This is a genomic window from Streptomyces sp. NPDC088794, assembly GCF_044750545.1.
Lineage (GTDB): Bacteria > Actinomycetota > Actinomycetes > Streptomycetales > Streptomycetaceae > Streptomyces.
In genome coordinates, this window is record NZ_JBIVKB010000003.1 from 57,672 (window position 1) to 113,372 (window position 55,701).

The 55,701-nt window shown below is 70.2% G+C and carries 53 protein-coding genes (2 of these 53 running past the window's edge); 30 read left to right on the plus strand and 23 right to left on the minus strand.

Going from position 1 to position 55,701, the window contains the following annotated elements; all coding sequences use genetic code 11:
- The 3 genes from ACIP6U_RS09265 to ACIP6U_RS09275 form a co-directional block, all read left to right on the plus strand.
- A protein-coding gene (locus ACIP6U_RS09265; RefSeq protein WP_401714486.1) for a glycoside hydrolase family 75 protein crosses the window boundary here: on the plus strand, positions 1 to 856 show its 3' portion. 332 nt of this gene lie to the left of the window's left edge; 856 of the gene's 1,188 nt are visible here — the last part of the coding sequence; its start codon lies off the left edge, out of view; its stop codon occupies positions 854 to 856.
- A gap of 241 nt (positions 857 to 1,097) precedes the next feature.
- A complete protein-coding gene (locus ACIP6U_RS09270; RefSeq protein ID WP_401714487.1) occupies positions 1,098 to 1,448 on the plus strand; it encodes a hypothetical protein in 351 nt (116 codons plus the stop codon).
- Between the two features lie 445 nt (positions 1,449 to 1,893).
- The gene (locus ACIP6U_RS09275) at positions 1,894 to 2,826 is read left to right on the plus strand and encodes an aldo/keto reductase family oxidoreductase (RefSeq protein ID WP_401714488.1); all 933 of its coding nucleotides are present in this window, start codon (positions 1,894 to 1,896) and stop codon (positions 2,824 to 2,826) included.
- Between the two features lie 167 nt (positions 2,827 to 2,993).
- Here the strand turns inward: ACIP6U_RS09275 and ACIP6U_RS09280 are convergent, their stop codons facing one another.
- On the minus strand, positions 2,994 to 3,494 hold the full coding sequence (locus ACIP6U_RS09280) for a hypothetical protein (protein WP_401714489.1): 501 nt from the start codon (positions 3,492 to 3,494) through the stop codon (positions 2,994 to 2,996).
- A 384-nt stretch (positions 3,495 to 3,878) separates the two neighbouring features.
- Here ACIP6U_RS09280 and ACIP6U_RS09285 point away from each other — a divergent pair, with 384 nt between their 5' ends.
- Positions 3,879 to 4,502, plus strand: a complete 624-nt coding sequence (locus ACIP6U_RS09285) for a DUF4232 domain-containing protein (RefSeq protein WP_401714490.1) — start codon at positions 3,879 to 3,881, stop codon at positions 4,500 to 4,502.
- 328 nt (positions 4,503 to 4,830) lie between these two features.
- Here the strand turns inward: ACIP6U_RS09285 and ACIP6U_RS09290 are convergent, their stop codons facing one another.
- Both ACIP6U_RS09290 and ACIP6U_RS09295 read right to left on the minus strand, forming a co-directional pair.
- A complete protein-coding gene (locus tag ACIP6U_RS09290; protein ID WP_401714491.1) occupies positions 4,831 to 5,601 on the minus strand; it encodes a methyltransferase domain-containing protein in 771 nt (256 codons plus the stop codon).
- Between the two features lie 404 nt (positions 5,602 to 6,005).
- The gene (locus tag ACIP6U_RS09295) at positions 6,006 to 6,566 is read right to left on the minus strand and encodes a hypothetical protein (protein ID WP_401714492.1); all 561 of its coding nucleotides are present in this window, start codon (positions 6,564 to 6,566) and stop codon (positions 6,006 to 6,008) included.
- A 340-nt stretch (positions 6,567 to 6,906) separates the two neighbouring features.
- Here ACIP6U_RS09295 and ACIP6U_RS09300 point away from each other — a divergent pair, with 340 nt between their 5' ends.
- The 3 genes from ACIP6U_RS09300 (at position 6,907) to ACIP6U_RS09310 (ending at position 9,131) form a co-directional block, all read left to right on the plus strand.
- Entirely contained in the window at positions 6,907 to 7,032 is a 126-nt protein-coding gene (locus ACIP6U_RS09300) for a hypothetical protein (protein WP_401714493.1), read from the plus strand.
- Positions 7,033 to 7,696: 664 nt separating this feature from the next.
- The gene (locus ACIP6U_RS09305) at positions 7,697 to 8,020 is read left to right on the plus strand and encodes a hypothetical protein (RefSeq protein ID WP_401714494.1); all 324 of its coding nucleotides are present in this window, start codon (positions 7,697 to 7,699) and stop codon (positions 8,018 to 8,020) included.
- Positions 8,021 to 8,327: 307 nt separating this feature from the next.
- A complete protein-coding gene (locus ACIP6U_RS09310) occupies positions 8,328 to 9,131 on the plus strand; it encodes a BTAD domain-containing putative transcriptional regulator (RefSeq protein ID WP_401714495.1) in 804 nt (267 codons plus the stop codon).
- Positions 9,132 to 9,165: 34 nt separating this feature from the next.
- Here ACIP6U_RS09310 and ACIP6U_RS09315 read toward each other — a convergent pair whose 3' ends face one another.
- The 4 genes from ACIP6U_RS09315 to ACIP6U_RS09330 form a co-directional block, all read right to left on the minus strand.
- Positions 9,166 to 10,104 (minus strand): NAD-dependent epimerase/dehydratase family protein, encoded by a 939-nt coding sequence (locus ACIP6U_RS09315; RefSeq protein ID WP_401714496.1) that lies wholly within the window; start codon positions 10,102 to 10,104, stop codon positions 9,166 to 9,168.
- Positions 10,101 to 10,685 (minus strand): dTDP-4-dehydrorhamnose 3,5-epimerase family protein, encoded by a 585-nt coding sequence (locus tag ACIP6U_RS09320; RefSeq protein ID WP_401714497.1) that lies wholly within the window; start codon positions 10,683 to 10,685, stop codon positions 10,101 to 10,103. Before ACIP6U_RS09320 ends, ACIP6U_RS09315 begins: the two co-directional genes overlap by 4 nt.
- A gap of 4 nt (positions 10,686 to 10,689) precedes the next feature.
- Positions 10,690 to 11,922: a class I SAM-dependent methyltransferase gene (locus tag ACIP6U_RS09325; RefSeq protein WP_401714498.1), complete on the minus strand. Its 1,233-nt coding sequence runs from the start codon at positions 11,920 to 11,922 to the stop codon at positions 10,690 to 10,692.
- Positions 11,923 to 12,001: 79 nt separating this feature from the next.
- Entirely contained in the window at positions 12,002 to 13,264 is a 1,263-nt protein-coding gene (locus ACIP6U_RS09330; RefSeq protein WP_401714499.1) for a nucleotide disphospho-sugar-binding domain-containing protein, read from the minus strand.
- A 197-nt stretch (positions 13,265 to 13,461) separates the two neighbouring features.
- Here ACIP6U_RS09330 and ACIP6U_RS09335 point away from each other — a divergent pair, with 197 nt between their 5' ends.
- From ACIP6U_RS09335 to ACIP6U_RS09355, 5 genes are all read left to right on the plus strand, one after another.
- Positions 13,462 to 14,754: a nucleotide disphospho-sugar-binding domain-containing protein gene (locus tag ACIP6U_RS09335; RefSeq protein ID WP_401714500.1), complete on the plus strand. Its 1,293-nt coding sequence runs from the start codon at positions 13,462 to 13,464 to the stop codon at positions 14,752 to 14,754.
- A 142-nt stretch (positions 14,755 to 14,896) separates the two neighbouring features.
- Positions 14,897 to 16,414, plus strand: a complete 1,518-nt coding sequence (locus ACIP6U_RS09340) for an MFS transporter (RefSeq protein ID WP_401714501.1) — start codon at positions 14,897 to 14,899, stop codon at positions 16,412 to 16,414.
- A gap of 197 nt (positions 16,415 to 16,611) precedes the next feature.
- Positions 16,612 to 17,631 carry a methyltransferase gene (locus ACIP6U_RS09345; protein WP_401714502.1) on the plus strand — a complete coding sequence of 340 codons (1,020 nt, stop codon included), beginning with the start codon at positions 16,612 to 16,614 and terminating at the stop codon, positions 17,629 to 17,631.
- A gap of 43 nt (positions 17,632 to 17,674) precedes the next feature.
- Positions 17,675 to 18,946, plus strand: coding sequence for a nucleotide disphospho-sugar-binding domain-containing protein (locus ACIP6U_RS09350; RefSeq protein ID WP_401714503.1), 1,272 nt, complete (start codon positions 17,675 to 17,677; stop codon positions 18,944 to 18,946).
- 38 nt (positions 18,947 to 18,984) lie between these two features.
- Positions 18,985 to 20,154: an acyltransferase family protein gene (locus tag ACIP6U_RS09355; protein WP_401714504.1), complete on the plus strand. Its 1,170-nt coding sequence runs from the start codon at positions 18,985 to 18,987 to the stop codon at positions 20,152 to 20,154.
- Here ACIP6U_RS09355 and ACIP6U_RS09360 read toward each other — a convergent pair.
- Positions 20,137 to 20,643 carry a VOC family protein gene (locus ACIP6U_RS09360; protein ID WP_401714505.1) on the minus strand — a complete coding sequence of 169 codons (507 nt, stop codon included), beginning with the start codon at positions 20,641 to 20,643 and terminating at the stop codon, positions 20,137 to 20,139. The genes ACIP6U_RS09355 and ACIP6U_RS09360 overlap by 18 nt on opposite strands.
- A gap of 185 nt (positions 20,644 to 20,828) precedes the next feature.
- Here ACIP6U_RS09360 and ACIP6U_RS09365 point away from each other — a divergent pair, with 185 nt between their 5' ends.
- The gene (locus tag ACIP6U_RS09365; protein ID WP_401714506.1) at positions 20,829 to 22,001 is read left to right on the plus strand and encodes a winged helix DNA-binding domain-containing protein; all 1,173 of its coding nucleotides are present in this window, start codon (positions 20,829 to 20,831) and stop codon (positions 21,999 to 22,001) included.
- A gap of 34 nt (positions 22,002 to 22,035) precedes the next feature.
- Here the strand turns inward: ACIP6U_RS09365 and ACIP6U_RS09370 are convergent, their stop codons facing one another.
- Positions 22,036 to 22,416 (minus strand): hypothetical protein, encoded by a 381-nt coding sequence (locus tag ACIP6U_RS09370; protein WP_401714507.1) that lies wholly within the window; start codon positions 22,414 to 22,416, stop codon positions 22,036 to 22,038.
- Positions 22,417 to 22,596: 180 nt separating this feature from the next.
- On the opposite strand from ACIP6U_RS09370, the gene ACIP6U_RS09375 reads away from it, so the two are divergent.
- Positions 22,597 to 23,799, plus strand: a complete 1,203-nt coding sequence (locus ACIP6U_RS09375; RefSeq protein ID WP_401714508.1) for a cytochrome P450 — start codon at positions 22,597 to 22,599, stop codon at positions 23,797 to 23,799.
- A gap of 21 nt (positions 23,800 to 23,820) precedes the next feature.
- Here ACIP6U_RS09375 and ACIP6U_RS09380 read toward each other — a convergent pair whose 3' ends face one another.
- The 3 genes from ACIP6U_RS09380 to ACIP6U_RS09390 form a co-directional block, all read right to left on the minus strand.
- Entirely contained in the window at positions 23,821 to 24,543 is a 723-nt protein-coding gene (locus tag ACIP6U_RS09380) for an SDR family NAD(P)-dependent oxidoreductase (RefSeq protein WP_401714509.1), read from the minus strand.
- 96 nt (positions 24,544 to 24,639) lie between these two features.
- Positions 24,640 to 25,665 carry a methyltransferase gene (locus ACIP6U_RS09385; RefSeq protein WP_401714510.1) on the minus strand — a complete coding sequence of 342 codons (1,026 nt, stop codon included), beginning with the start codon at positions 25,663 to 25,665 and terminating at the stop codon, positions 24,640 to 24,642.
- 47 nt (positions 25,666 to 25,712) lie between these two features.
- Entirely contained in the window at positions 25,713 to 26,759 is a 1,047-nt protein-coding gene (locus tag ACIP6U_RS09390) for a methyltransferase (RefSeq protein WP_401714511.1), read from the minus strand.
- A 197-nt stretch (positions 26,760 to 26,956) separates the two neighbouring features.
- Between ACIP6U_RS09390 and ACIP6U_RS09395 the strand changes: the two genes are divergently transcribed.
- Both ACIP6U_RS09395 and ACIP6U_RS09400 read left to right on the plus strand, forming a co-directional pair.
- Positions 26,957 to 27,388 carry a nuclear transport factor 2 family protein gene (locus ACIP6U_RS09395; protein ID WP_401714512.1) on the plus strand — a complete coding sequence of 144 codons (432 nt, stop codon included), beginning with the start codon at positions 26,957 to 26,959 and terminating at the stop codon, positions 27,386 to 27,388.
- Positions 27,389 to 27,408: 20 nt separating this feature from the next.
- Complete coding sequence (locus tag ACIP6U_RS09400; protein WP_401714513.1) at positions 27,409 to 28,560, plus strand: glycosyltransferase; 1,152 nt, start codon at positions 27,409 to 27,411, stop codon at positions 28,558 to 28,560.
- Between the two features lie 57 nt (positions 28,561 to 28,617).
- Here the strand turns inward: ACIP6U_RS09400 and ACIP6U_RS09405 are convergent, their stop codons facing one another.
- The 3 genes from ACIP6U_RS09405 to ACIP6U_RS09415 are packed head-to-tail and all read right to left on the minus strand — an operon-like array spanning position 28,618 to position 30,886.
- Positions 28,618 to 29,541 (minus strand): MBL fold metallo-hydrolase, encoded by a 924-nt coding sequence (locus ACIP6U_RS09405; RefSeq protein ID WP_401714514.1) that lies wholly within the window; start codon positions 29,539 to 29,541, stop codon positions 28,618 to 28,620.
- Complete coding sequence (locus ACIP6U_RS09410; RefSeq protein WP_401714515.1) at positions 29,538 to 30,101, minus strand: flavin reductase family protein; 564 nt, start codon at positions 30,099 to 30,101, stop codon at positions 29,538 to 29,540. Before ACIP6U_RS09410 ends, ACIP6U_RS09405 begins: the two co-directional genes overlap by 4 nt.
- A complete protein-coding gene (locus tag ACIP6U_RS09415) occupies positions 30,101 to 30,886 on the minus strand; it encodes an SDR family NAD(P)-dependent oxidoreductase (protein ID WP_401714516.1) in 786 nt (261 codons plus the stop codon). The genes ACIP6U_RS09410 and ACIP6U_RS09415 overlap by 1 nt, the downstream gene beginning before the upstream one ends.
- A gap of 186 nt (positions 30,887 to 31,072) precedes the next feature.
- Here ACIP6U_RS09415 and ACIP6U_RS09420 point away from each other — a divergent pair, with 186 nt between their 5' ends.
- From ACIP6U_RS09420 to ACIP6U_RS09440, 5 genes are all read left to right on the plus strand, one after another.
- On the plus strand, positions 31,073 to 31,537 hold the full coding sequence (locus ACIP6U_RS09420) for an SRPBCC family protein (protein ID WP_401714517.1): 465 nt from the start codon (positions 31,073 to 31,075) through the stop codon (positions 31,535 to 31,537).
- Between the two features lie 28 nt (positions 31,538 to 31,565).
- Positions 31,566 to 32,681, plus strand: a complete 1,116-nt coding sequence (locus ACIP6U_RS09425; protein ID WP_401714518.1) for a hydrolase — start codon at positions 31,566 to 31,568, stop codon at positions 32,679 to 32,681.
- A gap of 64 nt (positions 32,682 to 32,745) precedes the next feature.
- On the plus strand, positions 32,746 to 33,273 hold the full coding sequence (locus ACIP6U_RS09430; protein WP_401714519.1) for a nuclear transport factor 2 family protein: 528 nt from the start codon (positions 32,746 to 32,748) through the stop codon (positions 33,271 to 33,273).
- A gap of 76 nt (positions 33,274 to 33,349) precedes the next feature.
- Entirely contained in the window at positions 33,350 to 34,630 is a 1,281-nt protein-coding gene (locus ACIP6U_RS09435; RefSeq protein ID WP_401714520.1) for a cytochrome P450, read from the plus strand.
- 84 nt (positions 34,631 to 34,714) lie between these two features.
- Positions 34,715 to 35,737: a helix-turn-helix transcriptional regulator gene (locus ACIP6U_RS09440; protein ID WP_401714521.1), complete on the plus strand. Its 1,023-nt coding sequence runs from the start codon at positions 34,715 to 34,717 to the stop codon at positions 35,735 to 35,737.
- Positions 35,738 to 35,845: 108 nt separating this feature from the next.
- Here the strand turns inward: ACIP6U_RS09440 and ACIP6U_RS09445 are convergent, their stop codons facing one another.
- Both ACIP6U_RS09445 and ACIP6U_RS09450 read right to left on the minus strand, forming a co-directional pair.
- Positions 35,846 to 36,814 carry a Gfo/Idh/MocA family protein gene (locus ACIP6U_RS09445; RefSeq protein ID WP_401714522.1) on the minus strand — a complete coding sequence of 323 codons (969 nt, stop codon included), beginning with the start codon at positions 36,812 to 36,814 and terminating at the stop codon, positions 35,846 to 35,848.
- Entirely contained in the window at positions 36,811 to 38,274 is a 1,464-nt protein-coding gene (locus ACIP6U_RS09450; protein ID WP_401714523.1) for an NDP-hexose 2,3-dehydratase family protein, read from the minus strand. The genes ACIP6U_RS09445 and ACIP6U_RS09450 overlap by 4 nt, the downstream gene beginning before the upstream one ends.
- Positions 38,275 to 38,490: 216 nt before the next feature.
- Between ACIP6U_RS09450 and ACIP6U_RS09455 the strand changes: the two genes are divergently transcribed.
- Positions 38,491 to 39,612, plus strand: coding sequence for an epoxide hydrolase family protein (locus ACIP6U_RS09455; RefSeq protein WP_401714524.1), 1,122 nt, complete (start codon positions 38,491 to 38,493; stop codon positions 39,610 to 39,612).
- A gap of 27 nt (positions 39,613 to 39,639) precedes the next feature.
- Positions 39,640 to 40,869: a cytochrome P450 gene (locus ACIP6U_RS09460; protein ID WP_401714525.1), complete on the plus strand. Its 1,230-nt coding sequence runs from the start codon at positions 39,640 to 39,642 to the stop codon at positions 40,867 to 40,869.
- A 68-nt stretch (positions 40,870 to 40,937) separates the two neighbouring features.
- Here the strand turns inward: ACIP6U_RS09460 and ACIP6U_RS09465 are convergent, their stop codons facing one another.
- Both ACIP6U_RS09465 and ACIP6U_RS09470 read right to left on the minus strand, forming a co-directional pair.
- Positions 40,938 to 42,422, minus strand: a complete 1,485-nt coding sequence (locus ACIP6U_RS09465; RefSeq protein WP_401714526.1) for an alpha/beta fold hydrolase — start codon at positions 42,420 to 42,422, stop codon at positions 40,938 to 40,940.
- A 97-nt stretch (positions 42,423 to 42,519) separates the two neighbouring features.
- The gene (locus ACIP6U_RS09470) at positions 42,520 to 43,962 is read right to left on the minus strand and encodes an MFS transporter (protein ID WP_401714527.1); all 1,443 of its coding nucleotides are present in this window, start codon (positions 43,960 to 43,962) and stop codon (positions 42,520 to 42,522) included.
- Between the two features lie 146 nt (positions 43,963 to 44,108).
- Between ACIP6U_RS09470 and ACIP6U_RS09475 the strand changes: the two genes are divergently transcribed.
- Positions 44,109 to 44,432, plus strand: coding sequence for a 2Fe-2S iron-sulfur cluster-binding protein (locus ACIP6U_RS09475; RefSeq protein ID WP_401714528.1), 324 nt, complete (start codon positions 44,109 to 44,111; stop codon positions 44,430 to 44,432).
- Positions 44,432 to 45,667, plus strand: coding sequence for an NAD(P)/FAD-dependent oxidoreductase (locus ACIP6U_RS09480; protein WP_401714529.1), 1,236 nt, complete (start codon positions 44,432 to 44,434; stop codon positions 45,665 to 45,667). Before ACIP6U_RS09475 ends, ACIP6U_RS09480 begins: the two co-directional genes overlap by 1 nt.
- 52 nt (positions 45,668 to 45,719) lie before the next feature.
- Here ACIP6U_RS09480 and ACIP6U_RS09485 read toward each other — a convergent pair whose 3' ends face one another.
- A complete protein-coding gene (locus ACIP6U_RS09485; protein ID WP_401714530.1) occupies positions 45,720 to 46,811 on the minus strand; it encodes a winged helix DNA-binding domain-containing protein in 1,092 nt (363 codons plus the stop codon).
- A gap of 164 nt (positions 46,812 to 46,975) precedes the next feature.
- Here ACIP6U_RS09485 and ACIP6U_RS09490 point away from each other — a divergent pair, with 164 nt between their 5' ends.
- Together ACIP6U_RS09490 and ACIP6U_RS09495 are read left to right on the plus strand one after the other, a co-directional pair.
- Complete coding sequence (locus tag ACIP6U_RS09490; RefSeq protein WP_401714531.1) at positions 46,976 to 48,202, plus strand: cytochrome P450; 1,227 nt, start codon at positions 46,976 to 46,978, stop codon at positions 48,200 to 48,202.
- A gap of 7 nt (positions 48,203 to 48,209) precedes the next feature.
- Entirely contained in the window at positions 48,210 to 48,590 is a 381-nt protein-coding gene (locus ACIP6U_RS09495; protein ID WP_401714532.1) for a hypothetical protein, read from the plus strand.
- A 91-nt stretch (positions 48,591 to 48,681) separates the two neighbouring features.
- On the opposite strand, the gene ACIP6U_RS09500 is transcribed toward ACIP6U_RS09495, so the two are convergent.
- The 3 genes from ACIP6U_RS09500 to ACIP6U_RS09510 all read right to left on the minus strand — a co-directional run bounded on the left by ACIP6U_RS09500 (position 48,682) and on the right by ACIP6U_RS09510 (position 52,122).
- On the minus strand, positions 48,682 to 49,719 hold the full coding sequence (locus tag ACIP6U_RS09500) for a zinc-binding dehydrogenase (RefSeq protein ID WP_401714534.1): 1,038 nt from the start codon (positions 49,717 to 49,719) through the stop codon (positions 48,682 to 48,684).
- A 97-nt stretch (positions 49,720 to 49,816) separates the two neighbouring features.
- Positions 49,817 to 51,190: an MFS transporter gene (locus ACIP6U_RS09505; protein WP_401714536.1), complete on the minus strand. Its 1,374-nt coding sequence runs from the start codon at positions 51,188 to 51,190 to the stop codon at positions 49,817 to 49,819.
- A gap of 149 nt (positions 51,191 to 51,339) precedes the next feature.
- Positions 51,340 to 52,122, minus strand: a complete 783-nt coding sequence (locus ACIP6U_RS09510; protein WP_401714537.1) for an SDR family NAD(P)-dependent oxidoreductase — start codon at positions 52,120 to 52,122, stop codon at positions 51,340 to 51,342.
- Positions 52,123 to 52,337: 215 nt separating this feature from the next.
- On the opposite strand from ACIP6U_RS09510, the gene ACIP6U_RS09515 reads away from it, so the two are divergent.
- The 3 genes from ACIP6U_RS09515 to ACIP6U_RS09525 all read left to right on the plus strand — a co-directional run.
- Positions 52,338 to 53,573 (plus strand): CaiB/BaiF CoA transferase family protein, encoded by a 1,236-nt coding sequence (locus tag ACIP6U_RS09515; protein ID WP_401714539.1) that lies wholly within the window; start codon positions 52,338 to 52,340, stop codon positions 53,571 to 53,573.
- Positions 53,574 to 53,654: 81 nt separating this feature from the next.
- Positions 53,655 to 55,286, plus strand: a complete 1,632-nt coding sequence (gene cimA, locus ACIP6U_RS09520) for a citramalate synthase (RefSeq protein ID WP_401714540.1) — start codon at positions 53,655 to 53,657, stop codon at positions 55,284 to 55,286.
- A gap of 27 nt (positions 55,287 to 55,313) precedes the next feature.
- A protein-coding gene (locus tag ACIP6U_RS09525; protein ID WP_401714542.1) for a ketoacyl-ACP synthase III family protein crosses the window boundary here: on the plus strand, positions 55,314 to 55,701 show its start. The gene runs 647 nt beyond the window's last position; 388 of the gene's 1,035 nt are visible here — the first part of the coding sequence; its start codon is at positions 55,314 to 55,316; the stop codon falls past the right edge of the window.

A 55,701-nucleotide genomic window follows, 5' to 3' on the forward strand; every position in this document is an offset into this window, starting at 1 on the left:
TCAGGGCGAGACAACCTGGGAAGACAGCAACGGCCAGGCCCTGGGCGCACACCGCGTGCCGTTCTACGTGCTGGGCGACGACTGCTGGGACGAAAAGAGTCCCTGCCCGCACTTCTTCTACCAAGAACACGGCATGTCAGGCCGAAAGTTCGCCCTGATGTTCTACAACGGCAAGGTCATCGGTTCGATCTTCGGCGACACCCAGACAGCGAACAGCCAGACCACCTCGGACAACGACTCCCGCGAACTGGGCGAAGCCTCCGTGAAGGCCGCCCAACTGCTCGGCATCCCCAGCAGCGGGACCACCGGCGGGGTCGACAACGGGGTGACCGTGGTGATGTTCTCCGGCTCGAAATGGGTCGTCAACGGCACCAACTCCAACCTCAACACCAACACCCAGGCCCTGGTCCAGAGCGCCCTGGACAGCCTCGGCGCGAGCATGGACGGTGGTAGCACTCCTCCCCCGACCGACCCCCCGCCGGGTGGCGGGAACGCGTCGTACGAGGCCGAGGCGTCCACACTGGCCGGTGGCACCACGATCACCAACTGCGCGCACTGCTCGGGCGGCAAGAAGCTCAGCTACCTCGGTAACGGCGGAACAGCGACGTTCAACAACGTCACCAAGTCGGCGGCGGGCAGCTACACCATGCAGGTCTCCTTCATGAGTGTCGGCCAGGCCCGCACCGCCGTCGTCACGGTCAACGGCGTCAAACAAACCGTCAGCTTCCCCGAGACACCGGACTACAACACCGTGGTCACCAAGGACGTCACCGTCCAGCTCAAGGCCGGAAACAACACCATCCAGTTCTCCAACCCTTCGAGCGGGGCACCCAACCTCGACCGAATCGTCGTCTGAGGACCAACCACACGTCGTGGCCGGTGGCCCACCAGCCACCGGCCATTGCGGGCTCCGGTAGGGAACTGCTCGTCGAAGCCGGCCACGACGTCACGATCACAGGCCGACGTGGCCCCGTACTGGCCATCACAGCTGCGCGCGAAATTCGCTCAGCAGGTCCCTCAACCTCTCGGTCTTTGAAGGGTGATCGGGATCTTCTCTGGTAGCCAGTTTTGCCTGATCCCCGTCTAGGGTGTCGTGCGTGCCGCTTGTCGAAGTGACCTACGCGCCCACGGTGCCCGAGCCTCAGCTGCGCGAACTCGGCTCGGTGCTGCCACACCTGGTGTCCCTGGCTGTGGAGTGCGCCGAGGAGCCGTACGACGGCGAGTTGCAACCCGGGGATGTCGAGATCCGCTTCCGGCCACTGAGCCCGCTGGACCGTAGCGGTCTGACGGTGGTGATCGAGATCAAGTCGAAGTGGTCGGCCGGCAGGGAAGCCAACCGCCAAGAGCGCGTGGACGTGCTGCACTCGGACATCCACGCCGCCACCGGGCTCGTCGACTTCGGCGTCTACCTGTCGCTGCCGAGCGCCGCGTGGTCCCAGGGAGACTGATCAGTCACACCCGACAGCGTCATTCCCGGACTTCGGCGAAGGCTAGGCGGCGCGTCGGCCTGCGAGATGGAACCGGCCGCGCCCCGCTCGCCCGGCGCCACGGCGACGCGGTCGCCGTGGCGAGACTCCCCTGTCCTCTGCTGCCTTTCGCGCAGCGCCGGTGACGACGCCGACGAACGTCAACAGCAGTCGTTGGGACCTCTTGGCGAGCATCTGATCAGCGTTGGCGCTGATGCGCGTGGGAGACCTCTGAGGGGACTCGCGTCGACGACAGTCCTGGCTTGTCCCCTCCGCGCTCGCTAGGACGATTTTATTCACATCCCACGGTTCTTAATACCAGAACCACGAGTTGTTGGATTTCTAGATCGGTGATTTCTAGAGTGAGCACGCGACGTCGCACCGACCGCACCGCGCAATCGCCAAGGCGTCCGGAAGGAAGAGCCACATGAAGACCTTCACCCTGCCCGGCACCGACATGGTGGTCCCCAACGTCGTCCTTGGACTGATGCGCATCCAGGACATGACCGACGAGGCGGTGCGCACCCTCGTGAACACCGCGCGCGACGCAGGCATCACTTTTCTCGATCACGCCGACGTCTACGGCACGGACGACCACGGTTGCGAGCGTCGGTTCGCTGAAGCCATGAAACTCAGCTCGTCGGAGCGTGAGCAGTTCGTCATTCAGACGAAGGCCGGCATCGTCAAGGACGGGCCGTACTTCGACTTCTCTTACGACCACATCATCGAGTCCGCGAACGGTTCACTCCAGGCACTGGACACGGACTATCTCGACATCCTGCTGCTGCACCGTCCCGACGCTCTCGTCGAACCGGAGGAAGTGGCCCGCGCCTTCGACGAGCTGTCGGCGGCGGGCAAGGTACGGGCCTTCGGCGTCTCCAACCAAACGCCCCGACAGCTCGACCTGCTGCGCAAGCACGTGACGCAACCGATCGTGGCGAACCAACTTCAGCTGTCGATCACTCACGCGCCGATGATCGCGCAGGGCGTCGCAGCGAATATGCAGGACCTCGATCAGTCGGTCGTACGTGATGACGGAGTCGTCGACTACTGCCGTCTGCACGACATCACCATCCAGGCGTGGTCGCCCTTCCAGGCCGGATTCTTCGACGGCCCGTTCCTCGGTTCCGAACGCTTCCCCGAGCTGAACGCAGTGATCGACCGACTGAGCGACAAATACGGCGTACCGGCCGAGGCGATCGCGGTCGCCTGGATCACGCGCCACCCCGCACAGATGCAGGTCGTGCTCGGCACGACCACACCGGAACGCGTCACGGCCGCCGCGCTCGGTTCCGACATCCCTCTCAGCCGATCCGAATGGTACGAACTGTTCCGCGCCGCCGGATACAAGGTCCCCTAGCCCAGAAGATGTCCTTCGTGCGCCACCCGCACCATCATCGACCTGCCCCTCCCGTCGGCCCTCAAGATCCGGCAGGAGGGAACAGGTTCGATGTCCCGCGCGGCTACATGCTCGGCCTCCGACTCACGGTGTCAGTCAGCGCGACCACGGCGTACGGCGCGACGGCCTCAGCCGACGTTGAAGTCGAGGTTGGTCACGTACCAGGAGCCCTCGATCCTGCTGGACTCGACCTTGATGTCCAACTGGTCCTGCGTCACCCCGGTCGAGTGGGACAGGACGATCTTGTCGAGGGGCTGGCCGTCGACGTTGATCTCGGCTCCGGGGACCGTGACCTTGTCACCTGCGCCGAGGTCCTGCGTGACCTCCACCTTCGGATCGCTCGAAGGCGGGTCGGGAGTGAACGACTCCTTGAACTGTCCGAGGGTCGCCTTCATCCGCTCGCGCTCGGGCGCACCGTCGCCGCATGTCTTCGTACTGCCGACCTGCGCGGGCCGGGAACCGTCCGCCGGCTCCGCCATCAGCAGGCACGCCTCCTCGACATCGCCCTTGATGAGCGCCGCGACCCAGCCGGTGACCGCCTTCTCGGCAGAGGACCGATCCACGCCCGACCCCGCTGACGAACCTCCCTCGGGCGACTTGCTCTTGTCGTCGACCGGGGAACTGCTCACGGGCTGCTTCTTGCCCTCGCCGGACTCCGGGTCCTCCGAGCAGCCAGACAGACCCACGACCGCCGCGACGGCAACTCCCGCGATCGCACCGACGCGTCTCGTCCTCTGATCCACTAACACCACTTCGACAGCCTTTCCCTAAAGCCTCAAATGCAACAGCAGAACCATGAGGCGCCCCCCGTCTCGGCTCTGCTTCTCCCCTCCAGACGGTGGAGAAGACCGAGCGGTTCTGTTTCGCACGGGCGTCTTCGCATTCGACACGCGTTTCGTCACCGGCGGGTCACAGGTCAAAGTGCGGGAGAACTACCAGCTCCTGGGGGCTGTCTGGTTCGACGGGGGCGGCGAAAAGCCGCGCTCCGGACAACTCGAACTCAGGGGGACACCATGCGGTACGTCAACGGAATGCGCGGTTCGGCCATGGTGGTCCTCGTGGCTTCGGCGGCCCTGGCGGTGGCGGGATGTCAGCCCGGTGAGGACGGTGCGGACAGCGCAGACGGCGGCGTCAGTCCGTCCGCGCCCGCCACCTCCGCGCCTGTGTCGGCCACCCCCGCTCCGGGCGGTTCGGCGCCGACCTGTTCCGCCGGCAGTCTGAAGGCAACCGCCCGTCAGGCCGCCGTGCGGCCGGCCGGTACGGGGACCGGGGCGGCCGTCGTCGAGTTCACCAACGTGTCCGCACAGACGTGCGTCCTCAAGGGGCATCCCACGGTGGCCGGCGCCGGGAACGGCTCTCCCGAGATGAACGTGCCGCTCACCGTCAAGCCGACCGGAGCCGCGACGTCGGTGAAGGTGAGCCCCGGCGGCAAAGCGTGGGTGAAGCTGACGTTCGTGCAGGTGCAGGGAGAGGCCGACGGGTACTGCGTATCCGGTTCGGCACCCGTGCTGTATCCCACGATGGTCGTCCGGCTGCCGGGGTCCGGAGCGCACCAAGTGGCTCTGGACGACGGGCAGTTCGCCGAGTGCGACGACACCGTGACCGTCACCGCCGTAGCGGCCGTACAGCCTTCTTGACCGACACCAGGCGCAACACCAACGCGCACAACAGGACGATGTCGAGCGGAGCAGCGTCAGTTCTCACGGAGCGCCGTTGCCGGCGCCGGCGTCATCAGGACACACCGGCACCACACCGGAGGCAAACCACTGTTCTTGCCTAAGGTGTCGGCGGCACCGGCGCCGCGCCTTGGAGTCCGCGTCAGCCAAGCCGGAGCTGCGGGTGCCATCGGTGGCGACCGCCCGCTAGGCCGAAGACCCTCCGGAGCGGTCGCCCCCAGACGTTTTCCATCCCCCCGGAGGTCACCGGCCGACGTGCCGTGCGGAGCCTGTCGAGATGTGCGGAAGCCTAAGCGTCGAGCTTGAAGACAAGCACCTCCGTGAACGCTACGCCCAGAGGAACCAGGAAGTCGGCCTCAAGGCTGAAACCGAGCGTCGCGAAAAGATCCACGCACGTACGGCGAGGCATGGCGGCCGGGAACGAATCGTGACCCGTGCCGCCCTTCGTCGCCCAGATACGCATCGCCTCCGGGTCGAGGCACGTCTCCGTCATGACGTCGAAGATGATCCGTCCACCCGGCCGCGTGACGCGGGCCATCTCGAAGAAGTAACGGCAGGCGCCGAGGAAGGTCAGAGTGTTGAAGACCTTGTGGGCCTGGACGAGGTCGACGCTGTCGTCCGGTGTCGCGTCGAGGCTGAATCCCGTCACCGGTTGGGCGACCACTCCGAAGGTGTCCACCAAGTAGTCGGCCCAGGGCTCGGCCGTCTCATAGATCTCGTAGCGGCGCGGCTCGCATTCTTTCAGCGTCCTCTCCAGGTACCGTCCAGATCCGGGGCCGATCTCCAGCACCGTGTCTGGCGCTGCAGCGAAAACACCGAGGGTCCGTAGTTCGTCGACGGTGGACTGGGTGGCCCCCGGGGTCCCGTTCATGACCTCGTCGATGTAGTCCCCCACCGACAGACCGGCCGCCCGCGCGGCCCGCATCGTCGGCTCGAACGGGATGAAATCATCGACGCCACCACTGGGGGTGGTGCTGCGCACGAGGTGGAACCCAGCGCGCTCCAGGAGCCGCTTCGCCCCGGACTTCACGGCGGACTTCGCCCTGTCTCCTGACGTCATCGATACACCCCTTCACCGGCCACCAATGCCGCAGCCTGGAACCCGGTGACGCAGCGCCTCGGAGCCGAGGAGCCGAACCCGGTGTTCCAGCGGGGACAAGCCTTTGCCGCCCGGCCCTGCTCGGTGCACACCTCGTACGTACGCGATGAAGAAGCACGGACGCGCTCAGCGAGACCCCGGTCAGCAACATGGACTCGGACCTTCAAGTGCGCTGCAGTGGACGGGCCTGCACGGCCCGCCGCGACGACGGGCGCAGGCGCTCGCGTCGCATGTGACATGCGGTTCATGAAACTTCCCCCTGCCACAGGACTCACGCAGAGCCCGAGTGCCGAATAGCGGACAGAATCGTCCCCGACAGGGACGGGTGAGCTCACCGGAGGCCGTACGGGTGTCGCCGTGGCGGATCAGGCGGCGATGTACGGCAGCGGAAGCAGCGGCGGGCCGCGGCGCACCACCGCGCCGGCGAGCAGAACCGATAAAGGAGGAGCCGGAGTTGGCCCGGAACTCACGCGCGAGGCAGCCTCGAACCGGGTTACGTCGTACGGAGTCCGGCCAGGAGCCAGGAGCCTGCGCAGCAGTGCGCGCAGCGTGCACCACTCCTTTCCGGCTGCATACAGCACCCGGCGCACGCTGTCGTCGAGTCCATGCAACAGGCCAGCGCAGAGCAGGGCCAACGCGATGTGGCCGATCACCACGGGCCACCCTGCAAGAACAGCAGACGGCAACAGTACGTGTTCGCGGAAGGTGACAGAGCTGTCGGCAAGGGCGAACCCGTACCCGATGACGGCTTGTGAGCCCAACGCCAACAGCACTTGCGTACGCAGCGACTTGTCACTCCCGACGCCGGGCAGCGCTACGGCGAACAGGAAACAAACAGCCAGCGCCTTCACGAGCCCAGACGGGTTCGATTCAAAGGCCAGGTCATGCACGAACGCCGCGACGATGGTTCCCAGCAGGGAAAACATCCCCGCGAGGGCGGCTGCCAACACCGCCGCAGGCGGCACGTGGCCACGGCGACGCGCACCAAGAACGCGCGAAGTTCCCCCCATCACCCAGCCATGATGAGCCCCATTATGCGACTTGTCATCCTTTCTGCCCTGTCAGCCCGAATCTCGTATCTTTGCAGCGGCGTTCAAACGGCTCCTGGCCATCGAGACCGTCCAGACGGGGTCGGAGGAGGTCCGGTGTTCCGATGCGTCCGGAGCAACTCGGCACCAAGCTCCGCCGCGGCACCTCGAACTCCGCCCGCCTGAACCCTCAGGAAGCCGACGAGGTTGGATGGCTGCGTGGTGAGACGAAGGCGGGATGCTCCGCGGGCCCCTCGCCGATGTTGCCGTCAACCCCGGCCCGGCCGAGACACGGGCCGCCGCGGCAGCCATGGTGGTGGGACTCGCCTTCGACGTCCACGGCATACGCGTCGACGTGGCCTGAGATCCGCCCCGGGAACCCGGGTTCTGGGCCGCCCGGATCACCGTTGCCTCGACCCTACCGAACGCCCGTGGTTGACAGTCTTCAGGACCACGCCAAGGCCGTTGAAGATGCTCCGCACTCCGACCGCGACGCCCATTCGCGGGGGTCCGGCGAGCACGACCACTCTCTGCACAACGGCGGCAGCTCAGGCGGCGCGAACACTGGAGTGTGGAGGCCAGCCGCCAAGTGCGACCACAAGTCCGCTGAGAAAGTTGCCGCGACGATGTGCTCCCCCAGTGGAGCACGCCGTCACGCGTGTGCCCTCCGGACGCTGGCTTCTCGGCCTCCCGAAAGGGCCCGGAGACTTTCTCCACGGCAGGATGACGCCGACCCAGCGCAGCACTCAGTGGGTCGCGGTCATCACATCGACGACGGCCCCCACCCTGTACACGAGTTGGTGGCTGCGGTGCGAGTCCGACGAGGCTGATGAACGCAGCCGCCACGCTCAGAGTGGCGGCTACACGTGCATACACGCCCATGGTGCTCCTTGCGGCTGGACTGACAGGGCGTAGCTCGCCGCAAGCCTAGGAAGGCGAATCACGCAGCGGTGCCTGCCAGATGTCAGAGACCGGAGCCGGCGGAGGAGCGAGGTTCAGGACCAGGGCAGTGCGGACGCCTGCCAGGAGTGGACACCGTCGACGCGTTCGTAGTCGGCTTCACCGGCACGGCGCGGCATCCCAGAGCGCTCGCGGTGCGGCTGCCCAACGGACGCGTCGCGCTGTCCCAGCGGCTGACCACGGCGCTCGCCGCCGCTGCCATGTCCGCTCCTGCCCACGCCGGCAATGGCAACGACTCCGCATTCGGCAATGCCATCAACGCGGCCAACAACTGGAACTTCACCGCCGCTGCCGTCTGCCTGCAGGAGGTGGCCGTCGTCCCCGTCCTGGGCGACTGGGTCGGCGCCCGCACCAACAACTGCACCAACGGCAACGCCATCAACCACCAGTAGAAGGATCCCTCCGTGCCCCGGCTCCCAGCACGCAATAGGGGGCACGGGGAACCCGAGCGACTTACTCCTCGAACCCAAACCCCGGCCAGGTCATCAAGTTCGACGGCACCCCTTGGCGCCTGCCTGGGGCCGAATCGGCGGCCAGGGTCGCCGCGAAGGAGTACATCGCCACTTCCTGCGCCTTTTAACGTCGGCGACCACCCGTTGCGGACATCCTCTGGCCTAATCGGCGCCTACTGTCGCTCCCAAAGCTCTGTCACCGCTGTGAGACGCGCATGGGCAAGCGTGCGAGTTAGGAGATCGGACTGTGAACATCACCTTATTGGGGAGGCTCGGAGCGGTACTCAACGGCGCCTCGGTGGTGCCGAGCGCTGCGAAGCCGCGTCAGATCCTCGCCCTGCTCGCCCTGCGTCCTGGGCGAGTGGTGACGGTGCCGACCCTCATGGAGGAGATCTGGGGCGAGGACATACCCCGCAGTGCGGCCACGACATTGCAGACGTACATCCTGCAACTGCGCCGCAAGATGGCGGCCGCTCTGGGCGACGAACCGGCCCGGCAGCCCAAGGACATCCTGGTCACCCAGCACGGCGGCTACCTGCTGGAAGTTCAGGCGGGGCACATCGATGCGCAGGAGTTCGAGCGGCTGTGTGCCTCCGGGGGCGACGCCCATGAGGCGGGCGACTACCGGACGGCCGCAGCGCTGCTGCGCGCCGGCCTGGACCTGTGGCAGGAACCCGCCCTCGTTGACGTCCGGGTGGGCAGCGTCCTCGAACTGGAGACGCTCCGGCTGGACGAGCGGCGGATGTCCGCTCTGGAGCGGCGTGTCGAAGCCGATCTCTGCCTCGGGCGGTACGCCGAGATCGTCCCCGAGCTGCGGGTCCTGGTGGCCAAGCACCCCATGCACGAGAACTTCTGCGCCTACCTGATGACCGCGCTGTACCGGTCGAACAAGGCATGGCGGGCGTTGGAGGCCTATCAGCGGTTGCGCGGCTCGCTCGTCGAGGAGCTCGGCCTCGAACCCTCACCACCGCTACAGCGACTGCACCAGTCGATCCTCTCCATGGATCCGGAGGCACAGCACGCCCACGTACCCCTCTCCAGGTCGGACTGAACGGACCGACGGCCGGCTGGCGTTGGCGCACTCGTCAGTGCACGGTGTCCCACATGGCCTGCATCGAGTCGGCCAGCGTACGGCGGGGCCGCCAGCCCAGCGCCCGCCGCGCCCGCCCGATGTCGACCCTGATCCAATCCGCGCCCGCGCTGCGGCTGTTCACCTCCGCCACGCGCTCCCGGACGGACCCCGGCGGCAGCCCGGCGGCGGCGGCCAGCGCGCGCACCAGTGTGCGGATGTCGGACGCCGTGCCGCTGCCTATGTTGAGCAGCGGCTCCGTGCAGGGGCCGTGCGCCGCCATGAGCACGGCGTCGACGGCGTCCCTGACGTCCACGTAGTCCCGACGGGCAGGTGCGACCGTCACGTCCAGCCCCTCGGCGGGGTCCGCCCGGCGCATGCTGCGCGCGAGGGAGCCGAGGAAGCTCTCCATCGCGGGATGCGGACCGATGGTGTTGGTCAGCCGTAGCACGACGCCGTCGACATCGCCCGCGTCGATCGCGTCGAGCACCTTCCGCGAGGCGATCACCTTCGCACGGGCGTACGGCGACCGGGGACGGGGCTCGACGTCCTCGTCCGTCGCGACGCCTGCGGGAAGCGGGCCGTACTCGTGGATGGTGCCCAACTGAACCAGGCGGGCACGCCGTGGCAGCCGCCGCAGCGCGTCGATGATCGTCTCCACGGGACGGACGTTGGAGCGGTGCATCGCCTCGTCGGTCCCTCCCCAGCCCAGCGTCGCGTTGACCACCGTTCCTACCCGTTCGGCGGCCAGGATCGCGGCGAGTTCCCGGCCGCCGCAGGCGGCGATGTCGAGCGGGAGGAACGGGAGACCGCCGGGCGGCTGCGCCTCGGGGACCCGCCGCCGAGCCACCGCCAGGACGCGGGCGCCCCGGGATGCGAAGGCGGCGCTGATCTGCCGGCCCACGCATCCTGTGGCGCCCAGCACGGCGACGGTGTGCGCCGCCTCCGCGCTCACTCCCGTCTCCCGCAGTCCTCGTACCGCGGCAACAGGCCCTTGGCCTGCGCCTCGGCCAGGCTCGGAGCGGCGAGGTCGCGTTCGGAGACGATGAATTCCAGGTCGTCGGGCCACGGCAGGGCGAGCCGGGGATCGAGCGGATCGACGGCCTGTTCCAGCTCCGCGCGGTAGGGGGTGGACACCAGGTACGACATGACCGTGTCCTCCTCCAGGGCGAGGAAGGCGTGCCCGACGCCCTCGGGGAAGTACGCGGCGCGAAGGGTCCCGGAGTCCATGGCGATGGCGTCCCACGCGCCGAAGGTGGGCGAGCCGAGCCGTAGGTCCACGACGACGTCGAGGGCGCTGCCGCGGGCGCAGTGGACGTACTTGGCCTGCCCGGGCGGAGCGGTGGTGAAGTGGAGGCCGCGCAGCACCCCCTTGGCCGACCTGCTGTGGTTGGTCTGCGCCACGCGGAACGGATGGCCCACCGCGGAGAGGAACGGCTCTTCCTGGAGGGGGGAGACGAACAGTCCACGCCGGTCCGAGTGGACCTCGGGGGTGAACTCGAAGGCGCCTTCGACGGCGAGTCGGCGGATGCGCACGGGATCAGACGATTTCGAGTGCGGGCAGGGGGAAGACCAGCTTGCCGCCGCCGGCCATGTACTCGCGCTCCCGCTCAATGAAGCCGTCCCGGTAGATCCAGGGCAGTACGAGCAGCTGGTCCGGCTTGCGGGACTTGGCCTCCTCCTCCGACACGATGGGGATGCCGGTGCCGGGTGTGAAGCAGCCCCACTTCTCCTCGCTCGGTTCGCCGATGCACTCAAGTTCATCGGGGCCGAGTCCGCAGAACTGCAGGATGACGTTGCCCTTGGTGGAGGCGCCGTAGCCGAGCGTTCGTCTGCCCGCCTTGCGTGAGTCCTCCAGCAGTTCGACGAGCTGCTCCCGGTAGCGGTGGACACGTTCGGTGAACGCCTGGAACGGCGCCATGGTGTCCAGCGCGAGCGCGCTCTCCCGGGCGCGGATCCGCTCGGCTCCCGCGAGGTCGATCCGGTGCCGGGCGGGGTTCTTGGCCAGGACGACGTTGAGGCTGCCGCCGTACACCTCGGTCAGTTCGGCGCTGATCACGGTCAGTCCGGTGCGCTCGGCCATCCACTCGATCTGGCGCAGGCCGTAGTACTCGAGATGCTCGTGGCAGACCACGTCGTAAGCGGTCGCCTCCAGCATCGCCGGCATGTAGCTCTGCTCCATCAGCCACACCCCGTCGTCGGCCAGGATGTCGCTGACGTCCTGCATGAATTCCAGGGGCCGCGGCAGGTCGTAGAGCATCGCGATCGACGTGACCGCCTTGGCCTTGCGGGTGCCGAAGCGTTCCGTGAAGGCCTTGGCGGTGAAGTAGTCGGTGATCAGCTCGGCGCCGGCCGGGTAGCGGTCGCGGAACTTCCCGGCGGACGGGTCGACGCCGACCAGCTGCGGCCCGTCGGCGGGGTAACAGCGCAGCAGTGTCGCGTCGTTGCTGCCGATGTCCAGCACCAGGTCATCAGGTCCGATGTCGACCATCCCGGTGAGCATGTCCACCTTGCTCCGGAGGTGTTGGATCATGAACGGCCGGATCCCGGAGCGATAGGCGTAGTGATCGCCGTACATCAGGGAGAAGTCGGCGGTGTGGCGCAGTTGCAGCAGGCCGCAACCGGCAGGCGAGCACCGGACGAGTTCCAGCGGGACGGCAGGCACGTCGGCGTCGGGGCTGGCGGGGAACACACCCGTCAGCGTCTGTGCGCCCAGGTCGAGTACGGGCAGCAGTTCGTGGTTGCCGCAGATGCGGCAGGCATCGATGGCCATCGCGGTAACTTTCAGCCAGGGGGCCCGGGGCCCGCGGAACTCCGCGCACGCGGAGCGAGGACGTTCGCCGTGCAGCCGGTCAGGAACGGTCACGGAACTGTGCGGTGAGCCTCTCCAGGATGGGGACGATGTCGGCGGGCGCCGGCAGCGCGAGCCAGTCCGCGTGCAGCGCGTCGGCGCCAGTCTGGAAGGAAGGATCTTCCACGAGCCGCAGCAACTGCTTGCGCATCTCGGACGTGGAGTCCTTTTGGTGGTCGATGGTCAGGCCGGCGCCGCGGCCGGTGACGTAGGGCGCGTAGAGGTGCGCCTCCAGGCCGTCCATCTCGATGAGCTGCGGCACCCGGTGGGCCGTCGCGGCCGACATGGTCCCGCCGGCTCCGTGGTGGACGATCGCCGAGCAGGTCGGCAGCAGCTGCGTCAGCGGGATGTAGTCGATGGTGCGTACGTTGTCGGGGACCCGCTGGTCCTCCAACTGGGCTTCGTTGAAGGTGGCCACCACTTCGATGTCGAGGCCGTCCATCATGTCGAGCATGGCGGAGATCAGCGGCTTGTTGATCATGTAGTTCCGCATCGACGCACCCAGCGTGAGCGCCACCCGCGGCCGCTCGGGCTTGGGATGCAGCCAGCCGGGCAGAGCGGTGGCACCGGTCGAGGGCACCCTCCTGACGGGCACCGTGCGGACGTCGGTGAGGCGGGGCACCTCCGCCGGTGTGGGGTCGATGCTCCACTGACCCAGCAGCAACTCCTCGTCCACGGGCACGCCGTGGCGTTCGGCCACCGGGCCGACGAGTTCGGCCAACGGGTCCGCCAGGCCGGCCGCCAGGTGCCGGGCCCTGCCCCAGCCCAGGTAGTCGGGCGCCCACAACGAGCGGGCGTGCGCCGCTCCGCAGGACCGCGCCGCCACCGCGGCGGCGAGCCAGACCCCTTCCCACAGCACCAGGTCCGGTTGCCAGCCCTGGGCGAATTTCACCAGGTCGTCGGCGCCCGGGTTGACGTCCTGGGGCGTGGCGCCTTCCGGGTGGAATATCCGGATCTCGGGCACGTAGTAAGAGCTGTACATGTCCCAGGGGTAGGCGCGTTCGGCGGGCGCGATCCCCAACCGGTCGGCCAGGGCGGCTCGCTGCTCCTCCCCGGTCACGTACTCGCCGATGGTCGCGAGTGCGGGGATGCCGGTGTCCTTACCCAGCGGGACCGCCGACAGCCCGGCGGCGGTGATGGTGTCGGCCAGATCGGGGTGGGAGGCGACGCACACCTCGTGCCCCGCTCCCTGCAGGGCCCAGGCCAGCGGTATCTGAGGATAGAAGTGAGCCTGCACGGGCCACACCACGAACAGGACGCGCATCGGGTCTCCTCCCGGTGTCCTTCGCTGAGTCAGCGAGATCGTGCCGCAGGCGGCTAGAAGCCGACTACACCACCGCTCGACCTGCACCTCTGTCCGGCTCGGAGGAGGCGGGCGCAGAGAGCGGCGGGCTCAAGCCGGATCCGAGAGCCGTTGCCCATCGTGGTGGCGTATGCCCACTCCAGAGCAGGAGTCGCCCCATGCGCGTTCTCTTCACGGTGTGGCCCGCCCCGGCCCACCTCAACACGATGGTCCCGCTGGCCCTGGCCCTGCAGGCGGCGGGGCACGAGGTGCGGGTCGCCTCGCACCCCGATCTGACCGGTGCCGTCACCGCCGCCGGGCTGACCGCGGTGGCCCTGGACGCGACAGGCGGTGTGCCAGCCCTCTCCACCGGCGGTGACTACGTGCCCGGCGAGGCCGAGCGCGAACGGCTCGCCGCTGTCTGGGACGTCGCGCCCAACGAGCGCCGACAGTGGACGATGGTCACCACCTACCTCCTCACCACGCTACGCATGTTCCACCCCGTCCGGCTCGCTCCCGGGGACCCGCATCCCGGCGTGGACGGCCTGGTGGAGTTCGCCCGCGCGTGGCGGCCGCACCTGGTGCTGTGGGACCCGTGCTGGCCGGCCGCGGCGGTCGCCGCACGGTGCTCCGGCGCGGCGCAGGCACGGCTGCTGTGGGGCCCGGACTACTGGCAGTGGGCCCGCGACAAGTGCGACACGCACGCCGCCGGGATGGCGGCGGCCGGGGTGACCGATCCACTGCTGGAGCCGCTGCGCACCGCGGCGCGGCGGTACGACGTGGAACCCGACGACGAGCTGCTGTTCGGGCAGTGGACGATCGACCCGACCCTGGAGGACGTACGGCTGCCCGCCACCACCCGCACCCTGTCGATGCGCCGGCTGCCCCACACCGCACCTGCGGTCGTCCCGGACTGGCTGCTGCGGCCCTCGCCACGGCCCCGCGTCGCGCTGTCGCTCGGTATGTCCGGACGGGACTTCTGGAGCAACGACGCGATGGTCGGCGCGCTCCTGGAGACGGTGGCGGGCCTGGACGTGGAGGTGGTGGCCACCCTCAATGAGCGCCAGCTGGCCGGACTGAAAGTGCCCGACAACCTACGGGTCATCAGCTACCTTCCGCTCAACGAGCTGCTGGCGCACTGCTCGGCAATCATCCACCACGGTGGCGGCGGAACCTTCACCGCCGCGGTGGCCCACCGTGTCCCGCAGCTCATCGAGGTGGACGACGGGCCCGAGGCGGAGTTCTACGCGGCGTGCGCAGTCCGCCACGGCGCCGGACTGCCCCTCAGCCATACGAAGGATTCCGTGCCCGAGATGCGCGAGCGGCTGCTGAGTGTCCTGAACGACCCCTCGTTCCAGCGCGGGGCCCGCTCCCTGTACGCGGACTGGGCCGCCATGCCGAACCCGCGAGACGTCGTCCCCGCCCTGGAGCGGCTGGTCGAGCTGAGCGCGCCGTCCGCCGTGCGGGCGTGATCCTTCGGTTCGGGGCGCGGGCGTGAACCGCGGTGCGCGGGTGGGGCTCCGGGTCCAGCAGGACTCGAGCGGGAATCGAGCGGCATCGGGAACGCTCGACTTCTTCACCATGTCCCCCACGTCCCGTTGCAAGGAGAATGCCATGAGCTCTGCCCTTGATGAGGCGGCTGCTCCCCCAGCCCCTGACCCTCATCGATGGCGTGCGCTGGCTGTGCTGCTGACCGCCAGTTTTCTGGACCTCATCGACTCGACGATCGTCAATATCGCGCTCCCCAAGATCCGCGCGGACATCGACGCGTCGTTCGCCGAGATCCAGTGGATCACAGGTGGTTATACGCTCACATTTGCCATCGGCCTGATCACCGGTGGCAGACTCGGCGATATCTTTGGCCGCAAGAGGCTGTTCCTGATCGGGGTCAGCGGATTCACGATCGCCTCGGCGCTGTGCGCCGTCGCCGGCAGTCCGGAAACCCTGATCACCTCACGCGTTCTCCAGGGCGCCATGGCCTCCCTGATGGTTCCCCAGGTCCTGTCCATCATCCATGTCACCTTCCCCGCCGACGAGCGGGGCAAGGTGTTCGGCATGGTGGGCGCGATCTTCGGTATCGGAGCCGTCGCCGGACCGCTCATCGGCGCCGTGCTGACCGAGTGGGACCTCTTCGGCCTGGAATGGCGCCCCATCTTCCTGATCAACCTGCCCATCGGCATCGCGGGTGTCCTCATCGGCCTGCGGGTGATCAACGACTCCCGGGCGCCCGACGCGCCGCGCCTGGACCTCGTCGGGGTGTTCCTCGCCGCCGCCACCATGCTGGCCCTGCTGTACCCGCTCACCCAGGGACGTGAACTGGGCTGGCCCGCCTGGAGCTTCGGCTGCCTGGCCGGCAGCCTGGTGCTCGGCGTCGTGTTCGTCCTGTACCAGCGCTCGCGGCTGCGGCAGGGCAGGTCGGCACTGGTCGAACTGCCCCTGTTCCGGCTGAAGAGCTTCGCGGGCGGAATCGCGCTCCAGCTCACGTTCTCCGTGTCGTTCGGCATCTTCGGTCTGGTCGGCGGGCTGTACCTGCAGATCGGCCTGGGCTGGAGCCCCCTGCGGGCGGGCCTGGTGACTATTCCGCTGTCCATCGCCGTGGCACTGCTCGCCGGCCGCTCCATCAAGTCGTTCGTCCCGAAGTACGGGCGCAAGGTGCTCCAGGCAGGCACTCTGATCATGCTCGTCGGCGCGCTGCTGTACCTGTGGGAGGCCCGGCACTTCGGTACCGACATCCAGGCGTGGCACGTGCTCCTGGCGATGGCGGTGGTGGGTGTGGGCATGGGCCTGATCGTCGCGCCGCTGTCCAGCGCGATCCTGTCCGAAGTGCCGTTCGCCCACGCGGGATCGGCCTCGGGTCTGGTCAGCACGACCATGCAGTTGGGCACCGCGATCGGGCTCGGCCTGACGTCCTTGTCGTTCTTCCGCGGCCTCGACGGCTCGGGCGGCCGCGGCCCCACGGCCGATGACTACGTCAACGCCTTCAGCACCTCCCTGTGGTGGGTGGCGGCCGGTTTCGCGGTCGTCTTCCTGCTGGTCTTCGCCCTCCCCAAGGACGGGGGCGTCTTCACCTTCACGCCGCCGCCGGAGGAGGAGACCGACGGGGAGTCCGCAGCGGCGGCCCCCGCTCACTGACCCAGCTCGGCACAGCCCGTTCCGCCGCCCGGCGGAACGGGCTGTGCCGTACCGGGGCGGGGCGCCGCGCGCTCCGCCACTCGCAAGCCGCTCTGTATCGCCGCTCAAGTCCGCTCGGACACCGTAGGAGCACGACGCGCCCGTGGCCGGGCCCGCGCCGACTCCCTCCCCGCTCCCTGATCCGGAAGGCGCCCACAATGGCATCCGCTCAGCACGACACCGCCGAGCTCAGCGCGCGGTTGTCCGAGCACATGAACGGCTACCTCTACACGGCCTCGCTCTACACCGTCACCCGGGCCGGTGTCGCCGACAAGCTCGCCGAGGGTCCCCGTACCCCATTGGACCTCGGCGAGTCCACCGGACTGAACGGCCCTCACCTTCGGCGCCTGATGCGCTACCTGGCCACCAGGGAAGTCTTCCGCGAGGACGCGGAGGGGCGGTTCCATCTCACGCCCATGGCGGAGCTGCTCCGCGAAGGGGTGCCCGGCTCGCTCAGGGACAGCTTTCTCATGATGGGTGAGGACCTGTACTGGAAGCCGATCGCCAAGCTGCACGAGACCGTGCGCAGCGGCCACACGGCCTTCGACGACATCTTCGGCGCCCAGTTCTTCCCGTACCTCCAGTCGCAGCCGGAGCTGGCCTCGCTGTTCAACCGCGGTGCCGCCGGGTTCTCCCGGCTCTGGGCGCAGAGCGTCGCCGAGGCCTACCCGTTCCCGGTCGGCTCCAAGGTCATCGACGTCGGCGGCGGCACCGGCGGCCTGCTGCGCGCGGTGCTCGCCGCCAACCCGACGGTCACCGGTGTCCTGTACGACCAGGAATCGGTCATCCCCGAGCACCAGTTGGACACCCCGGAGATCGAGGGCCGCTGGAGTGCGCAGGCCGGCGACTTCTTCCAGACCGTGCCGCAAGGCGCCGACTACTACCTGCTCAAGTCGGTGCTGCACGACTGGAGCGACGAGGACTGCCTTCGCATCCTGAAGGCCGTCCGCTCCGGGATGCGCAAGGGTAGCAAGCTGCTGGTCGTCGACCCTGTCATCCCGCCGGGCAACGAACCCGACGCCAGCAAGACCATCGACGTGATGATGATGGTCGTGCACGACGGCAAGGAGCGCACGCAGGGCGAGTTCACCGACATCCTCGCCAAGGGCGGTTTCAAGGTTGTCCGCGTCCTGCCGACGAACTCGCTCATGTCGATCGTCGAGGCCGAGGTCGCCTGAGCCGCGACACCACTCGCCCCGCCGGCAGCCAGAGGAGTTCGCCATGCGCGTCATGATCGTGGTCTGGCCCCTGACCGCACATCTCCACCCGGCCCTTCCGATCGCCTGGGCGCTTCAGGGGGCCGGACACGACGTCTGCGTCGCCTCTCACCCCGACCTCTCCGGCGCCATCGTCGACACGGGAGTCAACGCCATCGAACTGGGCACCCCGGACATGGTGCCCTCGCCGTCGGCGGTCGGGGACTTCCTGCTGCCGGTGGAGGACAGGGAACGGCTCACCGCAGTGCTCTCCATCCCTCCCAACGACGACCTGTGGACGACGTTCAGCACGTACACGCTCGCGGCCTCGCGGCTGTTCCACCCGGAGGAGAACGCCGGGCGGGACCGTTGGACAAGCGTGGACGCCCTGGTCGAGGCGGCGCGCGGCTGGCGCCCCGACCTGGTGCTGTGGGACCCCAACTGGCCGTCGGCCGCCGTCGCCGCGCGGGCCTGCGGTGCCGCCCAGGCCCGTCTGCTGTGGGGGCCCGACTACATCGGGCGGGCGGAGCTGCTGATCGACCGGCACCGCAAGGAACTGGCCGACGCCGGGCTGCGGGACCCGGTGGCGGAGACCGTCCGGCCCGCGGCCGAGCGGCACGGCGTGAACGTCGACACGGAACTGCTGCTCGGCCAGTTCACCATCGACCCGATGCTCCCCGACATGCGGCTGCCGTTCCGCGGCCGGACGGTTCCCGTGCGCCGCATCCCGTACGCGGGGCACGCTGTCGTGCCCCGCTGGCTCCGCGCGGCGCCCGAACGCCCGCGTGTGGCACTGTCGTTGGGGACCACGCAGCGTGCCTACCGCAACGACCTGGGGCTGGTCGGAACGCTCCTGGAGGCAGTGGACGGCCTGGACGCCGAGGTCGTCGCCACTCTGGACACCTCGCAACTCGCTGGCCGGGCCGTTCCGGACAACGTACGGACCGTCGACTACCTGCCGCTCGATCTGCTGCTGCCGACCTGTGCGGCGATCGTCCACCACGGAGGCATCGGCACCCTGTCGACCGCGGTCGCGCACGGCGTACCCCAACTCGTCGTGAGCGATGAGAAGGCCGTGGCCTACGCGTCCAACGCGCGCCATGTGTCCGCGCGCGGCGTCGGACTGACCGTCAACGCGGCGCGGCCGGCCGCGGAGATACGCCGGCAGCTGCGGCGCCTGCTGACCGACGTCGGCTTCCGGGAGAACGCGGACCGGCTGCGCACGGACTGGCTCTCGATGCCCAGTCCGATCGACATCGTCCCGACCCTCGAAAGACTCACCGCCGCCCGACGCTGACCGGCCAGGGCGCCCGCAACCAAGGAGTCACCGTGCCCGTGTCACGTCCTGAGCCTTCGCCCGCGAGCGCTCAGTCGCGTCTGCCCTCGCTCACCGGGATGCGCTTCCTCGCCGCACTCATGGTGATGCTTTGCCATGCGGGCACCAGCTTGCTGCCCCGCCTCGGGGACCCGAAGGTGTCCTGGTACGAGCGACTGGTCGCCAACGCCGGGCCCGTGGGGCTGTCCTTCTTCTTCGTGCTCAGCGGCTTCGTCCTCACCTGGGTCGCCGCGCCCGACGACACCCGTGTCGCGTTCTGGCGCAGACGCCTGGTGAAGATCTTCCCCAATCATCTGGTGACCCTGGCGGCCGCGGTCGCCCTGATGCTGTACACCGGTGTGGCGGTGACCACGGCCAACACCGTGCCCACGCTGTTCCTCGTGCAGGCCTGGATACCCCGGCAGGACGTGATCCTCAACTTCGGTTCGAACACGCCGAGTTGGTCGCTCTCCTGCGAACTCCTCTTCTATCTGTCCTTCCCCTGGCTGCTCGTCGCGGCGAGGCGCATCCGCCCGCAGCGGCTGTGGTGGTGGCTGGTGGGCCTGGTCGCCGCGATCTGCCTGGTCCCACTGCTGGCCGGACTGCTGCCGGACCGGCCGTACATGCTGGGGAGCAGCGACCCGTGGTGGCAGGTGTGGTTCGTGTACCACTTCCCGGTGACCCGGCTGCTGGAGTTCGTCCTCGGCATCCTGACGGCACTGGTCATCCGCAGCGGGCGCTGGATTCCGCTGCCGTTCGGCGTCGCCGCACTCCTTGCCGCAGGGGCGTTCACCGGCGGCGCCCTACTGACCGACACCTACCGGTACGTGGCACCGACCGCCCTGCCGCTCGCCCTGCTGATCGGTGCAGCGGCCACGGCCGATCTACGCGATCGCCGCACCGGGTTCGGCAGCCGGGCCATGGTCCGGCTCGGTGAGATCTCGTACGCCTTCTACATGGTGCACTTCCTGCTGGTCAGTTACGGGCCGATCGGCGCCATCCACCTGGAGAACTGGACGAAGCCGCTGTCGACCGGGGACGCGTTCCTCCTCACCGGGCTGACGCTGGTGATCAGCCTGGTTCTCGCCTGGCTGCTGCACACGTTCGTCGAGGCGCCGGCCATGCGACGCTGGAGCAGGCGCGCGGATCCCGTGTCGACCGTCCCGCCATCGTCAACCGCGCTGGCCTGACACCCGCTTCGGGAAGAACTCGGAACTCTGGACGTACGCCATCGCGGCGGTGAACCCGGGATCGTCGAGCCTCTTCAGCTGCTCCTCGTCGCTGACGTCCTCGACGTGGGTCTGGATCCACCAGATGTTGCCCAGGGGGTCGCGCACCCGCCCGACGCGGTCACCGAAGAAGAGGTGGGTGACCTCGGTCACCGAGGCCGCGCCCGCCGCAACGGCCTGCGCGTGGACCGCGTCGGCGTCCTCCACGTACAACCGGAGGAACGCCGGCGTCTGCGGCCAGTCGGGCGTGCCGGGGTGGTCGAACATCATGACCACCGAGTTCCCGATCTGCACCTCGGCGTGCTCGATACGGCCGCTGCGGCCGACGAATCGGCCGAGTTCCACGGCGTCGAAGGCCTCCTTGGTGAATGCGATGAGTCGGGCGGTGTCGTGGGAGATGACCCACGGCGTCACCGTGGCGTAGGCGTCGGGAACGGGCTTGACGGACATGGCGCTCCTCCTGGGCGGTGCACAGAACTCTCCTGACAGTAGAGATCATTTAGGTCGGGAGATGTCCTATACCTTCGGCATGCTGTGGCCGAGGTCGGCAACCGGTCATCACGCCCCAGTCGTCCTCGAGTGCGACTGGGTAGGAATGGTCGCCGCACCGCCGCCGCCGAGCACGAAGGAGATCCATGAATTCCCGGGCCGAACAGCTGTCGTGGAGCGAAGTGTCCGCCCGGCGGCTGGAGCGCAGTGCTCTGGCCGCACCGTCCGCCGCGGCCGGCCCCGCCGAACTCGTCCGCGCCCTGTGCGGCGCGCACGCGCAGGTCCTGTCCGCCGCCGAGCTCTCAGTCGGCATCAGGTCCGAGGCCGCGACGCGCAGTGATGTCCGGACCGCCCTGTGGGACGAGCGCAGCCTGGTGAAGACGCATGGCCCGCGCGGCACCGTCCATCTGCTGCCCACGGCCGATCTGCCCCTGTGGATCGCCGCCCTGTCGACGATGCCCCATCCGGCCAACCCCTTTCCGCAGCACGTCCGGATGACGGACGAGCAGACGGAAGAAGTGATCGCCGCCATCGGGAAGGCGCTCGCGGACGCGGAACTCACCGTCGACGAGCTGAGCGAGGCCGTCGTCGACATCGCCGGGCCGTGGGCCGGCGACCTGGTCATGCCCGCCTTCCAGGGGATGTGGCCGCGTTGGCGGCAGGCGGTCACCCTGGCCTCGTACCGCGGCGTCCTGTGCTTCGGACCCAACAAGGGCCGCAAGGTGACCTACACCAACCCGCAGCGTCATCTGCCGGGCTTCGAGCCTGTCGAGGGGACCGAGGCGCAGGCGCGGCTGCTGGAGAACTACCTGCGTGCCTACGGCCCGGCCACTCCGCAGAATTACGCGAGGTGGCTGAACGCGCCGCGCGGTTGGACCACCGAGTTGTTCGCGTCTCTGGAGAGTGGCGGCCGCGTCCAGCGCGTCGACGTCGAGGGAACTCCCGCATGGGTCAACGCCGGCGACACCGAGTTCCCCTCGGAACCACCGCGCGGAGTAAGGCTGTTGCCCTACTTCGACGCCTACGTGGTGGCCGGCCAGCCCAGAGAACGCCTCTTCCCGGGGCGTGCCGCCGAGCGCGCGCTCACCCCGAGCGGCCAGGCGGGCAACTACCCGGTGCTCCTGATCGACGGCACGGTCCGCGGGGTCTGGCATCAGCGCCGGTCCGGCAAGAAGCTGTCCGTCACGGTGGAGCCGCTCACGGAACTCTCCGCGGCCCACCGCGCGTCGCTGGACGAGCAGGTCGAGCGGGTGGCGGCGGTCCTCGAAGGCCGGCCCGAACTCAGCGTCGGCACGGTGACCGCGGGGGCGCACGCCTGACGTCCGGGGGCCGTCGGGCCGTGCGCCGGTCCGGTCACTGGCGTACGGCCCGTACCTCGATGCCGGAGCGGGCGACCAGCGTGTCGTCGGCGTCGTAGACATGGGCGACTCCCGTGCCGGTCAGCGTGTCGCCGCTCACCACGAGGTTCTGCTCGATGTCCACCCACCCGGTGAGAACACCGTCCTCGTCGAGGACCAGCTCCGCCATCTGGCACCAGAAGCCGTCGCCGCCTGTCGCACGCCAGTTGCCCGCGCCCACACAGCCGGGGCGCGGGCCCCTCAGCAGCAGCACCCGGCCGTTCTCCACGAACCGGATAGTGCTGGTGTAGGTGCCGTCGGTGAGGAACAGTTCCTCCGCCCAGGTACCCACCAGGACGTCCGCCGAGGTGGCGGAAACCTTTGTTGGCTGGCTCATGTCGCCCTCCGTCCCTTGCTGCCGCGCTGACCCGACAACGATCCGCCGGCTGACTCAACGGCTGCTTGAGCCGCGGTGCTTCGAGGCGGCCGGCCCGGCGTGCGAGAGACAGCCGACCTGCCCTCCAGCGCCGCTTCGTACGGTTCCTGCGACATCGGGACCGTCGAAAGGAAGACCGTCATGGCCACTGAGGTCGACACCGTCGATCTGGCTGCACTGGGACCGGACTTCGTCCGCGACCCCCACCCCGTCTACGCCCGGCTGCGCGCGCAGCGGCCGGTGCACCGGGTGCGGCTTCCCGACGGCTTCACGGCGTGGCTCGTCCTCGGCTACGAAGAGGCGCGCGCCGCGCTCGGCGACCCCCGGCTGTCCAACGACTGGCGCAACGCGGGGCCGGAGATGGGGGCAGTCGACCTGCCCCCCACCCCGCACATGCTGATGTCCGACCCGCCCAGGCACACCCGGCTGCGCAGACTGGTCGCCAAGGAGTTCTCCCCGCGGCGCGTCCGCGAACTCGGGCCGCGGGTCCAGGAGATCACGCACGAGCTCGTCGACCGCATGCTGACCCGCACGGACGGCCGCGCCGACCTCGTCGAGGGCTTCGCCTTCCCGCTGCCGGCGGCCGTCATCGGTGAACTGCTCGGTGTCCCTGCAGCCGACCGCGACCGGTTTCGCCACTGGTCGACCCAGGTCACCAAGGGGCTCGGCAGTGGCGGGGCCGAAGCCGCGATGGGCGAACTCGTCGGCTATCTCAGCGGGCTCCTGGAGGAGCTGCGCACCGACCCCGGTCACGGTCTGCTCGGCGCGCTCGTACACCGGCAGGCCGAGGACGAGGACGCCCTCTCCGTCGAGGAGCTGGTGGGCATGGCCCTGCTGCTCCTGATCGCCGGGCACGAGACCACCACCGGTCTGATCGCGAACGGCATGCTCGCGCTGCTCCAGCACCGGGACCAACTGGACGAGCTGCGCGCGGACTTGTCGCTGCTGGACGGGGCGGTCGAGGAAATGCTGCGCCACAGCGGTCCCACGGGCACATCCCTGCACCGCTTCACCACGGAACCCGTCGAGATCGGGGGCACCGTCATACCGGGCGGTGGCGAGCTGGTCCTGATCGGCAACACGCCGGCCAACCACGATCCCGCCCGCTTCCCGGAACCGGAGCGCTTCGACATCCGCCGTGCCGGCGGCGGTCATCTGGCCTTCGGCCACGGCATCCACATGTGCTTCGGAGCACCGCTCGCCCGGCTTGAGGTCGCGACGGCCGTACGCGCTCTGGTCGAGCGCTGCCCCGGCCTGGCCCTGGACGCCGACCCGGCCGCCCTCGTCTGGCATCCGAGCGTGATGATGCGGGGCCTCGACCGGCTGCCGGTCCGGGTCCGCTGACCTCGCGCAACCGGCCCCGTCTCACCAGGAGACGGGGCCGGCGTCGTTGAGGAAGGCCCCAGCCTGGCCGTCCTCGTCCAGGGTCGCCAGATCCACGACGATCCGCGCGCCGTCCTCCGCGGTCAGCACACCGGCGCCTCGGTTGATGTCGGTGACGACGAACCCCGGCGAGCAGGCGTTGACCTTGACGGAGGAGCCCCTCAGCTCGTTGGCGTAGAGCACCGTGAGCATGTTCAGGGCGGCTTTCGACAGGCTGTAGGCGGTCATGGCGGGCATCTCCGTACCGGACAGCCAGGCCGGTACGCCCATCTCACTCGACACGTTGACGATCCGTCCGGCCGCCGCCGCGCGCAGCAGGGGCAGCAGGGCGTTGGTGACCGTGGCCACACCGAAGACGTTGGTCTCCATGGTGGTGCGCAGATCGTCGAGGGTCACCTCGCTGGGCTGCCGCGCGGGCCATTCGACGTTGATCCCGGCGTTGTTAACGAGGATGTCCAGGTGCCCGTGCCGCTCCTGGACCAGGTGCGCCGCCGCCTCGGCCGTCGCCGGGTCCGTGACGTCCAGGCGCAGCGCATGCGCGTCCGCGCCCCGCTCACGCAGTGCCGCCGCCGCGGCCGCACCTCGTTCCGCGTCGCGGGCGCCGACCAGCACCGTGGCACCGAGCGCGCCCAGGCCGCGTGCGGTCTCGTATCCGATCCCCTTGGTGGCTCCGGTGACCAGAGCGACCTTTCCCTTGGCGTCCATGACCAGAGGCTGTCACGGGACGCTGGAGTACAACTGGGTTCTGTCTCACGGCAGTTGTCGGACAGGCCGGACGCGTCGATGTCGGGGGCGTCCCGGTCATCGGGGATGTTCGCCCACCGGCACCGCTTCGACGACGCTCTGCACCGACGCCGTGCCGATCACCCGGGCGACCCGGAACCCCGCCTTCTCCAGCAGGGCCGTGTACTCGTCGCCGGTGCGCTCCTGGCCGCCGGCCATGACCAGCATGGCGAAGTCGAATGCCTTGCTGGTGTGCGGGGTGTCGCCCTTGGGGATGACCCGCTCGATGAGCAGCAGCCGGCCGTCCGGCCTCATGGCGCGCCGACAGCCTTCCAGGATCGACACGGCCTGGTCGTCGCTCCAGCCGTGCAGCACGGACTTCATCATGTAGAGATCACCTCCGGCCGGCAGTTCACCGAAGATGTCACCGCCCACGACGGCGCAGCGGTCGGCGAGCCCGCTCTCCCCGATCCGGTTCCGCTCCACCACGTGCGGCAGGTCGAAGAGCACCCCCGTGGCCTCAGGCGCTTCCCGCAGCACCGCGACCAGCAGGGTGCCGTTGCCGCCGCCGATGTCGACGATCCGCGTGGCGCCCGAGAAGTCGTACGCCTCGACGACCGCGGCCCGTTCGACCCTGCTGTGCTCCTGCATTGCCGTGTCGAAGTCCGTGCCCTCCTCCGGATGTTCCTTCAGGTACTCCCACACGGGCTGACCGAAGGTCTTCTCGAAGGCGCCCTCACCGGTACGCAGGGCGTGCTCGGCGTGCCGGAAGGTCTCGGCGGTGAGCCGTCCGCCCTGCGCCACCGTCGTACGGACCGAATGCGGATGGTCGGAGCGCAGCGGCTGGGCGAGCGCCGTCAGCCCGAAGGTGCCCGGCGCCGCCTCGGTAAACACCCCGCACGCGGCGAGGGTCCGCAGCATCCGGTGCAGGCTCGGGGCGTGCGTCCCCGTGGCGTCGGCGAGCTGGAGCGCGGACCGCGGCCCCTCCGCCAGCAGATCGGCGATCCGCAGCTCGGCCGCGAGATGCAGGGCCCGTGCGTAAATGAAGCCGTCACCGATCTCCAGCAGGCGCAGACTGCTTTCCAGCGCTGGTTCGCTGCTCATGGGGCGTTCGTCCTCCGTCGCGGTCGTGGCGTGGTCGGGTCCTGCCATCAGCGGGCCACCGCCTCTACGAGGCTGTCGGGGCCGTCGCTGTGGACGACCCGCGTCAACCGCAGCCCCGCCCGGTCCAGTACGTCGCGGAACTCGGTCTCGGTGCGCTGCCGGCCCGTTGTGCCGACCAGCGTCTCCAGGTCGAGGAGCTTGGTGACCGAGGGCTCGGGGCCGTCCGGCACGACGGGCTCGCCGAGCAGGACGGTGGCGTGCTCGGGCATGGCCGCCCGGACATTGCGCAGGATCGCCACGGAACGCTCGTCGTCCCAGTCGTGGACGACCGCCGTCAGCACGTAGGCGTCGGCGCCGCCGGGGACTCCGTCGAAGAACGACCCCCCGACGACCTCGCAGCGGTCGGCGACCCCGGCCTTGGTCAGTACCGGCTCGGAGCGGGCGACGACATCCGGCAAGTCGAAGAGGATGCCGTTCAGTCCCGGGTTCGCCGAGAGGATGCCGGACAGATAGGCGCCGTTGCCGCCGCCGATGTCGGCGACGGTGCCGAAGCCGCTGAAGTCGTAGGCTGCCAGCGTGGCGTAGATGGCCGAGGCCACCGACGTCATCGCGGCGTCGAAGATCGCGGCCTGCTCCGGGTGGCTGCGGTAGTACTCGAACTGCGGCTGTCCGTGGGCCTTGTCGAAGGCGGGCTCACCGGTGCGCACGCTCTCGTAGAGGTGGCTCCAGGCGGCCCGGTGGAAGTCCGAGCCGAAGTGGGCCGCAAGGCCGCGCAGCGAGGCGGGATGGTCGCTGCGCAGCAGCTGGCTCACGGGGGTCAACGCGAAGCGATGGCCCGGGAGTTCGGCCAGCACACCGAAGTCGCCGAGCACCCGGAGCAGCCGGTAGAGGCTGCGCGCGTGGGCACCCACCTCCGCGGAGATGTCGTCCACCTGCCGCGGCCCCCCGACAAGCGCGTCCGGTACCCCGAACCGGGCCGCGACAGCGATCGCCTGGGTGACGAAGCCGCCCATCAGCAGGGGCATCAGGGTCGCCTCCGGCGGTGGCGCGATCCCTGCCGCCGACGGGTCCGGCCTGCTCGCCGTGTCGGTCATGGCCTCATCCCTCTCCCTCGCACCGGAATTCCCTCTGTCGCCGCCACACTGCGGGAGCGGCCTCAACAAGCGCTTGAGACCGGCCGCACCCAGCAGGCACGGCAGCGTTCATCGCCCGATTGACCTGGTCTCCAGCGGAGTTGGAGGGGGCTGGGGCACGGTGTCGGGCGTCTCGTACACCGTCGAGGGGAGTCGTTGTGTCCCAGACCGTCGCCCAGGTCACCGGAGATCTCTACGCGGAGGTCCAGACGTTCTATGCCCGGCAGATGCGGCGGGCGGACGCCCTCGACATCGAGGGGTTCGCCGACACGTTCACCGAGGACGGCGAGGTGAGGCACGCCGACGGCGGGCGGACCCGCGGCCGGGCGGAGATGATCGCCGCGATGCGGACCAGGCTGCCCCGCTACCGCGATGTGTCCACCCAGCACTGGTTCGGCCAGTTGCTCATCGAGCCGATGGACGACGGTGCCTTGGAGATCTTCTACTACACGCTCGTCGCCCAGACGGGCGAAAGCGGGCTGTCCCTCCAGCCCGCCTACACCGTGCGGGACGTGCTGGTGCGCGAGCCCGGCGGGCGGCTGCTGACCCGTTCGAGGACCATCCACCGCAGCACTCCCGCCCAGCGGTGACGGCACGGCCGGGAGGACCCATGCGGGTGCTGTTCAGCACCGTCCCCCTTGCGGGGCACTTCCTGCCGCTCGCGCCACTGGCGTGGGCACTGCGCGCGGCGGGTCACGAGGTCCTGGTGACCACACCGGACAACTTCGTGCCCACGGTGCTGGGTTCGGGGCTGCCGGCCGCCTCCTGCGGCCCGTCGGCGGAGTTCACGGGACTCATCAGACAGGAGGACCTGTCCGCCGTGCCGGAGGGGCTGGTGCCACAGCGCTATCTGCACGGGCGCGCCTTCGGCCGTATCGCCGCCGGTTCGGCGGCCGGCATCGCGGAACTCGCGGAGTCGTGGCGGCCGGACCTGATGATCTGCGAGCGGGCGGAGTTCGCCGGTTCGCTCGTCGCGGCGTCGCGGCACGTCCCCTGGGTGCAGTATCACTGGTCGGTGGCGGAACTCCCCGAGTATCGGCACGCCGCGGCCGAGGAACTCAGCGCGGCGATGACGGTGTCAGGCGTCCGGGAACTGCCGCGGCCCGCCGCGGTCCTCGACCCCTGGCCGGCCGGCCTGCGTCTCGGGCACGCGGCGGAGCACCGGGAGATCCGTCATGTCCCGTCCCACGGCGACGCCCGAGTACCCGGCTGGCTCTTCGGACGGCGGCGTCGGCCGCGGATCTGCCTCACATTCGGCACGCTTCTCCCGCAGTACGGCGACGGCGGCCTGCTCGGTCTGATGACCGCCCTGACGCACGCCCTGGCGGAGACCGGGGCCGAGCTCCTGGTGGCGGTGGAGGACGCCCTGGCGGCCCAGTGGAAGGCACCGCCTGCGGCCGTCCGTCACATCGGCCGGCTTCCCCTGGCCGACGCCTTCCCCACCTGCGACGTCGTGGTCCATCACGGGGGCCAGGGCACGTCCCTCACCGCGATGGCGGCGGGGCGGCCGCAGTTCGTGCTGCCGGAGCTCGACGACCAGTTCGACAACGCCCGGGCCCTGGAGGCGGCCGGCGCGGCCGTCGTGCTGCCCATGTCGGCGGCCACTCCGCAGACCGTGGCCAAGGGGTGTCTGCAACTCCTTGAGGACGACCGGTACGCCGAGGCCGCGTCGCGGCTGGCAGCGGTGACGGCCCGGATGCCCGCGCCCTCGGCGCTGGTGGCCCCGCTGGAGGCACTGGCCCTGGCCGGGGCGGACCGTTGACCCACCGGCCCTGACCGGGGCGGACCGTTCACACCCCGACCCCGGCGGGCCGGCCTCTCAGGCGTGGCACTCCGGCAGACCGCCGTGGAACTCACACATCTCCTTGAACGAACCGGCCACGTCGATCCGAGCCCCCGGCGGAAGTCCCCGCGACTCGGCGTAGGCGCGGTGGAGGTTGCCGACGAGGCGTTCCGGGTCGGTCAGGTCGGCGTACGGTCCGGGACGGGCACGCCGGGCGGCCTCCAGCGGGGACAGTCCGGCCGACAACCCCTCCCCCGCCACTCCGCGGCACCACCGCAGGTACTCCTCGGTCCGGTCCAGCAGCTCCGGACCGCCGACGGCGCCGTGGCCCGGGACCACCATGCGGGGTCGCAGCGCGCGCATCCGCGCGATCGCCCGCAGCGAACCCTCCACCGACCCCATGAGCACGTACGGGGTGACGCCCGACCAGACCACGTCGCCGGTGAACAGCACACTCTGCTCGGGAATCCACACGGCGACGTCCGTCGCCGTGTGGGCCGGTCCGATGTGCAGCAGTTCGACCCGGGGCCCGGCCGCGCCCAGATGCAGCGTGAGCGCGGTGCGGAAGGTCAGGGTCGGCAGCACGAGCGGGGTCTCGCCCCAGGCGACCTGCGGCCACAGTCCGCGCAGGCCGAGTCCCGCCTCCGCCATGTCGGCGCGGGTCCCCTCGTGCGCGACAACGGTCGCCCGCGGCGCGAAGTGGCCGTTGCCGAACACGTGATCGCCGTGGAAGTGGGTGTTGACGACGAAGCCGGGGCCACCCGCCACGACCGCGTCGACCTGGTCGCGCAGGTGCCTCGTACGGGACTCGGTGGCGGCGGTGTCCACGAGCACGGAGGTGTCAGGGCCGACGACGAGTCCTGCGTTGTTCAGGCACCAGCCGCCCGGTGGCTGGAGATACGCGTAGACGCCGTCGGCGAGCCGCGTCAGTCGTCCCGGCGGGGCGACGGCGACGGTCACGTCACCGCCCCGTCCGCGCCGGGGATGGCGCTGTAAGAACCGTGGTGGAAGACGAGCGGCGGCTGGCCCGGCCGGCTGCCGGACACAGCGACCACCCGTCCGACGAGCAGCGTGTGGTCCCCGGCCTCGAACTCGCCGTGCAGTTCGCACTCCAACCAGGCGGCGGCCGAGGGCACGACCGTGTGTCCCGTCAGGCCTGGCACACCACCGAGGCGGCTCATGGCGCCGGCGCCCTCGGGCCGGTCCGGCAGACAGAACTCCCGTGCCAGGTCGCGCTGGTCGCTGTTCAGCACACTGACCGCGTACCCGCCGCGCGCCCGCACGCGCGGCCGCATCCGGCCGTCCGCCTTGACGGACACCAGGATCAGCAGCGGATCCAGGGACACAGAGGTGAGGCTGTTGAGGGTCATGACGACCAGGTCGTCGTCCCGTCCGCAGGTGAGCAGAGTCACCCCGGTGGGAAAACAGCCCATCGTCGCCCGGAAGGCGGCCTCGTCCGGCCTCGTCCGCACGGTGTCGACCGAGTTCTTCATCGTCCCGCCCTGATTCGTGAGAGCCATCAGTAATTGCCGAGTCCACCGCAGACGTTGAGCGCCTGCGCCGTGATCGCGGCGGCGGCGTCCGTGGTCAGATAGCCGACGAGCCCGGCGACCTCCTCCGCCGACACATAGCGCCCCATCGGGATGCGTCCCTCGATCCGGCTCCGGATCTCCTCCTCGCTGACGCCGTGGTACGCGGCGTGGCCCTGGCGGACGCGCTCGGCCATGGGGGTCTCGACGTAGCCGGGGCAGACGGCGTTCACCGTGATCCCGGTCCGGGCCAGTTCCAGACCGACGGCCTTGGTGAAGCCGACCACCCCGTGCTTGGACGCGGAGTAGGGGGCGGCGAGCGGCACGCCCTGCTTGCCGCCCGTGGACGCGATGTTGATCACGCGTCCCCAGCCGGCATCGATCATGCCGCCCCTGGCCAGGACCTCGCGGGTGACCCTGAAGACACCGTGCAGGTTGGTGTCGATCACGTTCGTCCAGATGCTGTCGTCGAGGTGCGCGGTCTCACCGCCGCCGCTGCGCCCCGCGTTGTTGACCAGCACGCCGATCGGCCCATAGGCGGCGACCGCCTCCACCACGGCCGTCCGTATCTGCTCCAGAGAAGTGACGTCGCACACCGTGCCCGAGACCTCCAAGCCCTCCTCCCGCAGCCGCTTCACCAGGTCACGCACGTTCTCCCCGCCCCGCGCACAGCCGAAGACCGCCATGCCTTGGCGGGCCAGCAGCTCGGTCACCGCCAGACCGATCCCGCTGGTCGCACCGGTGACGAAGGCCGCCCGCCGTTCCGTGCCTGTCATCCTGCTCTCCCGTCCTCGACAGTCCACCGCGCACGACCGTGTCAACGTCTGCTTGCGCGGGTCTCGAAACGGGCTGGAGGCAACGGCCGGTCGAGCACGGTTCGACGCGGTGTCAAGGCTTCGGCGAGAGAGTGGGCGGCGTCCGCAGGTGCGGGCCCCGCGCCCCTCGGAGTTGAGGAGTTTCCGATGCCCGAAGAGATCCCCGACGTCAGGAAGTCGGTCGTTGTGGCAGCGTCCGTGGAGCACTGCTTCGAGGTCTTCACCGAGCGTCCCGCCGACTGGTGGCCGCCCTCGCACGTGCTGGTCAAGAAGGAGCGGGCCGGTCTCGCCTTCGAGCCCTTCGTCGGCGGCCGCTACTACGAGTGGGACGTCGACGGCAACGAGGTCACCTGGGGCCGCGTCCTGGAATGGGATCCGCCGCACCGGCTCGCCATGACCTGGCGGATAGACGGCCACTGGCAGTCCGTTCCCGACGACGACCGGGCGAGCGAGATCGAGGTCGACTTCACCGCGGCGGGCAGCCGAGGCACCCGTGTGGAACTGGCACACGTCAAGCTGCACCGGCACGGCGAGGGGGCGTGGAACATCCACAAGGCCCTGGACACCCCCAGTCCGGGAGAGACCCTGGCCCGTTTCGCGGACGCCATCTGACCCGGACGGCCGACAGAAAGGCTACGAGATGGACGGGCATACCTCACGGGCGGCCGAACCGGCCCTGCCCGTGGACAAGTTGTGCAACCTCGCCGCGCAGCACGCCGACACCGCCGACCGTGTCGGCCGGCTCTCCCCGGAAGTCACCGGTTCCCTCCGGGACACAGGGTTCGCCCGGCACTTCGTAGGCGCCCGGTGGGGTGGGACCGAGGGGTCGTTTGCGGATCTCACCGAGGCGGTCGTCGCGCTGGGCCAGGAGTGTCCGGCCACCGCCTGGTGCGCCTCTCTGAGCGCCTACTCCGCGCGGTTCGCCTGCCACCTCCCGCACGAGGGGCAGCGGGCGCTGTGGTCGGGCGGCCCGGACACCATGATCGCGACGGCGCTGATGCCTGGCGGGCGAGCCGATGCCGTCGAGGGGGGCTGGCGCCTGACGGGCCGGTGGAGTTACGTCAGCGGCGTCGACTTCGCCGACTGGGTGCTGCTCTGCGCCGCCGTGGGCTCCGGCGACGGGCCGCCCCGGCTGCGGTTCTTCGCCCTTCCCCGGGGAGAGTGCACCGTCCACCAGGACTGGGACAACGTCGGCATGCGGGCGACCGCCAGCCACACCCTCGTCGTGGACTCCGCCACCGTCCCGGACCATCTGACGTTCGACCGGGGCGCCATGGTCACGGGGCTCAATCCGCACTCGGACGCTCCCGCCCACAACGTGCCGTTCCAGGCCGTCGGCGGACTGACATTCATCGCTCCGGTGATCGGCGCCGGAACCGGCGCACTGCACGCCTTCGCCGCCGGTCTCACCGGCCGTCGGCGCACCGCGGCCAACGAGTCGGCCCTGGTACGCGCTTCCGGCCGGGTCGACGCCGCACGCCATCTCGTCGAGGAGAACACCCGCGTGCTCGACGAGCGGCTGTTCACGCCCGACCACATGGCGCGCAACGAACGCAACGCCACCTTCGCCGCGGAGGCGGTCAGGGAGGCTGTCGGCCTGCTCGTCGCCGCGGCGGGCACCACCGGTCTCGGGTCCCGGCATCCGCTCCAGCGGCTGTGGCGGGACATCATCTCCGCCACGAGCCACGTGGCACTCCAGTACGACACGGCGGCCAGGAAGAACTACGCGGCGGTACTCGCCGGAGCAGCGGAGTGAGCCCCGCAGCGTCCGCCGGCCGGACGGCCTCGGCGGACCGCCCGAGATCACGAGGAGAGCACTGATGCACGCACCACAGCGTTCCACCCGGCGGGTCGACGCCGAACTCTACGTCGAGGTCCTGCAGTTCTACGCCCGGCAGATGCCGTTGCTGGAGGAGCGGCGGTTGGAGGAGTTCCTGGAGACGATGACCGAGGACGGCTCCATCGAGCACGTGCCCAACGGGTGGCGGATCGAGGGCAGGAACGCGCTGCTCAACGAGATGCGTGCCCGACGGGGCGACCCGGACCGACCGCTGGTCGGCGAGATGTCGGCGCGTCAGGCACGAGCGGACGAGGTCGCCTACTACGACGGGATCGTCTACCGGTACTGGTTCGACCGGATGCGTATCGAGCCCGAGTCGGACGACGTCCTGCGGGTCGGCTACCAGGCGATGGTCAGCATGACGGACGCCGCGGGCAAGGTGAGCTTCGAACCGACGACGACGGTGCAGGACGTTCTGGTCCGCCAGAACGGCGAGTGGCACACGCGCTCGCGCCGGGTCACACACGACTCGCCCAACTGGGCCGACAAGATCCACAACCCGTCCTGAGCGGATGCCCGAAGCTCTTCCGACGTCCCCAGCCGTCTGCCTGTCCTCAGCGCGTACTTGTGGAGGTGCCACCATCGTGTCGTCGTCCCGAGAGACCGAGTCCCGAGGATCCGACTCTCCAGAGTCCGAGTCCCAGGAATCCGCGTCCCAGGAATCCGAGGTCTTCCCCTTCAAGGGCTCCTCCTACCGGGGGCCCGATCCCCGGTACGCCGGGTGGCGGGTCCAGGAGCCGGTGAAACGTGTCCGGACAGCTGGCGGGGTGGACGCCTGGCTCGTCACCCGGTACGAGGACGTACGAGCCGCACAGGCAGACCCCCGTCTGAGCAGGGCCCTGGCCTGTGGTCCCGACGCGCCGCGGATCGGCGGCACGATGTACACGACCCCCGAGATGATCATTTCCCTGGACTCGCCCGAACACTCCCGGCTGCGCAAGCTGGTGGCTGGGGCCTTCACGCTCCGCCGGGTCGAGCGCATGCGACCGCGCGTGCAGTCCGTACTGGACGAACTCCTCGACGACATCGAGGCCAAGGGCTCACCGGCGGACCTCGTGCCGCAGCTCACTCTCCCCTTTCCGCTGACGGTGATCGGCGAGCTGCTCGGCGTCCCGCCGGAGGACTTGCGGAAGTTCGAGGTATGGGCGCGTGCCTTCGCCACCGTCGACGACCGGGCCGGCGGCGAGGCGTCGCTGGAGGGCCTGGCGAGGCTGAGCGAGTACATCGTCGGGCTGATCGCGGACAAGCGGGCCGAGCCGACGGACGACATGCTGTCAGAGCTGATCGCGGCCCGTGACCAGGGCGACCGGCTGAGCGAGTCGGAACTGGTCACGTTCGGGTTCACTCTCATCGGCGCGGGGTTCGACACCACGGCCAACCAACTCGCCAACTCCGTTCTGGCACTGATCTCGCGCCACCGGGACCAGTGGGAGTCGTTGGTCGAGGATCCCGCCCGCATCCCGAGCGCGGTGGACGAACTGCTCCGCCACGTCAACCTGTTCGCCACCGACACCTCGGGCTTCCCGCGGATCGCGGCGGCGGACATGGAGATCGGCGGGGTCGAGATCTCCGCCGGTGACGCGGTCCTGCTCTCGCTGGCCTCCGCCAACCGGGACGAGACCGTGTTCGAGGATCCGGACCGCATGGACCTGGGCCGGGCCCACAACCCGCATCTGTCCTTCGGCCACGGCCTCCATCACTGCCTCGGCAAGCACCTCGGCCGGATGGAGATGGAGATCGCGCTGACCGGTCTGGTCCGGCGCCTGCCGGATCTGCGGCTGGCCGTGGACGAGGCGGAACTGCCGTGGCACGTGGGCGAGATCAACCACACCCTGACCTCCCTACCGGTCGCCTGGGGCTCCTGACCCCGTGGCCAGGACACTTCCGTCCCTGGTCCGGCCGCGGACACGCCCTGGGCCCACCCGTAAACAACTGACATCCTGGATGCCATGAGCGAGACCTCGGCACGATTACTGAAGTTGCTGTCCCTGTTGCAGACCCCGCGGGAATGGCCCGGTAGCGAACTGGCCGACCGGCTCGGCGTCAGTGCGCGCACCATCCGCCGGGACATCGACCGCCTGCGCGACCTCGGCTATCCGGTCAACGCCACGAGGGGCGCGGTGGGCGGCTACCGCCTGGTCGCGGGGGCCGCCATGCCCCCGCTCCTGCTGGAGGACGACGAGGCCGTCGCCATCACCGTCGGACTGCGCACCGCGGCGCACGCGGTCGACGGCATCGAGGAAGCGTCCGTGCGGGCGCTGACGAAGCTGGAGCAGGTCCTACCCTCGCATCTGCGGCACCGGGTCAGCGCGCTCGGCGCGGCGACCGTACCGCTGCCGAGCTACGGTCCCGGGGTCGCCGCGGAGCATCTGACCGTGCTCGCCGCGGCGGTCGCCGGCCGGGACCAACTGCGTTTCGCCTACCGGCCCGCGTACCACCGGTCCCGGCACGACTCGGACCGGCCGCAGGAGAGCCTACGGCTCGTGGAGCCCCACCGGTTGGTGCCGACCGGCCGCCGCTGGTATCTCGTCGCGTACGACAACGAGCGCGAGGACTGGCGGACGTTCCGTGTCGACCGCATCCACAACCCGCGGCCCACGGGCATCCGGGCGCCGTTCCGGTCCCCACCGCTCGACGACGCCGCCGCGTACGTGACCCGGCAGCTCTCGGAACTCGCCCCGCTCTACCGAGCCGTGGCCACCTTCTACGCCCCGGCGAGCCAGATCGAGGACCGGCTCGGGGGCTCGGGCGACGAGATTGAGGAACTGTCCGAGAACAGCTGCCGGCTCCACAGCCAGGCCGATTCCCTGGGGTGGCTGGCGTTCCGTCTGGTGAGCGCCGGCTGCCCGTTCGAGGTGCATGAACCGCCTGATCTGGTGGCGTATATGCGTGATCTGGGCGCCCGGGCGACCGGGTCCGTCGACGGTTCCGCGCGCGCCCCTGCCGAGTGCGCGGCGTCGGACGTCTCCTGACCTCGGGGCGAGGGTCCGGCCGTGGCCTCGCCGGACCCGGCCTCGTCGCGGTGACCGCCATGGGCCAGGACGTCGGCCGTCCTGACCCGCGGGCCGGCCGGGCGGGGCTCAGCCGTGCAGCGACGCCGCCGCCCGCACGTCGTCGAGGAGGCGGGCCTGCTCCAGGCAGACACCGTCGGCCGCGCCGCCGGCTCTGGCCGCGGCGGCGAACGCCCCCACAGTGTTGTGGGCCTGGTCCTCGGCGGGCACAAAAACGTCCCGGACCCCGGTTCCGTCGGCCAGCCGGATGACCGGCCGATGGTCGGCGGCGGGCGTGAACGCACGGTCCACCGCGATGCTGCCGCCGGTCCCCCACAGGGCGTACGAGCTGCGATAGGCGTGATCCAGGCCGAAAGAGACGTGGATACCGGTGCCCTCCGGTGCCGCGAGCAGCGCCGTCCCGGCCGACTCGACCCGATGGCCGCGGCTCCGCACCAGGGAGGCGCCGATGACCCGCAGCCCCGGTCCCAGGAAGTACCGGGCCGCGCGCAGCGGATACACACCCGTGTCCCACAAGGCGCCGCCGCCCAGTTCGGGCTGTCGGCGGATGTCGTCCTCGGGTCGCCGGGGCACCGTGAAGTGCGCCTCGAATCCCCGTAGTTCACCGATGGCCTCCTCGGCGAGGAGTTTCCGGACGGCCGCGTGCCGACCGTGGTGGACGAACATGACGTTCTCCATCAGGGCCAGTCGCCGGCTGGTGGCGAGTTCGACCAGTCGGCCGGTCGTCTCCCGGCGCAGCGATACCGGTTTCTCCACGAGCACGTGCTTGCCGGCCAGTAGTGCCGCCTCGGTCCATTCGGCGTGCAGGGCCGCTGGCAGCGGCACGTACACGGCCTCGACCTCCTCGTCCGTCAGCAGCGCCTCATATCCGCGCACCGCCCGGCAGCCGTGGACAGCTGCCAGTTCGCGGGCGCGCGCGAGTTCACGGCTCGCGATCGCGACGACTTCGGTCCGTGCGGCGCGGGCGAACGCCGGGAGCATCCTGCGCCTGGCGATGTCCGCACATCCCATGACGCCGATCCGAAGCGGTGCCGTCACAGCTTCACCGCCCCGCTGTTGAAGAGCGTGAGCAGCGAGCGGGCCTGCACGTTGACGTGACGGCTTCGCCGGACGAGCCAGTTCAGCTGTCCCGGGGTCACCCAGCTGTATCCCGGAGGCGGAGTGGTGAGTCCGGCGGCGTCGACGTCGATGTCCACGACGAGATAGCGGCTGACCGCGTTGAGGAAACGGCCGCCCTCCTCCGAGTGCAGCGCGGAGTAGCGGATGGTGTGCGGCGGGGCGTTCAGCACCAGGTCGAGGAAGCGCGGTGCGGCGAGTGCCGCGTCCCCCCGGTAGTTGTCGGGAACGCATTGCACGGTGGGCCCGAGTTCCACGGTCTCCAGGAACCCGCCCTCGGCCCGGGCTTGGACCAGCAGATGCGGCACTCCGTCGAAGCGGCCGGCCAGGAAGGCGACCACGCCGGTCGCGCCGGGCTCGAACAGCGGCTGCGTCCAGCCGGCCACCTCTCGGTTCGCCGCTTCCGCGCGGACGGCGACCACCTGGAAGAACCGGTTGTCGGGACGGCGGATGGCCGTCCCGGTCCGCACCCATCCGTCCACCTCGGCGAGCGGCAGCGGTTCGACGCGCACCTGGTGCCGGGCCTTTTCGGTGGTGACCCAGGACAGGAGTTCGGTGTCGGAGGACAGCGCCTCCGGCTCGGCCGGGAGGTTCGGCGCGCACGCGAGGACCGTACGGGCGTCCATGTTCACCACGTTGTCCCGCAGCAGCAGTTCGCCGAGTTGTCCCAAGGTCAGCCAGCAGAAGTCAGGGTCGGGCGGCACGTCCTCCCGCGTCTCGACGATGACGTTCCGGTTGGCCTTGCGCAGGAACCACGAACCGTGCTCGGACTGCAGGATGTCGACGAGGGCGCGGGCCGGCCGCCGGCCCGTGAAGTAGTCGAGGTACTTCACGGCTCCTCCCCCGTGCGCCTTGGTGTAGTTGCTGCGGGTGGCCTGCACGGTGGGCGAGAGCTGGACGAGCCGCGGGTTACCCGGCTCCATCTTCGCCTGCATCAGGAAGTGCAGTACGCCGTCGAACTCCTTGGCGAGGATACCGAGGATGCCGACCTCCGGCTGGTTGATGATCGGCTGCTGCCAGTCGTGGGCGCCCTCCGCCACGCGCACACGCACTCCGTGCACGGTGAAGAAGCGTCCGCTGACGTGGGCGAGGTTTCCGGTGGCCGGTGCGAAGGACCATCCGTCGAGCTGGTCGAACGGAATCCTGTGCACGCGAAACGGATGCGCGGCACTGCGTTCGGCCAGCCAGCCGGAGAAGTCCCGCGTGGACATCCCGGCGCCGGATCCAACGGCCGCCGCGGAGCGCCGGAACCGCTCGGGCAGTGCGGCATCCGCGCGGGAGCGCAGACCGGTCGACCCGATCGGGGACCCGCCGCTCGGCCTGGTGCGCTGTGTCCACCCCACGGTGGCGTCCATCAGCGCCTTCTCGGTCAGTTCACTCATGCCGGTGTCCCTTTCGGAAGGAGCCGTCGGCCTTCGACGGCGCTCACCGTAGAAGCGGGGTCTGGAGACCTGGTCGTACCGTCCTCGGCTCGCCCGCCGGGCGGCGGACCGCGTCGAGCGTGCCGCGGACGCCGGCCAGGACCGCCGCTGCACGCGGACTCCAGCCCCGTTCGATACCGGCAGGCGACCTTGTTGGCCCACCGGAAAGGAGCGCGGATGAGCACGAGCGTCACCCATTACCAAGTCCACGTCCCCGACGAACACCTCGCCGGTCTGCGGCACCGGCTGGCTAGCACCCGCTGGCCGGAGGCCGAGACGGTCGGCGACTGGTCGCAGGGCATGCCCCTGGCGTACGCGAAGGACCTGGTCGCCTACTGGGCGCGACGGTACGACTGGCGGTCCACCGAGGCCCGGCTGAACGCCGTCCCTCAGTTCCGCACCGACATCGACGGGCTGGGGATCCATTTCCTGCACGCACGCTCGCCGCATCCCCGGGCGGTCCCTCTGCTGGTCAGCCACGGCTGGCCTGGATCGGTGACGGAGTTCCTCGACATCATCGGCCCGCTGACCGACCCGCCGGACCCCGCGGACGCCTTCCACGTCGTGTGCCCGTCACTGCCCGGCTACGGATTCAGCGACAAGCCGACCGGATCCGGATGGCCGGTGGAACGGGTCGCGGCCGCCTGGACGACTCTGATGGGCCGGCTCGGCTACGACCGCTACGGGGCGCACGGCGTGGACTGGGGCTCCTTCGTCACCGCGGCCATGGCGGAGACCGACGAGGGCGGGCTGGTCGGCATCCATCTGACGATGCCGTTCGCCCGGCCGCCCGCCGAGCAGTCCGCGCTGGACGAGCGCGACCTGGCCGGGCTGGCCGCGATGAAGGAGTTCCAGCAGCAGGAGGGCGGCTATTCGGCGGTCCAGAGCACGCGCCCGCAGACGCTCGGCTACGGCCTGACCGACTCGCCGGTGGGACAACTGGCCTGGATGGTCGAGAAGTACTGGGCCTGGAGCGACCACGACGGGGACCTGGACAAGGTCATCCCCAGGGACCGGCTGCTGGACGCCGTCTCGGTCGGATGGTTCCGCGCGACGGCGGCGTCCTCGGCCCGCATCTACTGGGAGAGCCAGAACAAGCTGGCACTGGCACCGGTACGAGTGCCGACCGCGGTCTCCAACTTCCCGAAGGACGGCCGGATGCCGCGGTCGTGGATCGAGAACCGGTTCACGGATGTTCGGCGTTGGACGGACCACGCCGTCGGCGGCCACTTCCCCGCCCTCGAACAACCCGACGCCCTCGTCGAGGAACTGCGCGCTTTCTTCCGCCCCCTGCGTTGACGACGAGCCATCAGGAGGAACCCACCCGTGACGACGACTTCGACCGAATCCGAGGCGCACTCCGCCCCGGAGGGCAAGGACTTCCCGTATGCGCGCACGTGCCCCTTCACCCCACCGCCGGAGTACTCCTCGATGATCGAGGAGGACGTGTCGCAGGTGGTGCTGCGGGGCTCGGGGCTGCGGATATGGGCGGTCACCGGATACGACACCATCCGGGGCCTGCTCACCGATCCGCGCGTCAGCGCCTCCCGCAAGCACGCAAACTTCCCCTTCTACTTCATCGCCCCGCCGGAGTACCGCACCGAGACCTCGTTCATCGGCTACGACGGCGAGGAGCACGTACGCACCCGTCGCAAGGCCGCGCTCACCTTCACCAACCGGCAGGTACAGCGCCTGCGTCCCCGGATCGAGGAGATCGTCGACGCGCACATCGACGCGATGCTGGCCCTCTCCCCGCCGGTGGACATGCACCGGGTGTTCTCGCTGGCAGTCCCGATGACCGTCATCTGCGAACTGCTCGGCATCCCGCAGGACCGCCACGACTTCTTCATCAAGCACGGCACGGCACTGCTGGGTGGGCACAGCAGTACCGAGGAGCGGCAGGCGGCGATCGTGGAGGTCAACGCCTACATCAGCGAGCTGATCAGGACCAAGCGCCGGGAGCCCGGGGACGATCTTCTCAGCCGCGCGATGGCGGACTACGAGGCGTCGGGCGAGGAGTACACGGACCGGGACCTGTTCAACATGGTCCGGTTGCTCATGAACGGCGGGCACGAGACCACCGCGAGCCAGATCTCGCTGGGTACCGCCTGTCTGCTGGAACACCCCGACCAGCTGGAGCTGCTGCGCGACGATCCCGCGCTGGTGAAACCCGCCGTCGAGGAACTCATCAGGTTCGCCACCATCGGGGACACGGCCGTGCCTCGGGTCGCGCTGGCGGACATCGAGATCGGCGGCAAGCTGATCCGCGAGGGCGACGGCATCCTCTGCCTGGGACTGGCCGCCAACCGTGATCCGCAGGTCTTCCCGGAGCCGGACCGCCTCGACATCACCCGAGGCAGCCGGAAGCACCTTGGCTTCGGCCACGGGGTGCACCATTGCATCGGCGCGGACCTGGCGCGCCTGGAGCTGGAGATCGTGTGGAGCAAACTCTTCCACCGGATCCCGACGCTGAGGCTCGCCAAGCCCTTCGACCGAGTCCCGCGCAAGGAGGGTGCGGTGATCTACAGCCTGTGGGAGCTGCCGGTCGCCTGGTGACCTCCTCCGTCGCGCGGACGGCTCCGTTCCGGGATCCGGTCCCGGAACGGAGCCGTCCGTACGAGGCTTCAGTCGGTGTCGGCGGGAATGTCCGGACGCGGCGACACACCTCGGCAGACGGTGCCCTCCGCCGGCAGCCGACCGTCCACCAGGTAGCGGTGCACGATGGCATCGACCTGCGGATTGGCGCCCAGGACGTAGATCTCGTGCTCTCCGGAGTCCTCCACCGTCAGCAACCGGTGGCCCAGCAGCTCCGCCATGGCGACGCCGCCCGCGTAGTGGTCCATCGGATCCCCGTCGGCCTGCACGACCAAACCCGTCGGACCGTGGCCGCGACGCAGACGCGTCGGCGGCTCGGCCGGCTGGAAGGTGCGGAACGCCCCGACCCAGGGCTGCGCGCGCAGCACTCCGTAGCCGTAGGGGAACCGCTTGCGGAAGTCACGCATGTCGTTGTAGTAGACCTCCAGGTCGGAGGGCCATTCGTGTTCGAGGGTGACGGCCTCCAGCACGGCGATCCGCCGCGCACCCTCGCTGTCCGCAGCTCGCCAGACGGCCTGTTCGGACAGCAGCTCCTCACAGGCCTGAGGACCTGCACCGCCGGGTGCCGCCGCGGCCAGCAACGCCCCGACGACCTCGGCCAGTTCCACCCAGCGCCCGCGGTCGGCGGAGCGGTTCCCCACTGCGCCGTCGAAGAGCGTGCGCAGCCGTACGCCGTCGGGCTGACGCTCCAGCAGACCGGCAACTCGTTCCACCGCCGACAGCACCTGCGCGCGCCCGCGGCCCAGTCCGAGGACGGTGTGGCGCTGTCCCGTCCACCGGGCCCACTGGTTCACGTTGCGGTGCACGGCGTCGCCCTGCCACAGGAACTGCTCACGCCAGGTCCACCGCGGTCCGACGCAGGAGTCGAGCACGCAGCGGTCCACGTGGGCCGGGAACATGCTCGTGTAGACGGCCCCGACATAGGCCCCGTAGGCGTAGCCGACGAAGTTGACGTGCGGCTCGCCGAGCACCTGGCGGATGACGTCCATGTCCCGGGCGGTGTTGCGGGTGCTGATGTGGCGGCGCAGGGTGCCGCCGGCCCGGTCGCAGGCCAGTTCCCGCTGCCGCATGTCCTCCGCGAGCTGGCGGAACGCGGAGTCGGGGGGCCGCGAATCGAAGGGCGCGGTCGGGGTGGAGACCTCGGCGTAGAGCCTCGTGGACGCACCGGTGCCCCGTGGGTCGAAGCCGATCAGGTCGTAGACCTGATGCAGTTCGGTCTCGGCGAACTTCTCCGGCAGGAATCGGCCGAGGCCAGCGTCGCCGCCTGGGCCGCCGTTGACGGCCAGCAGGACGCCACGGCGCCGCGCGGTGTCGGCGGCGCGCAGCCGGGTGAGGGCGAGCGTGACGCGTTCCCCGGTCGGGTCCGCGTAGTCGCGGGGCACTTCGACGGTCGCGTGTTCCATGCCGGGAATCCCCGCGCGGCCGGCCGGCCGCTGCACCGCCCAGCGCGGCCGCTGGGTATGGAACTCCATGAGGATGTGCGCCGCATCGGTCTCGGGCCAGATGGCTGCCACCTCATACCTCCGTTCGGATCAGGGTGCCCAGGGTTACGGATGTGCCTCGAAACCCCCTGGAACGGGATCGGACCGCCGTCGGCGGCGACCGCTGTCCTCAGCGGTGGGTAAGTCTCGGCCGCCCCGGAACGGTCAGTGCCGCCAGGAAGCCGAGCGCGGCGCAGCCCGCCGCGCCTACGAGGGCGGCTCCGTAGGCGGACGCGAGAGCCTCGGGGGCGACCGCCGTGCCGTCCGCTCCGCCGGTGCGGGAGGCGGCGAGGGTGGACAGGATCACCAGCCCCACCGCGCTGCCGAGTTGGCGCGTGGTGTTCAGCAACCCGGAGGCCAGCCCGGCACGTTCCTGGGGGAGTCCGGAGGTGGCGGCCACCGTGGTGGCGTTGAGCACCACGCCCATGCCGAGGCCGAGCAGCGTCGACGGTCCCAGCAGATCGCCCCCGTAGGTGGCGTCCGTGCCGGCCCGGGACAACCACACCAACGCGGCGCACGCCGTGGCCAGACCGCACAGCATCACCGGCCTCGGTCCGGTGGCGGGCAGCACCGCGGAGACCCGCCAGCCGGCGAGGGCGATCCCGGCGGACAGCGGCAGATACGCGAGGCCGGTCTGCAAGGGGCTGTAGTGGAGCACCTGTTGGAGCAGCAGGGTGAAGACGTAGAAGGTGCTGAACAACGCGGCGATGCCGAAGAAGGCGACCAGGTTCGCCGACGCCACCGCGCGGTTGCGGAACACACCGAGCGGCACCAGGGGCGAGCGTGCGAACCAACGCTGGACGACGAGGAAGAGCGACAGCAGCACGCCTCCCGCCGTGAGCGCACCCATCACCCGGGGTGACGTCCAGCCGTGGGTGTGCGACGCGGCGATCCCGTACACGGTGGCCATGAGGCCCGCCGTGGCGGTCACGGCGCCAGGCAGGTCGAACGCCTGGCGCCGACGCGGCCGTTCGTCGCGCGGCAGCAGCCGTCCGACGGCGACGACGAGCAGCGCCCCGAGGGGCAGGTTGACCAGCAGGGTCCACCGCCAGGAGAGCCACTGGGTGATGATCCCGCCGAAGAGGACACCCACCGTGCCGGCCGATCCGCCCACTGCGCTCCACATCCCGAAGGCCCGGGCGCGAGCGGCGGGCTCGGTGAAGGTGACGCTCAGGACGGTGAGCGTGGCCGGTGCCATGGCGGCAGCGCCCAGTCCCTGGAAGGCGCGGGCGATCACCAGGGCCGCCGGTTCGGTGGCCACTCCCCCGAGACCGCCGGCCAGGGTGAACGTGACGGCGCCGCCGAGAAAGACCCGCCGCCGGCCGTACAGGTCGGCCAGCCGCCCGCCGAGCAGCAGGAAGCCGCAGAGCACGACGGCGTAGGCGTTGTTGACCCACTGCAACGACTCCGGCCGGAATCGGAGTTCGGCAGCCAGGCTGGGCAAGGCGACGTTCACGACCGACGCATCGACCACGATCATGAACTGGGCGAGGCAGCAGACTGCCAGGACCAGACCACCGCGGTGTCGTCCGGGCTCTCCGGCCGTGGTGGCGAGCAGGGGCTGAGTATCCATGCGCGCACCGTGGCGGGCGGTCGTCGACGGGCGGTAGCGGCCAGGTCGAGCGGGGCGGCTTCGAGGCTCTCTCGACCGCCCTCCCAGCGCGGGCCGTCACAGTGACCCGCTCACCCGGTCGCGCGGCCTGCCACGAGGAGGGCACCATGGCCAAGATCACGTACAAGCATGTCGACGGCACGGAGACCGTCGTGGAGGTGACGGCTCCCAACACGGTCATGCGGGGCGCCAAGCTGAACAACGTCGAGGGCATCCTGGCCCAGTGCGGCGGCTCGGCCCAGTGCGGGACGTGTCACGTGTACATCGACGAGGCCAATGTGCTGCCACTTCCCGAGATGCACGAGGCGGAGGACGACGTGCTGTACGGCACGGCCGCCGAGCGCCGGCCCACCAGTCGGCTCAGTTGTCAGATACCGGTCTCGGAGGCCATCGACGGACTGGTCGTGCATCTCCCGGCGACCCAGGTGTGATGGGTACCGGGCCGGTCGTCATCGTCGGGGCGGGCCATGCCGCGCTGGAGGCAGCCGCAGAGCTGCGCGCGCGAGGCCACACCCGTCCCATCACCCTGATCGGCGCGGAGACCGCGCTTCCGTACGCGCGACCGCCGCTGTCGAAGGGCTACCTCACCGGCCAGGTCGGGCCCGAGGAGTTGTGGTTACGTCCGGGGAGCTTCTTCCGCGAGCAGGACATCACCACGATGCTCGGAGAGAGCGTCGTCGAGATCGACCGCGAGGCGGGCCGGGTGACGCTCGCGTCAGGGGCACGCGTCCCCTACGGCACGTTGATCCTGGCCACCGGCTCCAGGCCCCGGTGGCCAGCCGTGCCGGGAGCGGACCTGGAGGGGGTCGTGGTCCTGCGGAACCTGTCCGACGCCGAGCGGCTGCGGTGTGCGCTCCGCGACTGCGGTGAGCTGCTGGTGGTCGGCGGTGGCTTCATCGGGCTGGAGGTGGCGTCCGTGGCACGGGGGCTGGGTCTGCCGGTCACCGTCGTGGAGTCCGGCCCGCGTCTGATGGGCCGTTCGGTGAGCCCCACGCTCTCCGCCCATCTGCTGGCCCTCCACCGGGCCGAGGGCACCCGGGTCCTGCTCGACCGGGAACTCGTCGCCCTGCGGGGCAGGGCGGGCCGTGTCCGGGTCGCCGAACTGAGCAACGGCGGGCGCGTGGTCACCGACCTGGTGGTGGCCGGCATCGGCGCACTGCCGAACACCGCGCTGGCCTCGCAGGCGGAACTGACGACGGGTGACGGCGTCGTCGTAGACCGCTGGCTGCGCACCTCGGACAAGGACGTGTACGCCATCGGGGACTGCGCTCGCTTCCCCAGCCCACACGCGGCGCACCCCGTACGGCTGGAGTCCCTCCAGAACGCCTCCGACCAGGCCCGCTGCGTGGCCGCGACGCTTACCGGGGACCGGCAGCCGTACACGGCCGTGCCCTGGTTCTGGACCGAGCAGTGCGGTGCCCGGGTGCAGATGGCCGGCAACACGTCCTTCCACGACGACGCGGTCGTCTCCGGGTCACGCGCCGAAGGGCGGTTCTCGGTCTTCTGCTACCGCGACGGACGTCTTGTGGGAACCGAGTCGGTGAACCGGTCGGCCGACCACATGATCACCCGTCGGCTGCTGGCCGACAGCTTGGCGGGACCGGCCGCGCACGAGGTCGCCCGTCCCGGCTTCGACCTCCGGCGGCATCCGGTGAAGCCCGTCTGAGCCGGGAGGCGGCCGGGGCGGCGGCACCCGCTCCCGCCGCCCCCGACGTGCTTCACGCCGCCGCGGGTCCGATCCGGACGTCCCGCCGGCTGTCGTCCGGGAGCACGAACTCCGCCAGTCGCCCCGCCTCCTCGCGCACGGCCGCGCGATCGGCCTTCGGCAGGGTCCGGAAGGGCGAGACGAGCAGCAGGCCGTCCTTGACAGACCAGGTGCCCGCCACGAAGCCGTCGACGAGGAAGGTGGGCAGCACCCTCGCCTGCCCGGGAGCGACCAGCTTCCGGTACTCGTCGGCAATCACCCGGCTGCGATCCGCGTGGCCGAGGAGGAGGTTGTCGAAGGCGGGCAGGAACCGTACCGGCGCAGGGCGGTCCGGGTCGGCGGGTGCCGCCTCCGGCAGGTCGAACAATTCCCTGCTGTGCTCGTCGCGGTGGACCCGCAGCCGCGGCCGGAGGTCATCGACCACCTCGCGCAGCCTGCTCAGCCCCGACCACGTCTGCATGTCCTTCACATCGGCCGGACCGAACGCCGCCAGGTACCTGATGACCATCGTCCCGATCCGCGGAGCCGGCTCCAGTGGCCGCCCGATCCAGTCCTCGGCGAGCACGCACGGAACCGCTCCTCGCCGCCCCCACAGACCGCTCGGCGGCGGGTGGACCATGGGCACCAGAAAGTGCACGGCCATGGCGAGGTCGTTGGCCCGGTGATCCGAGAAGTGCTCGGATAGCAGGCTGCCCAGTTCCTGGCGGGTCAGGGTCCGGCCCGCCAGAAGTTTCCTGCCGATCGCCGCCAGCTCGGACAGGTCGAGTCCTCCGGTCTCGCGCCGCAGACCACCCGCGGGAGCCCGGTCCAGCCGAGGCTGGAGCAGTGGCCGCAGCCAGAGGAAGTCCTCCGCGAGAGCGAGATGCTGGGTGGTGCGCAGATGCGCGCCGCGCACCATCCGGCGTTCGTGCAGCAACGACGACAAGGCGTCATGCCGGAATCCGGCGATCCGTGTCCAGAGGCCCACGTACGGCGCGTCGGGCTCCTGCCCCTGCATCGCGACCAGCCGCTCAACGACCCTTGACACGGGCCAGTCGACGCGGTCGAACAGCAACTGGCGTTCCAGCAGGGACCGGTTGAGGGCGCGGGTGGAGAGTAAGGGCATGCCGCCCATTATCGCGGGGCCGGACCGGTCACCTGTCCTGCCTGCGGGCGGTCCCGCTCCTCATGAGCTGCGCGCGAGCGAAGGTCGAGGGGCTCGGCCTACGTTTTCGGCCCGGGCGCCTGTCGCGCCCGCGTGGCCCTCACCTCCGACTCCCTGGAGCCGTCATGACCGAGGCCCTGGTCGCCGATCTCACCGGATCGGACCCGAGTTTCACGGCCGACCCCTATCCACTCTTCGCTGAGCTGCGGGAACGGGGTCCGGTGCACCGGGCCCGCGTCCTGGACGGACGGGACTGCTGGCTGATCACCGACTACGACGCCGCACGGACCGCCTTCACCGATCCGCGGCTGAGCAACGACATCCGGTATCTGAAGGCGTGGGAGAACCTCGGCCGGAACGTCGTGGGCAAGACCCTGATGCAGGTCGACCCGCCGGACCACACCCGTCTGCGCAAGTTCATCGCCCGGGAGTTCACCCTCCGCCGGGTACAGTCCATGCGTCCGCGCGTCGAACGGATCGCCCACGAACTGCTCGACTCCCTCCTGCCGTTGGGCGCGGCCGACCTGGTCGAGTCCTATGCCCTGCCGCTTCCGCTGTCCGTCATCTGCGAACTGCTCGGTGTTCCCGAGGGGGACCGCGCGGACTTCCACCTCTGGTCGAGCGATCTGTCGGCGCCGCCGACCCCCGAGCGGGGGAACGCCGCGCAGGAGGCGATGACCGGCTATCTGTCGAACCTGGTGGAGACCAAGCGCAGGGAGGGCGGTGAGGATCTGCTCGGCGCGATGGCGCGTGCCGTGCAGGACGACGGCGACCGGCTGTCCCCGGAGGAACTCCTCGGCATGGCGTTCCTGTTGCTGGTCGGTGGGCACGAGTCCACGGCGAACGTCATCTCCAGCGGAACGCTGGCCCTGCTGCGCAACCCCGACCAGCTCGCCGCGCTCCGGGCGGACTGGTCACTGCTTGAGACCACGGTCGAGGAGGTCCTGCGTTTCGACGGGCCGGTCGAGGTGTCCGCGTACCGCTACACCGCCGAACCGGTCACCATCGGGGACACCGAGATCCCGGCGGGCGAGGTGGTGCTGATCGGCATGGCGGCCGCCGGACGGGACGCCGGGCAGTTCCCGAACGCGGACAGCTTCGATCTCGGCCGGGAGTTGCGCGAGGTGCGCGCGCACCTCGCCTTCGGGCACGGTGTCCACCATTGTGTGGGCGCCCCGCTGGCCCGGATGGAGAGCGGTATCGCCCTGCGCGCGTTGCTGGAGCGGTGCCCTGACCTGACGCTGGCCGTGCCGTACGAGGACCTCATGTGGAAGCCTCCCACCTTCACGTTGCGGGGACTGGAGAGCCTCCCGGTGATGTTCACGCCGGTCGGATCGGCCGGGCGGGCGTAGGCGGCCGGTGTCCGCGGCGACGCCGGGCGAGCCTACGTCCCCGGTCCTTGTGACCCCGGTCGGCGCCTGGACGGCCCGGGTGCGCCGACCGGGCGGCGAATCGACCGCCTCGTTCCGCTTCACGGCCTGCGGACACGCGCTGCTCGTCGCCGGCGGGCTCGGTGCCGGGCGCTGGTCTTCGCTCGGGCCGGGCAGCTTCCTGTTCCGCATCACGGAGCCGGTCCTCGACGACGACGCGGCCTGTGTCGGGTGGGTGGACATCGAGCAGCGTGCGAGCCTGAGCGGCGAGTCCTTCACCGGCCAGGGCACTTCCCGTGTCCATGACGCCGACGGACGGCTGGCCAGAGCCGTTCCGGTGGAGATCCACGCCACCCGCGTCGCACTCTGAGCGGGACCACGGGACCACGGGACGACGGTGGAGGGCGTACGACATGACAGTGGCGGGTGCCGGTCGGGCACCCGCCACCGTCGTCGTTCCGTCAGTCGGACGCGACCCGCACCGCGACGTTGCCGCGGTGGCGCCCGTTCAGCAGCGCGATCATCGCCTCGGGGGCCTGGGCGAGGCCGCCCTGGACCGTGGTGTGGGGGAACACGAAGCGGCCCTCACCGAGCCACTGTCCGAAGTGCTGGTACCAGGCACCGATCTGCTCGGGCGAGTGGTAGCACGCGAACGGCCTGATCTCCAGATGCCTGGTGATGGCCCGCATGAGGTCGAGCCTCGGATGGCCCGCCGCACCGCCGCCGATCTGGCCCGCCAGCGCCCCGCAGAGAGCGAAGCGGGCGTGCGGGGCCGCCACTTTGACCGCTGCCTCGAACTGCTCGCCGCCCACGTTGTCGAAGAACACGTCGATCCCGTCCGGCGCGAGTTCGCGCAGCTGGTCGACCACAGGCCCGTCGTGGTAGTCGAAGGCGGCGTCGTAACCGAGTTCGTCGACCAGATAGTCGACCTTCTCCTTGCTGCCGGCGCTGCCGATCACCTGGGCGGCACCCCGGCACTTGGCGATCTGTCCGGCAAGGGACCCCACCCCGCCGGCGGCTCCGGAGACGAAGACGACATCCCCCTCGCCCGCCCGGGCGATGTCGGCCATGCCGTAGTAGGCGGTGGGGCCCTGGCTCAGGTAGTGGACAGGGCTCGGGAAGAGGTCCGCGCGGAGTTTGACGTACACCTCTGCAGGACCTGTCGAGTACTCCGACCACCCGCTCATGGACTGAACGAGGTCTCCGACAGCCAGTCGGTCGTCGGCGGACCGCACCACGGTGCCCACCGTGCCTCCGCCGATGCGCTCGCCCGCCAGGAACGGGGGAACCGGTAGCTGGCAGCCGGGCCGCATGAGGTCGGCATAGGCCGCCGCCAGGGACAGGTAGTCCGTACGGACGACCACCTCCCCCGCGCCCGGCCGCGGGACGGGCGTCTCCACGACGGCGAAGTGGCCGAGGGTCAGCTCACCCTCCAGTTGTCGGGTGAGCCGGACCTCGTGGGCCGTCCCCGGTACCTCTGGAACGTTCCGTGTGCTCATCGTTCCCCTTCCGTAGAGATTCATAGGTTCCGTTGGGATTCGTGGCTTCCATGGGGATTCGTTGGAAAGCCGGTTGGTTCCGGTCGCACGCGGTGACTCAGACGATCGTGGACGTATCGTCGGCGCCGGTCCTGGACGCGTCCGACGGACGCCGGCGCGGGTGCCGGGGCAGCGCGAACATGAGCAGGAAGGCCGCCGCGAGCAGGCAGGCGATCCACCGCAGGGTGTGGGAGAAGGCCGCGGAGACCGGATGTCCGGCGTCCAGCGGCCCGAGGAAGGCCACCGGGACCAGGCTCATCCCCAACACCGCCCCCAGCTGGTAGGTCGTGGTGCCGAGCCCGGCCGCGGAGCGCTGGTGCTCGCGGGAGACATCGGTCAGCAGCACCGTCGGCAGCGGTGCCACCGTCAGTCCCATGCCGCCGCCGAGCAGGGCCAGTGCCGGCAGGATCTGCCAGGACTGGATACCGGTGCCGTAGTGCTGTGTCTGCCAGCCGTACACCAGGACTCCCGCCAACTGCGTGAGCACTCCGGCCTGTAGCGCCTTCCACCCGTACCTCGGGAAGAGCGCGTCGCGTGCGAGTCCGGCGCTGAAGGCCACCGCGGCACCGAAAAGGAGCATGCACACAGCGGCCCGCACAGGGGACCAGCCGAGCCCGGCCTGCATGTGGAAGCACCAGGCGAGGAAGTAGATGCCGCCGAGGGTGCCGTAGACAAGTTCGATCCCGATGCCGACGGCGTAGCTCCGGATGCCGAACAGAGACCTGACCACCGGCGGGCCGCCGCGTCGGCGGCTGCCGGCCCGCGCGTGGCGAACGACGGCGATCGACGTGCCGGAGCACGGATGATCCTTGCGCTCGGCGATGCAGAGCAGCCCCACTACCAGACCCGCCAGCCCGATGGGCACGTTGATCAGTAACACCGAACGCCAGCCGAGGCCGAACAAATCGCTCTCCAGGAGCACGGCTCCGACCAGTGGACCGGTCACCGAGCCCAGCCCGATCACCGCGCCGAAGAGGGCCGCCGCCCGACCCTGTCCGTCGGCGGGGAACAAGGCGTCGAGTATGTGGGGCACCTGGGAGACCATGAGCGCCGCCGCTGCGCCCTGTACCGACCGGGCGGCCACCAGGGACTCGGAGCTCGGGGCGATCCCGCCCAGCACGGAGGCGATGGTGAAGGCCCCGATGCCGACGAGGAACAGTCTCCGACGCCCGTGCGCGGCGCCCAGCCGTGTGCCGGGCCCGAGGACGACGGCGAATGCGAGCGCATAAACGCCGGTTATCCAGGGGAGAACGGCGTTGGGGACATCGAGGTCTGTTCGGATCGTCGGAAGGGCGACATTGACCATGGTGAGGTCGACCAGGTCCATGAGGCTCGCCGCCATGACGACGGCCGTCGCCCACCCGCGTATCCGGTCGACCTCCGGCTTCGGCACGGATGGGTCGACCAGCGCGGGACGGAACGTGAACCTCATCGAAGTCTCCCTGCTCACAGTGGTGTTGGCCTCGTGAGCGACAGTAGATTTCATCTAGGACAAAAACTGTCCTCGATGGGGGTGCGGCGCACACGCGCCGGAGCCGTGTCGTAGCGCAAGGCCCTACAGATCCGCTGCGGCGCCCGCCCTCAGCCCTCCTGTCCGGCGGGGTCGGCGCCCGTGTCCATGCCCCCGTCGACGGTGACGATCTGTCCGGTGACCAGCGACGCGGTCGGACGGGCCAGCTCCGTGATCCACGGGGTGATGTCGTCGACGTCCGCCACCCTCCCCAGCGGAATGCCGGCGGTGACCGCGTCGAACAGGCCCTCCACTTGCTGTGGCGTCAGGCCGTTGGCCTCGAACGCCTCGGTGCGTACGAAACCGGGGGCCACGGCGTTGACCCGGACTCCGTGTGCCGCGAGTTCCGCCGCCCAACTGCGGGTCAGGCTGTGCACGCCTGCCTTGCTCGCCGCGTACACCGACTGTCCGGGCCCCGGATTGTGACCGGCGCGGCTGGACACCAGGACGATGTTCCCGCGCTGCGCTAGCAGGTACGGCAGCAGGTGCCGGGTGACGATCAACGGTCCCACCAGGTTGGTGTCCAGGACCTCCCGCACCAGGTCCGGTCCGAGCGCGCCGAGCGGTGTGAACCGGAAGACACCGGCGCTGTGCACCAGGACGTCCAGCGCGCCGCCGCGCTCGCGCACCTCGTGGGCCAGCGCCTCGGCACCCGCTTCCTCGGTCACGTCGGCGGCCACCGGTACGACGGCGGGGTGCTCGGCCGCGACCTGGTCCAGGCGCTCCTTGCGGCGGCCACAGATGATCACGGTGGTGGCGCCCTGCGCGGCGAAGGCCAGTGCGGTGGCGCGGCCTATGCCCGTGCCACCGCCGGTGACTACGACGGTGCGCCCAGCGAAGATCTGGTCCGGCATGGTTCCCTCCTCGAAGCGGTCGGCTGAGAGCGGACCGGCGACTCCCCCACCCCGTGGGCCGAGGACGGCCGGACGGTCAGCGTGGGCCCCCCTGGTTGTGGCCGTCTGGACCTCGGGTGGACCGCGAACGCGAGGACGTGGTCGCGTTCGAGCCGCTCTTGACCGGCGTGGCAGACCCTGAGCCGCGACGGTGTCGCCGATCGACGGAGCGTGTGATGTCAGCACTCGGTGGTTGCTCGCCCTTGGAGCCGGAGGCGGACACAGGGAAGGGGCCGCTCTCGGGGCTGCGCGTACTGGAGCTGGCCGGCATCGGCCCGGCGCCCTTCGCCTGCATGCTGCTGGCGGATCTGGGGGCCGAGGTGATCCGTATCGAACGGGCCGGCGGAGAGCGGCCGTTCGCGGAGTGGCACCGGGTACTGGACCGCGGGCGCCGCTCGCTGGCCCTGGATCTGAAGAAGCCCGACGCGGTGCGGGTTGCGCTACGACTCGCGGGACAGTGCGACGTCCTCGTGGAGGGCTTCCGGCCGGGAGTGGCCGAGCGTCTGGGCCTGGGACCGGAGGAGTGCCAGGACGGCCATCCCTCCCTCGTGTACGCCCGCATGACCGGATGGGGGCAGCACGGACCGCTGGCCCGGACACCGGGACACGACATCAACTACATCGCGCTGACCGGCGCATTGGACGCGATCGGAACGGCAGGAGGGCCGCCCGTTCCGCCCGCCAACCTGTTGGGCGACTTCGCGGGCGGCGGGATGCTGCTGTTCGGCGGCATCCTCGCGGCGGTGCTTGAGCAGCGGCGGACGGGCCGCGGCCGGGTGGTGGACGCGGCTGTCGTGGACGGCACCGCACTGCTCATGGGCATGCTGCTCGACATGTCGGGCAACGGACAGTGGCAGTCGCCCAGAGGTGGCAACCTGCTCGACGGCGGAGCGCCGTTCTACGGCGTGTACCGCTGCCGCGACGGCGGGTACGTCGCCGTAGGAGCTCTTGAGGACCGGTTCTTCGCGGCCCTTGTCCATGCTCTGGGGCTGGACCCCGGCCGCTTGCCGGACCGGTGGGAACGCGGCAACTGGGCGGTGCTGCGGTCCACGTTCGCGGACCGCTTCGCCCGGCGCACCCGCGACGAGTGGGCGGCCGACCTCACAGGCACCGACGCGTGCGTGACCCCGGTGCTGAGCCTCGACGAGGCGGCCCGTCATCCGCATCTACGGTCCCGCGGCACCTTCCTGACGGATGGTCCCGCCCTTGAGCCGGCCCCCGCACCGCGGTTCGACGGGGCCCAGGCGCCCCGGCCCGCGCCCGCCCCGGCCAAGGGCCGGCACACACGTGAGGTCCTGGCCGAGTCGGGGTGGTCGGCGGCGGAGATCGAGCACCTGTTGTCCTCCGGTGCGGCCCACACCGACTCCGGGTTCGACCTGGCCGGCCGCGGCGAGGCGCCCAGTCGCTCTTGAGCGCGACGCGAGCACCCGGCTCCACGCTTCGCGTCCCGGCCGACACGACCTGACACCGAACCAGCACCGCAGGAGGGGCAGATGGCAGGACAGGACTTCCAGCTCTACGACACCACCCTGCGCGACGGCACGCAGCAGGAGGGTCTCGTGCTGTCGGTGGACGACAAACTCGCCGTCGCGCGATACCTGGACTCCCTGGGCGTGGGGTTCATCGAGGGCGGCTGGCCGGGGGCCGTACCGAAGGACACGGAGTTCTTCCGGCGCGCGGCCACGGAACTGTACCTGGACAACGCCCTGCTGGCGGCGTTCGGTGCCACTCGCAGACCCGGGACCTCGGCCGCGACCGATCCGCAGGTGCGGGCGCTGCTCACCGCCGAAACCCCGGTGGTGACGCTGGTGGCCAAGAGTCATCCCCGGCACGTGGAACTCGCCCTGAGAACCACCCTGGCGGAGAACCTCGCGGCGATCGGCAGCACCGTGCGGCACCTGGTCCGCGCCGGCCGCAGGGTCTTTCTCGACGCGGAGCACTTCTTCGACGGCCACCGCACCAACCGCGACTACGCCCTGGAAGTGGCGCGCACCGCTGCGGACGCCGGGGCGGAGACCGTGGTGCTGTGCGACACCAACGGCGGATCACTGCCGGACGAGGTGGGCACGGTGGTGACCGACACGATCCGGAGCACGGGTGTGCCGATCGGTGTCCACTGCCACGACGACTCAGGGTGTGCGGTCGCCAACTCGATGGCGGCGGTGGCCGCCGGAGCCCGCCACGTCCAGGGCACGGTGCACGGCTACGGCGAGCGGTGCGGCAACGCCAATCTCCTGACGCTGGCCGCCAACCTGATCCTCAAGCGCGGGGTGCCGGTGCTGCCGCCCGGCCGCCTGGGCGACATGGTCGCGGTCGGCCGGTCCATCGCCGAGATCACCGGACACTCCCCGGCCGCTGGCACCCCGTACGTCGGCAGGTCGGCCTTCACGCACAAAGCCGGCCTGCACGCCTCCGCGCTGCGGAGGGACAGCGCGCTGTACCAGCACATCGACCCGCTGGACGTCGGCAACACCATGCGCACGCTCGTGTCCGACATGGGCGGACGGTCGTCGATCCTGCTCAAGTCCCAGGAACTGGGTTACGACGTCAGCGCCGCAGGGGACGCCGTCGCGCGGCTGGCCACGAAGGTCAAGGAACTGGAACACCGCGGCTACAGCTTCGAGTCGGCGGACACCTCCTTCGCGTTGCTGCTGAGCGCCGAGTTGTCCGCGGACCAGGGCGGTCCGGCGGTCGACCTCCTCTCCTGGCGCGTCTCCACGGACCGGAACGACACCGGCCGGGCACGGTCCGCCGCCTCGGTACGGCTGCGGGTGGACGACGTGCCGGTCGAGGGCGCCGGCTCGGGCGACACTCCGGCGGACGCCCTCGACCGGGCCGTGCACCACGCCCTCGACGTGTCGTTCCCACGGCTGCGGCGACTGCAGCTGGCCGACCACCAGGTGCGCCTCCCGGTCGGCGGGTCCGACGGACGGGTGCTGGCCCGGGTGCTGGCCTCCTTCACGGACGGGTCCGAGCGGCTGAACACCGTGGGGGTGGACCGTGACGCCAACTCCGCCTTCGTCCAGGCGCTGCTGGACGCCGTGCGGTACCTGCTGGCGCCGGCCGACCGCCACCTCGGCGAACCACGGCCCCCGGGCCACGAACCGGCGGCCGCAGCACCCTGACGGACCGAGCCCCAGGACGGAATGACCATGCGTACGGAAGGCATGTACATACGGGCCACCGGCGTCCGGCTCCCGGCCGCACTGCCGGTGAGCGAAGCCGTCGCCGCGGGCGACTGTCCGCCACGAACCGCCGAGACCACCGGCATCGTCTCGGTGGCCCACTCACTCGACGAGTCGGCCGCCGAGATGGCGGTCGCGGCCGCTGCCCGCGCCCTCGACCGCGCCGAGGCGCAGGCGGACGACATCGACCTGGTCCTGCACGCCGACACCTACCACCAGGGCCAGGACCTCTGGCCGGTCGCCTCCTACATACAGCGCGAGACGCTCCGCAACACCTGCCCCGCTCTGGAGATCCGGCAGATGTCCAACGGCGGACTGGCCGCGCTCCATCTGGCCGCCGCGTATCTGAGGTCCG

Coding starts and splice junctions, on each gene's coding strand:
- ACIP6U_RS09275 (WP_401714488.1), top strand. CDS start 1,894: ATGAAGACCTTCACCCTGCCCGGCACCGACATGGTGGTCCCCAACGTC.
- ACIP6U_RS09285 (WP_401714490.1), top strand. CDS start 3,879: ATGCGGTACGTCAACGGAATGCGCGGTTCGGCCATGGTGGTCCTCGTG.
- ACIP6U_RS09290 (WP_401714491.1), bottom strand. CDS start 5,601: ATGACGTCAGGAGACAGGGCGAAGTCCGCCGTGAAGTCCGGGGCGAAG.
- ACIP6U_RS09295 (WP_401714492.1), bottom strand. CDS start 6,566: ATGTTTTCCCTGCTGGGAACCATCGTCGCGGCGTTCGTGCATGACCTG.
- ACIP6U_RS09300 (WP_401714493.1), top strand. CDS start 6,907: ATGCTCCGCGGGCCCCTCGCCGATGTTGCCGTCAACCCCGGCCCGGCC.
- ACIP6U_RS09325 (WP_401714498.1), bottom strand. CDS start 11,922: ATGGCCATCGATGCCTGCCGCATCTGCGGCAACCACGAACTGCTGCCC.
- ACIP6U_RS09330 (WP_401714499.1), bottom strand. CDS start 13,264: ATGCGCGTCCTGTTCGTGGTGTGGCCCGTGCAGGCTCACTTCTATCCT.
- ACIP6U_RS09335 (WP_401714500.1), top strand. CDS start 13,462: ATGCGCGTTCTCTTCACGGTGTGGCCCGCCCCGGCCCACCTCAACACG.
- ACIP6U_RS09340 (WP_401714501.1), top strand. CDS start 14,897: ATGAGCTCTGCCCTTGATGAGGCGGCTGCTCCCCCAGCCCCTGACCCT.
- ACIP6U_RS09345 (WP_401714502.1), top strand. CDS start 16,612: ATGGCATCCGCTCAGCACGACACCGCCGAGCTCAGCGCGCGGTTGTCC.
- ACIP6U_RS09350 (WP_401714503.1), top strand. CDS start 17,675: ATGCGCGTCATGATCGTGGTCTGGCCCCTGACCGCACATCTCCACCCG.
- ACIP6U_RS09360 (WP_401714505.1), bottom strand. CDS start 20,643: ATGTCCGTCAAGCCCGTTCCCGACGCCTACGCCACGGTGACGCCGTGG.
- ACIP6U_RS09365 (WP_401714506.1), top strand. CDS start 20,829: ATGAATTCCCGGGCCGAACAGCTGTCGTGGAGCGAAGTGTCCGCCCGG.
- ACIP6U_RS09370 (WP_401714507.1), bottom strand. CDS start 22,416: ATGAGCCAGCCAACAAAGGTTTCCGCCACCTCGGCGGACGTCCTGGTG.
- ACIP6U_RS09375 (WP_401714508.1), top strand. CDS start 22,597: ATGGCCACTGAGGTCGACACCGTCGATCTGGCTGCACTGGGACCGGAC.
- ACIP6U_RS09380 (WP_401714509.1), bottom strand. CDS start 24,543: ATGGACGCCAAGGGAAAGGTCGCTCTGGTCACCGGAGCCACCAAGGGG.
- ACIP6U_RS09385 (WP_401714510.1), bottom strand. CDS start 25,665: ATGAGCAGCGAACCAGCGCTGGAAAGCAGTCTGCGCCTGCTGGAGATC.
- ACIP6U_RS09390 (WP_401714511.1), bottom strand. CDS start 26,759: ATGACCGACACGGCGAGCAGGCCGGACCCGTCGGCGGCAGGGATCGCG.
- ACIP6U_RS09400 (WP_401714513.1), top strand. CDS start 27,409: ATGCGGGTGCTGTTCAGCACCGTCCCCCTTGCGGGGCACTTCCTGCCG.
- ACIP6U_RS09410 (WP_401714515.1), bottom strand. CDS start 30,101: ATGGCTCTCACGAATCAGGGCGGGACGATGAAGAACTCGGTCGACACC.
- ACIP6U_RS09415 (WP_401714516.1), bottom strand. CDS start 30,886: ATGACAGGCACGGAACGGCGGGCGGCCTTCGTCACCGGTGCGACCAGC.
- ACIP6U_RS09420 (WP_401714517.1), top strand. CDS start 31,073: ATGCCCGAAGAGATCCCCGACGTCAGGAAGTCGGTCGTTGTGGCAGCG.
- ACIP6U_RS09425 (WP_401714518.1), top strand. CDS start 31,566: ATGGACGGGCATACCTCACGGGCGGCCGAACCGGCCCTGCCCGTGGAC.
- ACIP6U_RS09430 (WP_401714519.1), top strand. CDS start 32,746: ATGCACGCACCACAGCGTTCCACCCGGCGGGTCGACGCCGAACTCTAC.
- ACIP6U_RS09440 (WP_401714521.1), top strand. CDS start 34,715: ATGAGCGAGACCTCGGCACGATTACTGAAGTTGCTGTCCCTGTTGCAG.
- ACIP6U_RS09450 (WP_401714523.1), bottom strand. CDS start 38,274: ATGAGTGAACTGACCGAGAAGGCGCTGATGGACGCCACCGTGGGGTGG.
- ACIP6U_RS09455 (WP_401714524.1), top strand. CDS start 38,491: ATGAGCACGAGCGTCACCCATTACCAAGTCCACGTCCCCGACGAACAC.
- ACIP6U_RS09470 (WP_401714527.1), bottom strand. CDS start 43,962: ATGGATACTCAGCCCCTGCTCGCCACCACGGCCGGAGAGCCCGGACGA.
- ACIP6U_RS09475 (WP_401714528.1), top strand. CDS start 44,109: ATGGCCAAGATCACGTACAAGCATGTCGACGGCACGGAGACCGTCGTG.
- ACIP6U_RS09480 (WP_401714529.1), top strand. CDS start 44,432: ATGGGTACCGGGCCGGTCGTCATCGTCGGGGCGGGCCATGCCGCGCTG.
- ACIP6U_RS09485 (WP_401714530.1), bottom strand. CDS start 46,811: ATGCCCTTACTCTCCACCCGCGCCCTCAACCGGTCCCTGCTGGAACGC.
- ACIP6U_RS09490 (WP_401714531.1), top strand. CDS start 46,976: ATGACCGAGGCCCTGGTCGCCGATCTCACCGGATCGGACCCGAGTTTC.
- ACIP6U_RS09500 (WP_401714534.1), bottom strand. CDS start 49,719: ATGAGCACACGGAACGTTCCAGAGGTACCGGGGACGGCCCACGAGGTC.
- ACIP6U_RS09505 (WP_401714536.1), bottom strand. CDS start 51,190: ATGAGGTTCACGTTCCGTCCCGCGCTGGTCGACCCATCCGTGCCGAAG.
- ACIP6U_RS09510 (WP_401714537.1), bottom strand. CDS start 52,122: ATGCCGGACCAGATCTTCGCTGGGCGCACCGTCGTAGTCACCGGCGGT.
- ACIP6U_RS09515 (WP_401714539.1), top strand. CDS start 52,338: ATGTCAGCACTCGGTGGTTGCTCGCCCTTGGAGCCGGAGGCGGACACA.
- cimA (WP_401714540.1), top strand. CDS start 53,655: ATGGCAGGACAGGACTTCCAGCTCTACGACACCACCCTGCGCGACGGC.